This window comes from Staphylococcus microti, assembly GCF_000934465.1.
Lineage (GTDB): Bacteria > Bacillota > Bacilli > Staphylococcales > Staphylococcaceae > Staphylococcus > Staphylococcus microti.
In genome coordinates this window covers 57,672-104,036 of sequence record NZ_JXWY01000032.1, presented here as the reverse complement: position 1 = coordinate 104,036, position 46,365 = coordinate 57,672, and the positions used below count along the sequence as shown (strand labels likewise).

Below are 46,365 nucleotides of genomic sequence, written 5' to 3'. Positions count from 1 at the left end.
GCTTTATTTTTTTAAATAATATCTATAACGAAGGCCTGATTAAATGTCAAAAAACATTTAATCAGGCCTTCTTCGAAAAAAAGAGCCGGGAATTATGTCCCAGCCCCTTTTTTCGTGATGATATGATTGGGATGGTCGCTGTCTTGGTGTATCCAAGCGACTTTTACATTCATCACACATAAATGTTCGTATCGGATTATTTTTTAAACGCTTAGCGAGTAATGTGTTCTCGTCTAGTAGCACTTCCGTGTCACAAATAACACAAGTGACTTTTCGCATATGTTATAGCACCTCAATATGTGTAACATGTTGGAATTGATATTGATAGCCTTCGTCAGGCGTGTAAATAAAACTATCTACCCCGTTATCTTCATAAAGACGCTTACCATCTTTGGCAAATTGGAAGAACAAGTATGGCAGCATCGTAAAAGGGATATCGATATGATCTGAATCATTAGATAATCGAATTGTTGTCGCATTATCGTGCGGTTCCGCATTTTTGAAAAATGGTGTCATATTGATCGCAAATGACCCAGTTAAAACAGCACGCTTTTTGTATTCAATTTCAGAATTAAGTGTTGGTGGATTCGTTTGACCTTCTAAAATCGCACGGTTCCATTCACGATTGTCTTCAAACTTAATCGGTTTTTCACCTTCAAAAACCCCTTTTTCTAAATCTTCAATTGTTACTTTTCGATCGTCAAAAATCCAAGTTGTACTATCTAAAGTAATTGGAAATTTAACAGCACCTTTAATTTGAATCATAGTTTATGCACTCCCTTGTTATAGCTAGTTCTATTTTAGCATAGATGAACGTGTTGCCGTTCGGAATTTACTTGCTTTTTAACAATGGATAAGATAGAATTTTTACATGAAGATAAATTAATGGGGGGAGTCCGTCATGAGCAAGCAACATGATTATAGAACTGCTGCATATGACCAATTGAACCAAGATGCAGATCGCATTTTACAATTAATCAAAGTTCAAATAGATCATTTAACGTTACCGCAATGTCCTTTATACGAAGAGGTTTTGGATACACAGATGTATGGTTTACAAAAAGAAGTTAACTTTGCTGTTAATTTAGGCTTAGTTGATCAAGAAGATGGTAAGGCGTTAATGCAACGTCTTGAAAAAGAATTATCAAAATTACACGAAGCATTTTTACGCGTATAATAATGAATTTGGGACAACATAAACATTTCTAGGAATGAGGTTTAAGTTTGTCCCATTATCATTTTTTGTGTGTTTAAATGTAACGAATTGGATGACTTAAATATATGAACCGAATAAGAAACTTTTTTCGATATATTTTGAGATCTTCTAAATATATCGATTTTCCATTATTACTCACATATGTAGCACTTTGTCTCATCGGTCTAACAATGGTATATAGTGCCAGCATGGTTGCTGCAACACGCGGCACGCTGACAGGTGGAATTCCAGTGTCAGGCACGTACTTTTACATGCGTCAGCTCATTTATGTCATCGTCGGTTTTGCGATTGTATTTTTTATGGCGTATGTTATGGACGTGCGCATTATTAAAAACCGTAACGCACAATTAGGCATGATGGCCATTATCTTACTTTTACTTTTTGCGACTTTAGTATTTGGTAGTGAGATCAATGGTTCTAAAAGTTGGCTGAACTTAGGGTTTATGAACTTACAAGCCTCTGAGTTGCTTAAAATTGGTATTATTTTATATGTACCATACATTATCGACCGTAAAAAAATTCAAATACAACAAAATCCAATGGTAATTATCGGGCCGATTATTTTTGTCGGTTTCATTATTGCACTTGTATTACTGCAAAAAGACGTTGGACAAACATTGCTGATTGCCTCGATTTTCATCTGTATTATTGTTTATTCAGGTATCGGTATTAAAAACTTGCTGAAAATTATTACATACGCTGTCTTAGGTTTAGTGACAGTGTTAATCTTTATCATTATTTTCCGCATCAACGTATTGCCAGCATATTTAACGGCACGCTTTAGTGCATTGGAAAACCCGTTTAATTACGAATCGGGTATCGGTTATCACTTAGCAAACTCATTATTAGCGATTGGTAATGGCGGACTATTTGGTCGTGGTCTTGGCAATAGTGTGATGAAGTTAGGTTACTTGCCAGAACCACATACCGACTTTATTTTTGCGATTATTTGCGAAGAGTTAGGCTTTATCGGTGCATTGATTGTACTTTGCTTGATTTATTATATTGTTTATCGTGCATTGACTATCGCCTCTCGTACGGACTCTTATTTTTATAAGCTCGTCTGTGTCGGTATCGCAAGTTATATTGGTATTCAAGCATTCGTCAACTTAGGTGGTATTTCAGGCTTAATTCCATTGACAGGTGTGCCACTACCATTTATTAGTTTTGGTGGTTCTTCCATGATGAGTTTAAGTATTGCGATGGGATTATTGTTGCTCATTTCTAAACAAATTAAGTATGAAGAAGCGCGTGAACGTTATTATGCAAGACAACAGAACGTGCGACGTTAACACAACAGAATAAGGTAATTAACACGATGGCGTGACTGTATAGCGATACATTTGCAAAGTCGTGTTTTTTATTTATATATAAAATTTTGACAATTATACAAATGCGTTTTAAAATAAGATTGTTGATTATTAAACATTATTAACTAAGATAACTAAAACTTATCATAAGAATAATAATGCCTTATCAAGAAGTATGACCAACAAGTGAAGTACCGGTACATGTTATCATGTCTCACACTTCACAATCACTCATCAAATAGGGGGCTGATACAATGAAGCGTATCAACAAAATTTTAGTCGCTAACCGTGGAGAAATTGCAATTCGTATTTTTAGAGCAGCGACAGAGTTAGGGATTGACACAGTTGCTATTTATTCCAAAGAGGACATGCGTGCATTACATCGTTACAAAGCGGACGAGGCTTATCTACTCGGTGAAGATCTCGGTCCAGCAGAGTCATATTTGAATATCGAACGCATTATTCAAATTGCGAAAGAAGCGGGAGCAGATGCGATTCATCCAGGCTACGGCTTTTTAAGTGAAAATATGCAATTTGCAAAACGTTGTGCTGAAGAAGGGATCATCTTTGTTGGACCAGAGCTTGAACATTTGGACATGTTCGGCGACAAAGTAAAAGCACGTGCAACAGCGATTCGTGCGAACTTACCAGTCATTCCAGGTACAGACGGACCAGTTGCTAATTTAGCAGAAGCCGAAGCGTTTGCTGAAACGGCAGGCTATCCGCTGATGATTAAAGCAACAAGTGGCGGTGGCGGTAAAGGCATGCGTATCGTTCGAGAAGCGTCTGAATTAGCTGAAGCTTTTACACGTGCGAAGTCTGAAGCGGAAAAGTCTTTCGGTAGCAGTGAAGTCTACATAGAAAAGTTTATCGACGAGCCAAAGCATATTGAAGTGCAAGTGATTGGAGATACAGCGGGTAATATCATTCACCTTTATGAGCGTGATTGTTCGGTACAACGACGTCATCAAAAAGTAGTGGAAGTCGCACCATCTGTAAGTTTATCTAAAGCAATGCGTGAAGCTATTTGTCATGCAGCAGTAGACTTGATGCAACAAATTCAATATGTCAATGCCGGAACAGTAGAATTCCTCGTATCGGGCGATGAGTACTATTTCATTGAAGTGAACCCACGTATCCAAGTGGAACATACGATTACGGAAATGATTACAGGCGTTGATATTGTTAAAACACAATTATTAATTGCAGATGGCGAATCATTACATGGCGACTTAATTGCGCTGCCACAACAAGCAGATATTCAAACGATGGGATATGCGATCCAATGTCGTATTACAACAGAAGATCCGACACAGGACTTTATGCCAGATACGGGGCGAATTGTTGCTTACCGTTCAAGCGGTGGTTTTGGCGTGCGTCTTGATGCAGGCGATGCATTCCAAGGTGCCGAAATTTCTCCGTATTACGACTCATTACTCGTTAAAATTTCGACGCATGCAATTAACTATAAAGAAGCACGTGAAAAGATGGGACGCTCTCTTCAAGAAATGCGTATTCGTGGTGTCAAAACGAACATTCCATTTTTGTATAACGTGATTCAGCACCCACAATTTGCATCAGGGGATTATACGACGAAGTTTTTAGAACAAGCACCCGAGTTGTTTGTAATCCAACCTTCAAGAGACCGTGGTACGAAAACACTCGAGTATATCGGTAATGTCACAATCAACGGCTTCCCAAGTGTGGAAAAACGTCCAAAACCACACTTTGAACCGGCTGATGTTCCGACAATTAAACAAAGTGAAATCGCACAATTACGTGGTACGAAACAATTACTAGACGAACAAGGACCTGAAGCTGTGGCGAAATGGGTGAAAGCACAAGATGAAGTGTTGATTACAGATACGACATTCCGTGACGCACATCAATCCTTATTGGCGACACGTGTACGTACGCATGACTTATTACAAATCGCCCCTGAAACAGCACGTGTGATGCAAGACAACTTCTCGTTAGAGTTATGGGGTGGGGCAACGTTTGATGTTGCGTATAACTTCTTAAAAGAAAACCCTTGGGATCGCCTGAAATTATTAAGAAAAGCGATACCGAATGTGTTGTTCCAAATGTTATTACGTGCATCGAATGCAGTTGGTTATAAAAACTATCCTGATAATGTCATTCAGAAGTTTGTTAAAGAAAGTGCCGAAGCAGGCGTTGATGTCTTTAGAATATTTGACTCACTTAACTGGGTTGAACAAATGAAAGTGGCAAATGAAGCGGTACAACGTGCAGGCAAAATTTCAGAAGGTGCGATTTGTTACACTGGCGATATTTTAGATACGACACGCTCGAATGTATATACGTTAAAATATTATGTAGACTTAGCGAAAACACTAGAACGTGAAGGCTTCCATATGTTAGCGATTAAAGATATGGCAGGCTTATTGAAACCACGTGCAGCGCATGAATTAATTGGTGAGTTGAAAGCAGCAGTCAATCTACCAATTCATCTGCATACACATGATACGAGTGGTAACGGTATTTTAACGTACAACCAAGCGATTAATGCAGGTGTTGACGTTATTGATACAGCTGTCGCAGCCATGTCAGGTTTAACGAGTCAACCAAGTAGTAACTCGCTTTACTATGCGATGAGTGGTTTCTCACGTGATATTCGAATGGATATTGATGGGCATGAACGTTTGTCACATTATTGGGATGCAATTCGACCTTATTATCAAGATTTTGAAAGTGATATGAAGTCACCGCATACTGAAATTTATCAACATGAAATGCCGGGCGGTCAATATTCAAACTTACGTCAACAAGCGAAAAGCCTTGGTTTAGGCGAACGCTTTGGCGAAGTAAAAGATATGTATCGCCGTGTGAACTTATTATTCGGTGACATTGTAAAAGTAACGCCATCGTCTAAAGTTGTAGGCGATATGGCATTGTATATGGTGCAAAATGATTTAGACGAAACACAAGTTGTATCAGAAGGTCATAAACTCGACTTCCCAGACTCAGTCGTGTCATTCTTTAAAGGAGAAATCGGACAACCTGTTAATGGCTTCAACAAGCAATTACAAGATGTCATTTTAAAAGGGCAAACGGCATTGACAGAACGTCCGGGAGAATATTTAGAACCTGTCGACTTCGACGCATTAAAAGCAGAGTTACAAGAGAAACAACAGCGTGAAGTGACTGAACAAGATGTGATTAGTTATGCATTGTATCCAAAAGTATATGAACAATACATGCAAACATTTGAACGTTTTGGCGACGTGTCATTACTAGATACGCCAACATTCTTCTTCGGTATGCGTGATAATGAAACGATCAAAATCGAAATCGACAAAGGAAAAGTACTTGTCATTACATTACAAACAATTACGCAACCAGACGATAAAGGAATGCGTACCGTGTTCTTTGAAATGAACGGTCAAGCACGACGCATTCAAGTGAAAGATGAGAATATCCAATCTGTCCATCATGCGAAACCGAAAGCAGATAAAGGCAATCCAAGTCATATTGGGGCACAAATGCCGGGAACTGTGATTGATGTGAAAGTATCAGAAAATGATGTGGTAGAAGCAGGGCAGTCACTCATTATCACAGAAGCAATGAAGATGGAAACAACTGTTCAAGCACCATTCAATGGTACGGTGAAAGCAATCCACGTACAAAATAATGATGGTATTGAAACAGGAGACCTATTGATTGAGATAGAGAAAACAGATGCATAAAAAAAGCAAGTCACCATGCGCGGTGACTTGCTTTTTAACTATTGTTCGCCTCGATTTGTACGTATAATGAGTAAAATGAAATAACTGATCAAGCCAAATAGTAATGTAATAAATAATGCGTGTAATAAAGCGATAATCAGGTTTACTTCGGTAATAATAGATAAAGCACCTGTTGTCACTTGTAAAATAATTAAAATGAAGCTTGCTGTATAACCGTATTGAATTGTACGGATATTTGGATAATGTTTAACCGCATGCACGTACGTCAACAAAATAATAATGAATGCGAGCATCGCCATAATGCGGTGTGCCAGTTGTACCCAGTCATGAACACCGTGTGGTACGATATCCCCGAAAGGAAGTGGCCATGCACCATACGCTAAGCTTGATTCTGTATGTCTTACGAGTGCCCCAGTATAAATTGTCACATATACAATCCCCGTCATAATCCAAGTATAGACTTGTAACGGCTTTTTAATATGAACAATGTTGGCTTCATATTTCTGATCAAGGTCAAAAATAATGAGTGTTAAAACAAATACAGATGAAAAGCTGATTAATGAAATACCAAAGTGCAATGCTAAGACGTAATCATTTTGTTGCCACATAACTGCTGCAGCACCTACTAAAGCTTGGATTAATAAAAATCCAACACTAATTTTGCACAGTGGTTTTACTTCTCGAATATGCCCAATATTTTTCCACGCTGTTATAACAAGCCATGACACAATAATCAGTGATAAGCCAGATACAGCTCTATGACTTAATTCGATAATTGTTTCAATAGGAAGATTTTGAGGCAGTAATGCGCCATGACAGAGCGGCCAGTCAGAACCACAGCCATCTTCAGATCCTGTTTTCGTAACAAGCGCGCCACCGAGTTGCACCCATATCATCATGAGTGTCGCGAGTACTGATAACCATTTTAGGTTGCGCTTTTTAAACAATGCTAAACACCTCGATATGTTATTAAAATCTTACAGAGCGGAGATCAAGATTGCATTGCTGTTATCAAGATTTATGTTGCCGCCCAGTAGAGTTTTGTTCTTTTACATTATATCAAAAAGCATACTTATATTGTGCATCAAATCGCAACGTTTTTTGAATGTCGCTAAAGTGTCACAAAAATTTCAGAATAAAGCTAGTCAATTATATGACTTTCATATATCATTGATATATATGACAAAAAAGGGGGGTAAATCAATGTCGAAATCAGAGGTAGTTCCCGAAACTACTGGACGTATTTCATATAAAGAGCTCAAACAGGTCATTAAGTTAGGGCTTGTACAAGGGAACTTAATTCCTGCGTTTGCGGGTGCATGGCTTGCAATTGTGATGACACATCATGGCTTTTTAGCTTCTATGCCACAGCTCATCATTATGATGATTGGTTCAACACTCGTAATGGGTGGTTCATGTGCGATTAACAACTATTACGATCAAGACATCGATGCGTTAATGCCAAGTAAACAGAATCGACCTACAGTGAATGACCGTATTTCAGACCGTCAACTCGTAATACTCAGTCTTGGCATGATGGTTGTAGGTGAACTGCTCTTATTTATGATTAACGTCCCAGCTGGCGTCATTGGTTTAGCTGGTATTATTGGGTATGTATCATTTTACTCAATATGGTCTAAACGCCATACAACTTGGAACACAGTTATCGGTAGTTTTCCAGGCGCGGTGCCACCACTTATCGGTTGGGTTGCAATAGAAGGTCATTTAAGTGTCATGGCATTAGCACTATTTGCTGTTGTCTTTGCATGGCAGCCAATTCACTTTTATGCATTAGCAATTAAGCGCCGTGATGAGTATCGTCTTGCGAACGTACCGATGTTACCATCCGTAAAAAGTTTCAACAGAACACGAATCGGTATGTTTTTATGGTTGTTTGCACTCTTACCTTTACCATTCGTGATGCACGAGCTTGGTATTACATTCATCGTGTTAGCAACATTGCTTAACCTTGGCTGGATTGCACTTGGCTTAACAAGCTTCAAAGCATCAAGCAACGAAGAAAAATGGGCAACGAAAATGTTCATCTATTCTTTAAATTATCTAGTGGTATTTTTTGCACTAGTCGTTGTAATTTCATTAATTAATATGATTTAAATGATAAATGAGTGAGGATGAGAATATGAGCTTACCTATTTTACCTACTATTAGTACGACATGTATCGTCATCAGTGCGATTCTCGTAGCAATTGGTTGGCGTTTAATCTGGAAACGTCAATTTGAACAGCATAAAAAAGTAATGTTATGGGCAGCAGCTTTTGCTGTATTATTCTTTGCAATTTACGCAAGTCGTACGATTTTCATTGGTAATACCGCATTCGGTGGTCCAGATTCAGTACGACTTTACTACACAATTTTCTTGTTTTTCCATATTACACTCGCAACAATCGGTGCCGTTTTTGGTTTGATTCAAATTTTCACAGGAATCAAGGACAAATATGACGTACACCGTAAAACAGGCCCTATCGCATCGGTTATATGGTTCTTTACTGCGATTACAGGTGTCGCTGTATTTATTTTGTTGTATGTGTTATATCCTGGTGGCGAAACAACGTCATTAATTAAAGCAACATTTGGTTTTTAATTTCTAAGGTACTCATTTTCGTAAATGGGTGCCTTTTTTATTGGACACTTCAATCGTGATGAAACAATGATATTGAAGGTAGCATAATTATAAAGAATTTGATACGCTAAATTTAAAGATTTCGGATGCTATATGCGCAGAGAGAGGCGAGAAGATGTTAAAAACAGATCGATTCCAAGCAATCATGTCTTTATTAGAAAGAAGCGGTACAGTTAAAGTCAGCGACATTATGGAGAAGTTATCGGTATCTGATATGACCGTGCGTCGTGATTTGGATGAATTGGAAAAACAAGGGTTGTTGGAACGTGTGCATGGTGGTGCCAGACTAAAAGATTTATATCGCCAAGTGGAACTTTCCCATAATGAAAAACAGATTATGCATAAAGAAGAAAAACAAAGAATTGTTGAAAAAGCGAACGCGTTGATCAATGACGGCGATACGATTTTTTTAGGACCCGGGACGACGTTAGAACTTTTGGCGAAAGTAATTGACCACAAAGGGCTGCGTATTGTGACGAATTGCTTACCAATATTTCAAGAGTTGAATAAGCATAAAGAACACCATAAAGTGTATTTACTAGGTGGGGAATTGCGTGAGACAACGCAATGTTTCATTGGCGAAATTACGAACAAGTCACTTGAAGATATGAACTTTCATAAAGCCTTTTTAAGCTGTAATGCGCTAAGTGAACATAAAATTATGACGTCTACATTTGAAGAAGGACAGACGCAGAAAATTGCATTGGACAATTCAGTGGAACGCTATTTATTAATTGATCATTCTAAAGTAGGTAAGAAAGATTTTTCTGTATTTTACAGCTTACACGATATTACAGCAGTCATTACAAATGATGATGATCAAAAGCATTATGAAAAGATTGAAACAGAAGAAAAATATATCGTATAAAAAAACAAGACTCGGATATACTCTGAGCCTTGTTTTTTAAATTATTATTTTGTATTTGCATATTCAGTGTTACGCTTTTTCATTTGGCGTGCATACCAAACGAAAATAAGTAGGTATGCGACAAGTGCAAGGATAGTGTACAATACAAATGAAATTTGGCCTTGAGACATGTTACCTACGAGATAGCCTAGAAACTTTTCAATCGGACCTTCCATCGTTGTATGAGAAATCATGACGGACTCACTCAAACCGGAAGGGAAAGCGCCAACTGCTTTTGCCGTTTTCGTAACGAACGGTGCGATTAATGTACCTGACCATAAGAAGAGTGGTAACTCAACAGCACCGATAACAATCATGCGAATCAGTTTACCGCGAGTCACAACGAGTAATGCAGGTGTGACACCCATTGCAATAATACCACCGAGTGGTAAAAGTTTGTTGCCTGGTAAGAAAATAGCTTCTAGCAGCATGATTGGTGCTAAAACGTTAGCTGTCGCCCAAATTTCAGCACGACCTGCAATGAAAGGCCAGTCTAGTCCGATATTAATTTCGCGACCTTTTAGACGTTTGTTCGCAAAATCAGTAATACCTTGTGATAAAGGCTCAACAGCCGCAATAAACCAAGAGCCGATAAGAGAGAACAACTCTAAACAGACAGCAGCTGTAAAGGCGAGTGTGAAAATTTTAGTAGGTGATTGACCGGCAAGTAAACCTACAAACACCCCTAGATAAATACCAATCGCGAATTTTGATCCCCAGAAACCGATTTTACTGTTAAGTTTTGCAGCGTCAAAATCGTATTTATCTAACCAAGGGAAAATTTTATCAAAAATCTTGTCGAACACCATAATAACCGGATTCATCATATAGTTCATATGTGTTGTTGTCATCGGGTTATTGTCTGGTGCATTTAACAAATCATTGAATGTTGGTTTCATTAAATCGGAATTCCAAATTTTTAACACGCCGATAAAAAGTACGAGCAATGTGGCAGTGAATAAATTTGCACCACAGAAAATCGCGAATAAACCAACAATGGCTAAATGCCAAATATTAAAAATATCAACATCTAACGTATCTGTTTTCTTAAGGGCTAACATCACGATATTTAAAATAACCATGATTAATAAGAAGTAAAGTGTGTAAGGCGAACCCCAAGTAATCGTTGCTAAAGGTGCCCAACCAACATCTGTAATGTTTAATGAAATACCTGTTCTTTCAACAAAAGCAGTCATTGCTTCTGAAAAAGCAGTTGTTAAAATCCCGATAATTGCACCGATACCAGTCAATGCAATCCCTAGTTTAATACCGCCTTCTAAAGCACGTGCAGGCTTCACTTTGAAAAACAATGCGATAATCGTCAAAACAATGGTCATTAACGGTGCAGCACCTAAGTTAATAAGTGGGTTAAATATACTATTTGCGATATCAATAATTGTATTCATTTTGTCATCCCTTCTGAATCTGTTAAAAAGTCAACATATCTTGGTGTGTTATTTATTTAATGACTTAATAACGTCTTCCATTTTTTGATAAACCGGTTCGGCCATAGAAGGAATACGGTATAGAATTGCCCCAGCATCTACAACCGGAATATTAATATCGAATCCTAAGTCAGTACTAGCAATTTGTGCAAAAATGTCATAGCGTGATAACAATTCTTGATTGACGTCTTTAATCATCACAGCGTCACATGTCACGTCATAACCACGATTTTTCAATTCAGTTTCCAATGCACTTTTGATTTGGTGACTTGAGTTTACCCCAGCCCCACAAGCCGCTAAAATTTTAATCATAACAATCCCTCTCCTTAAAAAATAAATTTTATCTACAATTTATGCAGAATGTTCTGCATGAAAGTGTTCCTCTAAAAATTGATAAATGTCTGTTGGATTTTCCAGATTAAAGAAGTGAATTAAAGATTCGTTATCTACAGCATTAATAAAATCCATAATGTTCGCTAATAATCCCGCTTGTGCTTCGCCGTTTTCATTCAAAATCATAAACAGAAATGAAACATCAATCGTTGCATCCGGCGAAATCATATTGTGAAAGGTTAAAGTATGTTTTAAGTTAATTGGAATAATGCGTGATGCTTTCACAAAATCACTTTCAGTATGCGGAATCGCAATGTTTGGTAACGCACTAGAAACAGGCGATAAATCTAAACCTGTTGGGTATTTTTGTTCTCGTTCCAAAATGTTCTTCAAGAAATCTTCAGTGACTAACTGCTTTTTCAACAAATCTGTATAGATCTCTTCAAAAACTTCTGCTTGCGTCTGCTTGTCGGAAACATACACTGTATCCTCAAAAAATAAAGTATTCAAACAGAACAGCTCCTCCCTAAGTTTAAATATGTTTATTTATTAGATTACACTTTTAGAATAACCGTTTACAAAATGAGTGTCAACACAAAAACAAAACCAAACAAACATGATGTGTTGATAAATGTTTGATTATGATTTATTATGTGTGTGTAGCGAGGTTAAATGCTTCAAAAAGTGAAATTTCAACACCCTTTGATAGAAAAGTGAATGGGGTGCGTGTTTGAGAGTGAGACAGAAATCTCGCATGTAAAAATTTTTAGGAGGTAGTGATAATGCGCGTAGTAATTGGTTCGGATAGTGATGGTATGAAATTAAAGAATGTTATCAAGGAAGATTTAATGGCGCGTGGTTTTGAAGTTGTAGATAAAACGGAAACGGCGGCAGTTGATTTTGTTGAATCGACGTTAGCAGTTGTTAATGACTTGAAAGAACATGATGAGAGTATGGGCATTGTGTTTGATGCATATGGTGTCGGAAGTTTTATAACAGCGACCAAAGTGAAAGGCATGATTGCTGCAGAAGTATCGGATGAGCGTTCAGCATATATGACACGAGAGCATAACAATGCACGTTTGATTACGTTGGGTTCAGAAATTGTCGGCAATCAATTGGCACGTAACATTGTAAAAGAATTTTTAGCGGCAAATTATGACGGAGGTCGTCATCAAATTCGTGTCGATATGTTAAATAAAATGGCTTAAACAGGAGAGGATGAATGAAATGAAAATTGCAATTGGTTGTGACCATATTGTAACAGATACGAAAATGGCAGTTTCAGATTTCTTAAAAGCAAAAGGCTACGAAGTTTTAGATGTTGGAACATATGATTTCACACGCACACATTATCCAATATTCGGTAAAAAAGTCGGCGAGGCTGTGACAAATGGCGAAGCAGACTTAGGCGTTTGTATATGTGGTACGGGTGTTGGCATTAACAACGCTGTTAATAAAGTGCCGGGTGTACGTAGCGCACTCGTTCGTGATATGACGTCTGCTATCTATGCCAAAGAACAATTGAATGCGAATGTCATTGGATTTGGCGGACGTGTGACAGGCGAATTTTTAATTTGTGACATTATTGAAGCATTTATTAAAGCTGAATATAAAGAAACGGAAGAAAATAAAAAATTGATTGCCAAAATTGCACATGTTGAACAGGCGAGTGACAAACAGGCAGATCCACATTTTTTTGATGAATTTATTGAAAAATGGGATCGCGGAGAATATCACGACTAAGCGGGTGACAAGATGATTTTAACAATTACGATGAATCCTTCCATCGACATTGCGTATCCATTGACTCATTTTCAAATTGATGACGTGAATCGTGTCGCAGATGTTCGCAAAACAGCTGGTGGTAAAGGTTTGAACGTTACACGAATTTTAAATCAACTTGGGTCGAATGTTGTCGCCAGTGGTTTGCTCGGTGGTGTATTAGGTGAAGCGATTAAAAAAGACTTAACGTCAGATGGCATTCAACATGATTTTTTGCCGATTAGCGGTGAAACCCGAAATTGTATCGCTATTTTACATGATGGTGCACAAACTGAAATTTTAGAAAGTGGTCCCGTTATTTTAGAAAGTGAAGCATCAACTTTTTTAACGCATTTAAAAAAGTTAGCTGACAAAGCCGATGTTATCGCAATATCTGGCAGTTTACCCAAAGGATTACCAACAAATTTTTATTGTGACATGTTAGCAGTATGTCATGGTAAGCAAGTCGTTTTAGATTGTGCGGGACCAGCATTAGAGGCTGTGCTAAATGGCGATATAAAGCCAACAATGATTAAACCGAATATTACAGAACTTTCAGCGTTATTAGATCGAACGATTACAACACAACTGTCGGATTTGAAAGCTGCTTTAAATCATCCATTATTTGAAGGGATTGAATGGGTTGTTGTGTCACTTGGTGCAGATGGCGCATTAGCAAAACATGCCGACACTTTTTATCGTGTTACGATTCCAAAAATTACAGTAGTGAATGCGGTAGGTTCAGGCGATGCGACGGTAGCGGGTATGACTGCTGCATTAGAACAAGGTGCATCGGATGATGTGGTGTTAAGACAAGGCAATACGCTCGGTATGTTGAATGCACAAGAAGCAATGACAGGTTATGTAGAAATGGAAAATTATAAAGCGTTATATACGCAAATCAAAGTTGAAAACGTATAAAAGGAGTCGTGAAGCAATGAAAACACGTGAAGAAAAAAAACAGTTTCTAAAACGATTATGTAATGACCAAGGGATTATTGGCGCATTAGCGATTGATCAACGTGGTGCTTTAAAAAAGATGATTGCAAAAACAAAAGGGTCAGAAGCAGATGATAACGAGATTATTGAATTTAAACAAATCGTGTCATCAGAGTTAACAAAATATGCGTCATCTATTTTATTAGATCCTGAATATGGATTGCCGGCAGCCGATGATAGAGCTGACAATACGGGCTTATTGTTGGCATATGAAAAAACGGGGTATGATGCCTCTACACCGGGACGCTTACCGGACTTGTTATCCGTATGGTCTGTCAAACGTCTGAAAGAAGCGGGTGCAGATGCGTGCAAATTCTTGCTCTATTATGATGTTGATGAACCTGAAGCAATCAATCATCAAAAACAAGCATTTGTTGAACGTATTGGTTCAGAGTGTCGTGCTGAAAACCTACCATTTTTCCTTGAACTTGTGTCTTATGATGCAGATATTGCAGATGCAACTTCTAAAGCATATGCGTTAAAAAAACCACATAAAGTGAACACAATGATGAAAGAATTCTCAGATCCACGATATGGGGTAGATGTGCTTAAAGTAGAAGTGCCTGTGAATATGAACTTTGTTGAAGGTTATGCGACGGATGAAGTCGTATATACAAGAGCAGAAGCAGCAAAATATTTCCAAGAACAAGCTGAAGCAACCCATTTACCATTTATCTTTTTAAGTGCCGGTGTGAAGTCAGCATTATTCCAAGATACGTTACGTTTCGCAAAAGAGTCAGGATCAACATTTAACGGTGTGTTATGTGGTCGTGCAACATGGACAGATGGTGTCGCACGCTATGTGTCAGAAGGTAAAGAGGCAGCAATCACATGGATGAATGAAGAAGGGCGTCAAAACATTGAAGCACTCAACGAGGTGTTAGCAGAGACAGCAACGCCCGTGACATTTGAATAAATGATATTTTATCAGGTTGTTGACGTTTTAAACGTTGATAACCTGATTTTTTAGCGTATTTCGTAAATTTTAAGTCGGTAAGTTTATTTTTCTAAACAAAATACGATACAATAAGATATACTAGGATATTTATGGAAAAGGAGTGTGCTATGAAACGATTAATTATTAAAATATTGGGCGTGCTATTGCTAATCGGCTTTCTAGTATACTTGTTCTACTCGCCACGCCTTGAATTTGATGTTTTGGAAAATCCTAATAAGCAGACAGAACATCAATATGAAAAAGCACAACAACCGGCACAACCGTCAGATGTAGAAACGCCTAAGTTGAAAGAAGGATTCGGGATGTTAGTCGGTCAATCTATGGCAGAAGTCACGAAAAAGTATGGACAAGCAGACCGTGTGTATCACTATCTTGAAGATTATCGAACGTACGTATTTCATCGCCAATCAACGTATATGTTAATTACAGTTAAGGACAATGTTGTAAAATCAGCGTATATGACAGGACGTCCTGAACAAAAAGAAAGTGGCCCTATTGCGATTGGAGACGATGCAGCGAATTTATTCGATAAATATACATTGATTACCGAACCTGAATTTCAGCTTAATGGCAAGCACTATCATTATGAATTGTCGGATAAAGATGTGAAAACACAAGCATTAATTCAATTTGAAGGGCTTTTTGCGCAAGTATTTATTGATCAACAAAGTAATAAAATTACAGGGATACGTTACTTGGATAAAGAGGCGTTAGTTGCAATTAACGCATACGCTTCTAATGAAGAAAATGCTAAAGCGATACAAGAGAGTGCACAGGCTGACAAACAACAACCTGATCAAAATGCGAATCAATTGTTGACCTTATATGAATTGACGAATGAAATGCGACGATTGCATCATCGGGAGCCATTAGATATTAATTCTACGCTTGAAAATGTTGCGACTGTCAATTTGTTCCAATCTGTAGATGGTGCAAGTGCTGAGTTTACGGAAAATAACTTAACAGACTTAATCAATCAAACACCGTTAACGTATCAGTCTATTACACAAAACGTTGGTTATAATTTCACTGATATTCCAACACTTGTCCATAGTTGGATGAACTCAGATACGCACCGTTCACGTCTGCTAAGTGGAAAATATGATGAAATGGGCGGCAAAATAGACGAAAATTACTTTATACTCATCTTTTTAGAGCGAGGAGAGGATCAAGATGATGTTTGATGAAGCGTTTGTCAATGTATTAGATGAAACCGATGTTTTAGCGGCAATGATTCAGCAGTCGGACGTGTATCAAAATTATCTCACTGCTAAAAAGCGTCTTGATAATGATGAGGTTGCACAGCGCTATTATGACGTATTTATGAAGTCGAAAGAGAAGTATGAAGAAGTGATGCGCTTTGGCCGTTATCATCCTGATTATCAAACTGTTATGTTGGAAACACGTCGTCTAAAGCGCGCTTACGAAACGTACGAGACAGTTGTGACATTTAAACAATGCGAACATGAATTGCAATTGATGCTAGATGAAGTCGTCACAATTTTAGCATCAAGTGTTTCGGAACATGTGAAAGTCGATGCGGGGACGCCATTATTCAACCAAACCGGTTGTGGTTGCGGTTCGGGGAATGGTTGTCAGTGTCATGCTTAATTCAATAACAAACTATAAAAATGGCGTAGTCATGAAAGTTTTAGATGACTACGCCATTTTTTGAATTGATAAAGTTATTTTTGATAAAAACTTAAAAACTGTTTACCGATAGTTGGACGATCTGTTACGAGTGTATGCACGCCTAGATTTGCCAGGTCTACCATTTGATCAACATTATTGACGCCATAAAAACCGGGCGCAATGTTTTGAGCGTTCAGCCATGCAATAAGTTTACGTTGTGTCAACACAAGCCCTTTATGAACCGTTGGCATCTGGAATGTATCCGCTTTGCCTTGATACAAATGCCCAAGACCGCTGTAACATTTTAAAATGCCTTCTGTCACTTCTGCTTGACTTGCGCCAATTGCAATGTCGCCATGATTAAGTACATTGAAACGAGCAATTTGTTCTTTGTAGAAACTTGTCACAAGCACGCGAGATTCAGCGTTGTTTCGTTTAATCACTTCGTAAAGTCGTGCTGGGGCAATATGCCCTTCGTAACTATCTGGATGATCTTTAATATCAATATTCACAAGTTGATCAGGATAATTTTGTAATAATGCATCCATTGTCATAATTTTGGCTTTTGGATGATTTTGATAGGGTTTATGCCCATTAATATCGGTAAAGCGATAGCCAGCATCAAGTTGTTGTAGCTCAGCTAACGTATGGTTCGCAACATAACCAGAACCGTTCGTTGTACGATCTACTGTTGCATCGTGAAAGACAATCACTTGTTCATCTTTTGTCAGGCGAATGTCCGTTTCAAATCCAGTCAATCCCATTGCAGCTGAATGATCAAACGCAAGCGCTGTCGATTCTGGACGTTCTTGCATGCCGCCACGATGACTAAAGACGTATGGCGAGGTATGTTGGAAAAACGGTTTGATATCTCGTTTTTGAATAGTTTTGGTTTTGTTCGTTAAATAAAGTGCACCGCTCACTAAGCTTGCGATACCAATCATAGAACCCGTAAGAATTCGGCGTGTTTTCGTCATAAAATCCTCTCCCTAAAATGTAAAGTAACACGATATTATTGCTTTTCTCAATACTTCAACTCATGGTACGATATGAGGTAGAGTGCGAGGTGAAAAAGTTGGAAATCGTACAACGAGAAAAACTCATTATTTATTTAAAAAATATGAAGCACGAACGACATATTCGTAAATATGGCCACATTGTTTACAGTAACAAGCAACACAAATATGTATACATGTATGTCAATGCAGATCGTGTAGATGACATTGTAGACAAATTGAGCAAATTAAAATATGTTACGCAAATTAGTGGCTCACCTTATAAATATTTAAAAAAAGTTTATGATAAAGAAAAACATGAAACAACGTATTAATCATTCGAGCGGTGGTATCCAGCGTTGGAGTCTGAGTACGCTTTTTAAGTAATTAAAGTATAAGTCTCTTTCAGGGTAATCATCAGGTGCATGGACATCTATGCCTACCATTTCGATATGATAAGGTGCTGCAAAAGATTGAATCATTGTATATTTTTTGTTGCCATCAGGATAAGGATATTTCATGGCATCGAGCATCATATAAATCGCTTGAAACTTACGATTCGGTGTTGGTTTCATAATGATTGCAACCGATGAGCGTTGATGTTTTGATTTCGGTGTATGAAAAAATACAATGCGATCAATACGTTCGTGATTGTAGTCGATCAATGCTTGGAATTCATACAAGTCAGTTAAGCCATTGCCTAATACGATAAAAGATTGTTGCATGGTGTGACCTCCTTATCCTAAAGTATAGTAAAAATAAAATGAGATTGGAAGTGTCAGAGGATGCGTGTCATTGCAGGCAAGCATAAGAGTAAAGCTTTGGAAACATTAGAAGGGCGTAACACACGTCCGACGATGGACAAAGTAAAAGAAGGTATCTTTAACAGTTTACAACATATCGAGGGCGTAGGCTTAGATTTATTTGCCGGCAGTGGAAGCCTAGGTATCGAGGCGTTATCGAGAGGGATGGACAAAGTCATTTTTGTTGATCAAAATAGTCGCGCTGTTAAAGTTATTCATAACAATTTAAATCGTCTAGGCTTAGATGCACAATCTGAAGTTTATCGAAATAATGCAGACCGTGCCTTGAAAGCATTGAGTAAACGTGAGGTGCAGTTCGACGTTATTTTTCTAGATCCGCCGTACGACAAAGGGCTGATTGATAAAGCGCTCGAACAAATTCATGCCTTTGATTTATTAAAAAATAATGGTATCATCGTTTGTGAGTTTAGCCATCGTGAAGTCATTCAAACGGCACCTTTTGAAGAAGTGAAACGTTATCACTATGGCCTGACTGATACATGCATCTTACGAAAAGGGGAAAGTCATGGTTAATACAAAAGCGGTCATCCCTGGGAGTTTTGACCCCATCACAAATGGCCATATTGATATTATTGAAAGAAGTTCAGATCGATTTGACGAATTGCACGTCTGTGTTTTGCGTAATACGAAGAAAACCGGGACGTTTACAGTAAATGAACGCATTGAGATGATTAAAGCATCTGTGGCACACTTACCGAATGTGCACGTTCATTCTTTTAACGGATTACTCGTTGATTTTTGTGACAAAATTGGTGCAACGACAATCATACGTGGTTTGCGCGCGGTCAGTGACTTTGAATATGAGTTGAGACTGACATCTATGAACAAAAAATTGAACAGTCGTGTTGAGACACTTTATATGATGAGTTCACCAGAAAATTCATTTTTAAGTTCCAGCATCGTGAAAGAAGTGGCGCAATACGATGCGAATATTTCAGAATTTGTCCCAAAACATGTTGAGGCTGCATTGCTTGAAAAATTCAACACGTCAACGGATAAATAAAAATAGTGAGAAGTGATGGCATTGTGTATCACTTCTCACTATTTTTATCGTTTAATAACAGGCGTATTAAAGTCATTTTGTGTTTGCTTAGTTAATACATTATAAATACGTGTCGCTTTAATCTCGTTTTTAATAAGAGACGCATTTTTTTGATTGACGTTCGTAATAATTTGTTGATCTGGTGCAGTTTGTTTAAGCCATTTCAAATACGCTTGTCCTTGAGATGACATGGCAAGCACGCGTGCGGCTTGTATCGTGTCGCTGACATCACTGTGTGGTATATTAAGCAGAACGTTCATCAGCACTCGTTGAATATGTGTGTACGTATAGCGCTTCGTTTTTAATTGTTGCATTAAATCTGTATAGGATGTTGCTGTTTGCATACATTTCATCAAACGATACTCAAATCCTTCAGACATTGTGTAAATGTTGCGTAGTGAGTGCACATCATGTTGTGCGACTGTCAAACGTAAAAAATCAAACAGACGCTTTTCGTCATCAAAAGGATGGTTAAAAAGTGTGATGTTTTCTTTAGGCACCATACTCTGCCAACGTGTGTCATGGTTGTGCAAAGCTTGACGAATCGCAGAGCCACTCGCATATGATTCGTGGTTCAAGTCTTGTTGATGGTGCTCAGTATGTTGACGTTGAAGTGTATAAGGATGAATGTTGCTGTTCAATGCTTGTAACTGTTTGAGATACGCAATCCCTAAAATATTGTTAGGAGAACGCATTAATGTGTCATCTAAATACTCCGAGACGATACGTGCATAAGATTTGCCTTGTTTAATCGCTTGATGAAAGGCGGGCGTTGTTTCGTAACTTAGTAATTGTGTCGCTATATGTTGTAACGCTTTTATATCCCCAGATTCGCTACCAAAACATAAAGCGTCAGCAGCAAGATAGTCAGCCATGCGGACACCCATTTTTGCGAAATAGTCGCTTGAAGAAAGTGCACCAATGACTGGGAGTTCAACGACTAAATCGACGCCTGCAAGCGCCATTTGCGCACGTTGAAACTTATTGAACATCGCAGGCATACCACGCATTACAAAATTGCCACTCATGATCGCGATCGTTACATCGGCTTCTGTCATTTGTTGTGCCATTTGCGCATGGTAAAGATGCCCGTTATGAAAAGGATTATATTCGGTAATCAAGGCAACGCTTTTCATTTGCATTCTGTCCTTTCATATATCATTATGAGTATTGTACCAAAACTTAACATGTTAAGAAAAAATCTTGACAACTTGCCTAGCAAAAGTTAAAATAAATTTTGTGCTTGTTAGAGGTGAAGCCATATGAAATGGTCAATAACACAATTGAGAAAATACCAAGGACAACCTTTTAAATTTAATCAAACCGTTGAATTTAATGATTTGGCGCGTCAATTAGATATTATTAACTTGTCAGAAGTACAGGTTGATGGCGAATTGAACGTTAGATCGACAGAAGTTGTAGCAGATATGCGCTTGCGTGGGTCTTATACGATGCCATGTGCTCGGACGCTTGTCCCTGTTGAAGTGCCATTCGATACAACGACAACAGAAGTGTTTGATTTAGATGGTTTGTACGAAGATGAGGACGATGAACATTATCATCTTGTTACAGATGGCATGATTGATTTGCGCAGTATTGCCGAAGAGATTGTCATGCTTGAAAAACCAATGCGTGTCGTTGCTGAGGACAGTGATGAGATGCTGACTGGTGGCCGAGGTTGGGAAGTTATTGACGAAGATGATTTGGATAATGACCCATCTCAAGATGAATCAAAGGTGCAAGTCGATCCGAGGCTTCAAAAATTACAACAATTATACGATGAGAATGATAACGCACACTAAGCTTTAGTTGCAATGCGTCGTAAGGAATCGAATAAAAGGGAGGATTAATCATGGCAGTACCAAAAAGAAGAACTTCTAAAACAAGAAAAAACAAACGTCGTACACACTTTAAATTAGCAGTACCAGGTATGCAAGAATGCCCAAGCTGTGGTGAATTAAAATTAGCTCACCGCGTATGCCCAAGCTGCGGTTCTTACAAAGGCGAAGAAGTCGTTTCTAAATAATAGATAACACTTTTCGATATTTGAATAGCTGTTTTATATAAAAGGCTCAAAGGATACATGTTCGCATGTTGACTTTGGGTCTTTTGTTGTTTATCAAGGTGGTTACTACTGAACACGAATGGTTCATGTTACAATGAAAGCACGAAGAATAATTAAAAGAGGTTAGTTATGGAAGAAATTACATCAATTCAGAATGCAAAAGTTAAAAATTACAATAAGCTAAAAAAGAAAAAAGAACGTGATAAACAACAGCGTGCGATTATTGAAGGATTTCATTTAATTGAAGAAGCGGTTGAAAGTGGTGTGACGGTTGAGCAATTATTTATGATTGAACCGTCACGTGTACCTGAAAAGTTACAAAATGCCGCACAAGCATGTTATGTCATTAATCAAAAAGTGGCAGAAGCTTTATCAGGAACAGTCACACCACAAGGTATTTTTGCGGTTATCCAAAAAGATACTGTTTCTGTAGACAATGCACAACAAGTTTTAATTTTAGACCGTATCCAAGACCCGGGCAATCTAGGGACGTTATTGCGTACAGCTGATGCAGCAGGGCTTGATTTAGTCGTACTCGCAAAAGGGACGGCTGACGTTTATCAAGAAAAAGTGTTACGTGCGAGCCAAGGTAGTGTATTTCATATTCCAACGATTGAAGTTGAAGATATAGAAGCATACGTTAGAGATTTTGCAGGTCCTGTATATGGAACAGCATTAGAAAACGCAGTCTCATATCACGATATTCCATCAAAACAACAAAGCTTTGCACTTGTGTTAGGCAATGAAGGGCAAGGCATGTCAGACGCCTTACTTGCAGCGACAACACAAAATGTCACAATTCCTATTTATGGTCGTGCGGAAAGTTTAAATGTTGCGATTGCTGCTGGTATTTTGATGTTTCATTTAAAAGGTTGACCCGTATATTTGAGATGTATATAATAGATTTGTTAATAATTAAACATGTGCTTATAAAAAGGCGTAAACTATTATCGAAGTTCGTGCAGGGAAGGATGAACGTGACTGAGAGTCATCCTCGACTTACATAGTTTTGTTCACCTTTTTGGCTACTTAAAGAGATTTAAGTCGGGTGTTATGATCCGTTATCAACATATCTTCAGAGTGTATGCATGATTTTGTGCATAAAACTGGGTGGTACCACGGCAAGGCTTCGTCCCATATTTCAGGGGCGGAGTCTTTTTTCGTAGCAGTGACATGTAATGACGAGATATAAGGAGGCATTGTAATGGTGCAAACAGATGAGATGACAACAATTAAACAAGACGCATTAGACGCCATTGAACAGGCACAAGATGCACAAGCGTTACAAGCGGTTAAAGTGCAATATTTAGGTAAAAAAGGGCTTGTGACAGGCTTGATGAAACATATGAAAGACTTGCCAAAGGAAGAAAAGCCAGCGTACGGTCAACAAGTGAACGAAGTGCGACAAGCGATTGAGACGGCGATTGAAACACGTCAAGTGACATTAACTGAGGAAGCATTGAACGCACAATTGGCACAAGAATCTATTGATGTGACGTTACCAGGACGCAAAGTGGCGAATGGGGCAAAACATCCTTTAACAAGAACAATTGAAGAAATTGAAGATCTATTTTTAGGGCTTGGTTATGAAATCGTGACGGGGTACGAAGTCGAACAAGACTACTACAACTTTGAAGCATTAAATTTACCAAAATCACATCCTGCACGTGATATGCAAGATAGTTTCTATATTACAGAAGACATTTTAATGCGTACGCACACGTCACCTGTGCAAGCAAGAACAATGGAGAAACGCAATGGTAAAGGCCCTGTGAAAATTATTTGTCCGGGTAAAGTTTACCGTCGTGACTCTGACGATGCGACGCACAGTCATCAATTTACACAAATTGAAGGACTTGTCGTTGATGAGAATATTAAAATGAGTGACTTGAAAGGGACGCTTGAACTGTTAGCGAAATCACTTTTCGGTGCAGATCGTGAAATTCGTTTGCGCCCAAGTTATTTCCCATTTACAGAACCATCTGTTGAAGTCGACGTATCATGTTTCAAATGTAAAGGTAAAGGCTGTAACGTATGTAAGCAAACCGGTTGGATTGAAATTCTTGGTGCCGGCATGGTACATCCAAATGTGTTAGAAATGGCTGGTTTTGATTCTAAGAAATATTCAGGTTTTGCATTTGGTATGGGTCCTGACCGTATCGCTATGTTGAAATACGGTATTGAAGATATTCGTCATTTCTATACGAACGACGTGAGATTTTTAAATCAATTTAAAGGTGTAGAAGATCGAGGTGAAACAACATGTTAATTTCTAAAGAATGGTTACAAGATTATGTCGCAATTGATGCGCCAATCGACGCATTAGCAGAGAAAATTACACGCATAGGTATTGAAGTGGATGAAGTCATTGACTTAACAGAAGGGATTAAAAACCTCGTTGTTGGTTATGTCGAAAGCATTGAAAAACATCCAGATGCGGATAAATTAAACATTTGCCAAGTGAATATTGGCGAAGAAGCCCCTGTACAAATCGTCTGTGGTGCCCCTAATGTCGACGAAGGTCAAACAGTCATCGTTGCCAAAGTAGGCGGACGTTTGCCGGGTGGTATTAAAATTAAACGTGCTAAATTGCGTGGACAAGTATCAGAAGGTATGATTTGTTCATTACAAGAAATTGGTTTATCAAGTAATGTTGTTCCAAAAGCGTATGAAGCAGGTATTTATAATTTTGCATCAGCTGTTGAACCGGGTACGAACGCATTACAAGCATTGTACTTAGAAGATCAATTGATGTCATTCGATTTAACACCAAACCGTGCGGACGCATTAAGTATGATTGGTACTGCGTATGAAGTAGGCGCGTTATATAACTTACCAGTGCAACGTCCGACAGCAACACCAACAGAACAAGCAACACAAGCGAGTGACGTATTAAAAGTGGCGGTTGAAAATGAAGAAAAAGTCCCTTATTACAGTGCACGTGTTGTTAAAAATGTCAAAATTGGACCATCACCTGAATGGATGCAAGCGCGATTAATGAAAGCCGGCATGCGTCCAATTAACAATGTTGTTGATATTTCTAACTATATCTTATTAGAATACGGTCAACCATTGCATATGTTTGACCAAGATCAAATCGGCTCAAATGAAATTGTTGTACGCCAAGCAAACGCTAATGAAAAAATGACGACATTGGATGACCAAGAACGTGAATTACTGGACACAGACATCGTGATAACAAATGGACAAGCACCTATTGCTTTAGCAGGTGTTATGGGTGGCGACTTTTCAGAAGTCACAGATCGTACGCAAAACGTCATCATTGAAGGCGCGATATTCGATTCAGCATCCATTCGTCACACATCACGTCGTTTAAACTTGCGCAGTGAAGCATCAAGCCGTTTTGAAAAAGGCATTGCGACAGAATTTGTGGACGAAGCAGTAGACCGCGCATGTTACTTACTTGAAACACTCGCATCTGGTGAAACATTGGCAGGTCGTGTTGCAAGTGGTGATTTAGGTGAATTGGTTACTGAGATTGATATTACAGTAGACCGAATTAACCGTACAATCGGTTTTGATTTATCACAAGCAGATATCGTTGCTATTTTTGAACAATTAGGCTTTGAAACACGTGAGAATGGTACATCGTTAACAGTTCGTGTTCCGTCACGTCGTCGTGATATTACGATTGAAGCGGATTTAATTGAAGAAGTGGCACGCCTATACGGTTATGACAACATTCCATCATCGTTACCAGTGTTTGAAGAGGTAACAAGTGGTGCGCTAACAGACCGTCAAAGTAAAACACGTATCGTACGCCAAACGTTAGAAGGTGCTGGTTTATCACAAGCCATCACATATTCACTTGTTGATAAAGCACGCGCAACAGCATTTACAACAACACAACGTGACACGATTTCATTATTGATGCCAATGAGTGAAAGCTATGCAACGTTACGTCAAAGCTTAATTCCACATTTAATTGACGCGACACAATATAATGTGGCACGTAAAAATAACGATATTGCACTTTATGAAATTGGTAATGTTTTCTTCGGTAAAGCAGATAGTGCAATGCCAGACGAAGTTGAATACTTGAGCGGTATTATGACAGGCGAATACGTCGCAAACGCATGGCAAGGTAAGAAAGAAGACGTTGATTTCTATCTTGTAAAAGGTATTGTTGACCGTGTGGCAGACAAATTAGCGTTAACGTTCGATTATGAAGCGGGTAACGTTGATGGCTTACACCCTGGACGTACAGCATATGTTGTACTAAATGGCGAACGCATTGGTTTCATTGGTGAATTACATCCAAGCGTTGCGAAAGCATATGATTTAGGACGCACTTATGTCTTTGAATTGAACTATGATCAGTTAATGCAACAAGCAGTAGGTTACATCAACTATCAACCAATTCCACGTTTCCCAGGCGTGACACGTGATATTGCACTCGTTGTAGATACAGAAGTACAAGCAGCACAACTAGTCGCAACGATTCATGAACACGGTGGCAAGTTGTTACAAGACGCAACCGTATTTGATGTCTATGAAGGCGAACATATGGAACCAGGCAAAAAATCTGTTGCCATCCGTTTAGCATATCTTGATCCAGAACAAACATTAACAGAAGAACAGGTTACAGAAGTACACAACGCAATCTTATCAGCACTTGAAGCCCAAGGTGCGACACTTAGAGGATAAGATAACGTATGAAAATAACCCGTCTAACAGACACTTCAAAGGAGGTTTTAGTTAGACGGGCTTTTTGATATCGTTTGAATTTAGTTATTATGGTATATTAAATAAAAAGAGAAATATGTTGGAGCATGTTTCTCAGAGTCCGTTAAAAAGACGATGACTTTTTAGTAAATAATATCTATACAAATATAACCATCAGACTCGTCAAAGTTGAGATGGTTATTTTTTTCTGTCTATTTTATGCAAGGTGTACTACAGAGTTTGTTCGAAGGTAGCAAGTTCTGTAGTACGCTTTAGCATTTTAGAATATAGTTTATTTTGATGACATACTGTGTTTTTAAAATTGCGGCTTGTATATGATATAAAGAAGCAGCTTTGTGCAGTAGATATTGAATAGATTTAGTTATTATGTTATATTAAATAAAAAGAGAGACATGCTGGTACATGCCTCTCAGAGCCCGTTAAAAAGACGGTGACTTTTTAGTAAATAATAATAACCATTTCACCTACTGAGTCAAAAATTGGGAATGGTTATTTTTTTCTGTCTATTTTATGCAAGGCGTACTACAGAGTTTGTTCGAAGGTAGTAAGTTCTGTAGTACGCTTTAGCATTTTAGAATATAGTTTATTTTGATGACATACTGTGTTTTTAAAATTGCGGCTTGTATATGATATAAAGAAGCAGCTTTGTGCAGTAGATGTTGAATGGATTTAGTTATTATGTTATATTAAATAAAAAGAGAGACATGCTGGTACATGCCTCTCAGAGCCCGTTAAAAAGACGGTAGCCTTAAAGATTATTAAAATAACCTTACATCAGCTAAAGTTGGAAGGTTATTTTTTTCTGTCTATTTTAATCATTGAGATGACTAGACCGAGAAAAACAACGATAAAAGTACCGAAGTCTATCATCAACCTTAGCACATCTACAATAGATATCATAAAGGCGTCTCCTTTCTAAAGATTTCAGTCATGCCAATCATAGGCACCACCTCCTTATACTCAGATAGCCACCATCTATCCAACTCGCTCTGGTATTATATTACCATATTTACACTTTGGTTGTAATTATATTTATAAAGATATTTGAATTCAATTTTGATGAAGTATGCTATGCTGTTTAATAGCTCTGTTAATATAATGTAACGATTTTCAAACATAAAATTTCGTTGCTGTTTTTAAACTCTTTTATCAAATCATAGTATCTAAAGAATAATATATAGCTATCACTGGTGGGATATTTGATTGGAAGGGAGTCCTTTCCTAAGTCATAAGAGATAGTGACTTATAGGTCATATTAAATATATAGTATAATAAGTAAAGTCTGATTTAAGAGGTGTTGTTATGAACCTTGATGTCAATAAAGAAAAATTAACAATTTTAGGCGTGCCGTTTGATAGCTTTGCAGATTTTGATGCTGTTTGGTATGTGATTGGTTCGTCTATGATAGAAGGTTACGAACCAACAGTACAAGATGTTGTTAACTTGAAATCATATGTAGCCGAAAAGAGAAAGGAAATGAATCTCGTTTAAAAATGAATATAAAGGAGATTCTTACATTGATCGGATTATCAATAGACCTAATAGAAAATATAATAATTAAAACAACGCAACGAAAGTCAAACTAAAATTTCGCTGCGTCGTTATTTTATTGATACTTCTGTTTCAAAATCTTCAAAGCTTTATCTCGGTTTTTAAAGTCTTTTTTCGTAATGTTATCAACCGTTTCAATACCGTGTTTAGCGATGAGTTTGGCTGCTGCAACATCAACTTTAGGCCCAGCCCCTTTTAAGATGGTTGTCCCGTAACTTTTTGACAATGCATCCATATGTTTTACGAACGCATAGCGGGAGATAATACTGGCTGCAGCAATCGCTAATGATTTTGATTCGCCTTTCGTTTCATAACACGTTTTGTTTTTTAAAGGCACGTCGCCCAGCGCATAACGCTCATATGTAGGCCTCGGTGTAAATTGATCAATAACAATGTAATCAAGTGTTGCCGTATCAATTTTTTGTAGTACGTTTTTAATACATTCGTTATGTAGTACAGCTTTCATTTTCACTTGTGACCAGTTTAATGCTTTGCGTTCGTTGTATTTTGGGTTATCCAACACAAGTAATGAGTGGGGAAGGAACGTAACGAGTTGTTCCGCCAATTCAACAATTTTTGTATCTGTTAATTTTTTAGAGTCATCAACACCTAATGTTTTGAGAACCTCAATATTTTCTTTTGAGACATAGCATGCACAGACGGTTAACGGTCCAAAGTAGTCGCCACTGCCGGCTTCATCACTACCGATACAGTTATACGTATTATAGTTGATAGTTGAGGGTTGTGTTTTTGAACTCGATGTTTTTGATGCAGATGCCTTTCTGCCGACGATTTGTTCTGCGACTTCTTCGTTGTTGGCACCTTGAAACATGACTTTTCCTGACTTGTAAATACTGATTGTCACGCCTTGATGTTTGGTGCGAAATATCATGCCCGGTGGTAAACTTCGACGATCGGCTTTGAAATTTGCACGTATTTGAAGTATTTCTTCCTTTGATAACGTCATGACAAGATTTGACATTTATTTCACCGCTTTCTCATTATGTACTTTCAAATAGTATCATATTTTATCAAAATAAATGAACTGTTGCGTGAATCATACACAAAATATATGAAGTCGTGTATAATGTATCATGATATATAAATTTATTGACAATAGGCTAGGTGAATGTAGATGGGTGAGTTCAAAAACCGAATCAATGTTACGATAAATGATCAGCACTATACGATTGTTGGCGAAGATGATCCAGAACACATTCGCTATGTTGCAGATCTAGTAGATACGAAAATTCGAGAGCTTGGTAGCCGTAATGCAGGGCTGGACTCAGTGCGTAAATCTGTCTTGACAGCTGTGAATGTCATGCACGAATTGGTATTATTAGAAGAAGAAAATGCACGATTAAGAGAAGAAATACAACGCTTAAAACATCGAGGCAACTAGTATGTTTGTAGTATGCGCTAGCGTTGTCACACTCGTATTTATGTTGGTAGGTTTTCATCGCGGGTTACTTTCGAGTTTATTACATCTTGCTAGCACCATTTTAGGATTGTGGATGGCTAAGCAATATTATGAACCGTTCAGTGACTATTTACGATTGTTTTTACCGTTTCCAAAAACGCTAGCATATGATACGCATTATGTCTTGGTGCTAAATCAACCAGAATTGCGTTTTGATCGTTTGTGTGGCTTTATACTGATAGTACTCATAGTCAAAACGATGATGTATTTGGTGTTAGGTAGCTTTGCGCCATTTCTAATTTCAAGGCAACGTGGCGTTATGACGCGCATATTAGGTGCAGCTTTAAGTATTGTGTCTGCGATCGTTGTCATACATTTAGTAAGTCATGTAGCGGTTTTAATACCAGATCCACAACTGCAAACACATGTTGCGAAGTCGTCGGTGGGGCAATGGTTCGTATTAAAAGTACCGTTACTTTCTGAGATGACATTGAGCTTGTAGTAGGTGACAGCATACCGGATAATGTATGACTGTAATGAATAATGTAAAAATATGGAGAATGGCATGTACGGATTGAAGTGAGATTTGTACTTCAGTGAGTGCAGCCGATGTGGGACAACGAAATCTTTTCATTCATAAGGTTTCTGTCCCACTTTTTAATGAGGTGATGAGATGTTAACGAAAAAAGATATAATACGTTTACTAGAAGAAATTGCGACATATATGGAATTAAAAGGGGAAAATGCTTTTAAAGTGTCCGCGTATCGCAAAGCAGCGCAAAGTTTAGAAACGGATGATCGTACACTGGATGAAATTGACGATGTGACAACACTGAAAAACATCGGTAAAGGTGTAGGAGAAGTGATTAATACGTACATTGCTACACAAACGTCACCAGTGCTAGACTCATTAAAAGCGGAAGTACCAAGTGGCTTAATCCCGTTATTGAAAATTCCCGGATTAGGCAGTAAGTGTATCGCACGTTTATATAAAGAATTGAACATTACAGATAAAGCATCGTTCCAAGCGGCATGTGAAGCAGGGCAAGTATCGGCTCTTAGTGGTTTCGGTAAAAAGACGGAAGAGAAATATTTAACTGAAGTCAAAGCACTGGGTGCCAAAAAAGAGCGTTATCCAATTGATCAAATGATTGGTTTGAATCAGCTGATTGATGATTATTTAACGCAAATTCCTGAAATTCAACGTTTTGAAGTAGCGGGTAGTTTTCGTCGAATGAAAGAAATGAGTAAAGACTTAGACTACATTATTAGCACTGAAGCACCGTTGAAAGTACAAGCACAACTACTGGAAATCCCGCAATTAGTTGAAAAAGTGGCAGTCGGCGAGACAAAAGTATCACTCACATTGGCATATGATGATGAAACAATTGGCGTTGATTTTCGTATGATTGAACCGGCAGCTTTCTACCATACATTACAACACTTCACCGGTTCAAAAGACCACAATATTCGCATTCGTCAACTGGCGAAAGATAAAGGCGAAAAAGTGAGTGAATACGGTATTGAACAACCAGATGGCTCACTTTTACAGTTGGACAGTGAAGTGGCGATTTATGCGCATTTTAATACGCCATGGATTGCACCGAGTATGCGTGAAGACGGTTCCGAGTTTGATAAAGACTTGTCATCAATCGTCACTTTAGAAGATATGCGTGGAGACATTCATATGCATACAACAGCAAGTGATGGGGCGTTCAGCTTACGTGAAATGGTTGAAGCAAACATCGCCAAAGGGTATGACTATATGTGTATTACCGACCACTCGCAAAGCTTACGCGTCGCAAACGGCTTATCTGTCGAGCGTTTATTGAAACAACGTGACGAAATTCATGCGCTTAACGCAGAATATGATGAAATTGATATTTATTCAGGCATTGAAATGGATATTTTACCAGACGGTTCCTTAGACTATGATGATGACGTATTAGCGCAACTGGATTATGTGATTGCGGCGATTCATCAAAGCTTTAATCAAAGTGAAGCGGAAATCATGCACCGATTGGAACAAGCATGCCGCAATCCATATGTTCGACATATTGCGCACCCAACAGGTAGAATTATCGGTAAGCGTAAAGGGTATGAACCAAATATGGACCAATTAATCAAATTATGTCGTGAAACAGGCACGGTTTTAGAAATTAATGCCAATCCTAAACGACTGGATTTGAGTGCAGATGTATTGCGCCAAAATCCAGATTTAATGGTCACAATTAATACAGACGCCCATCATGTTGATCACCTCGACTTTATGAAATATGGTGTCGCAACAGCACAAAAAGGATGGGTGAAAAAGGAACACGTTTTAAATGCAATGTCACGAGAAGCGTTTAAAACATTTATTACACAACCAAAGCAACTTAAATAGAAATTGAGGGGTTTTTAATGAAAGCAAAAACTTTAGAGATATTAGAGTTCGATAAAGTTAAAGAGAGCCTTGCACAAGAAGTTGTCAGTGATTTGGGACGCACAAAGGTGCAACAACTTACACCGGCAACTGATTTTGAAACAGTGACTTGGCAAATGGATGAAATAGATGAAATTGCACAAATTTATAATCAGTATCGCATACCAAGTTTGAGTGGTTTATCAGCTGTTGCAACATATATCAAACGTGCACAAATCGGCGGCACATTAAATGTTCAAGAATTGAATGCGATTAAACGACTCATACAAGTGCAAAATCAATTTAAAACATTTTACAATCAACTTGTTGAAGATGAAGAAGGCGTACATTACGATATTTTGGATGCACAAATGCAAAGATTACCCGTGTTAACGCCATTGTATCAATCCATTCATCAAACATGTGATACACATGATTTATTTGATTCCGCAAGTACAGAATTACAAGCGATTCGTAGCCGTATTTCTAAGACGAATCAACGTGTGAAAGCGCAACTCGATCGTATTGTAAAGTCAACGGGTAATCAAAAGAAATTATCTGATACATTGGTTACAGTGCGTAATGAACGCCACGTTATTCCAGTTAAAGCAGAGTATCGCCAAGATTTTAACGGGATTGTGCACGATCAGTCTGCATCGGGTCAAACCTTGTATATTGAGCCGTCTTCAGTCGTCGAATTAAACAACCAAGTAAGTCGTTTAAGAAGTGAAGAAGCGACTGAAATGAATCGTATTTTAATGGCGTTAACTGCTGAAGTTGCAGAATATGGCGACGGGTGCTTAATTGCTGAAGAGATTATGGGACATTTAGACTTTTTAATCGCTAAAGCACGTTATGCAGCGAAAATTAAAGGGACAAAGCCGACATTTTCAGAAACACGCAAAGTGTATTTACCGAAAGCATTCCACCCGTTATTAGATCGAGAAACAGTTGTCGCAAATACGATTGAATTTGAAGAAAATATTCAAACAGTCATTATTACTGGGCCGAATACAGGTGGTAAAACAGTGACGTTAAAAACGCTTGGTTTGATTATTGTTATGGCACAGTCGGGCTTGCTTATTCCAACATTAGACGGTAGCCAATTAAGTGTATTTGACAATGTTTTCTGTGATATTGGTGACGAACAGTCAATTGAGCAATCGTTATCAACATTCTCCTCTCATATGAAGACAATTGTGAGCATTTTAGAAGAAGCGAATGCGAACAGCCTGATTTTATTTGATGAGTTAGGTGCTGGGACAGACCCAAGTGAAGGTGCAGCATTGGCAATGAGTATTTTGGACCATGTGCATTCACTCGGGGCATTAGTGATGGCAACGACACACTATCCAGAGCTAAAAGCGTATAGCTACAATCGTGAAGGTGTTATGAATGCGAGCGTTGAGTTTGATGTCGATACGTTAAGTCCAACATATAAATTATTAATGGGCGTACCGGGACGTTCAAATGCTTTTGATATTTCCAAGCGTTTAGGTCTTGGTTTGAAAATTATTAACCATGCGAAAACGATGATTGGTCAAGATGAACAAGAAATTAATGAGATGATTGCTTCATTAGAACATAATGCGAAACGTGTCGATGATCAGCGTATTGAATTAGAAAGACTCGTACGTGAAGCGGAAACGATTCATCGTGATTTAACACAACAATATGAGAAGTATCAAAACTTTGAAAGTCGTTTGATGGAAGAAGCGAAAGAAAAAGCGAACCAACATGTGATTGCTGCAACGCAAGAAGCAGATGATATTGTGAAGTCATTACGCCAAATGCGTGATCAAAAAGGTGCAGAAGTGAAAGAACATGAATTAATCGACAAAAAGAAACAACTTGAAAGTCAATATGAAGCGAAGTCGATTAAACAAGATGTGAAGAAACAACGTTGGGATGAAATTAAAGCAGGCGATGAAGTTAAAGTGCTGTCTTACGGTCAAAAAGGCGAAGTTTTAGAACTGCTTGATGACGATGAAGCCGTCGTACAAATGGGTATTATTAAAATGAAATTGCCATTGAAAGACTTAGAAAAGAAAGAAAAGACCAAACAACAGCCGAGCAAAATGGTCACACGTACAAACCGTTCAACAGTCAAAATGGAGTTAGACTTACGAGGTTACCGCTATGATGAAGCAATGGTAGCACTCGATCAATACTTGGATCAAGCGGTATTGAGTAACTATGAAGACGTCTATATTATTCATGGTAAAGGAACCGGTGCATTACAAAAAGGGGTGACACAACACCTCAAGCGTCATAAAAGTGTGGCGGACTTCCGCACGGGTATGCCAAGTGAAGGTGGCTTTGGCGTTACAGTCGCGACATTACGCTAATGAGCATTAAAAGTGAAAGGGATGAACCTATTTGTTATAATTTGTTCATCATTAATAACGAGGAGGCTATAACTTATGGCTATTATTGAAGCAACAGATGCAAACTTTGATCAACAAATCAATGAAGGTGTTAAATTAGTAGATTTCTGGGCAACTTGGTGTGGACCATGTAAAATGATTGCGCCAGTATTAGAAGACTTAGCAGCAGACTACGATGGTAAAGCAGACATCTTAAAATTAGATGTAGACCAAAACCAAGCAACAGCTGCAAAATTTGAAGTAATGAGTATTCCAACATTAATCGTATTCAAAGACGGTGAACCAGTAGACAAAGTTGTTGGATTCCAACCAAAAGAAAACTTAGCGCAAGTTTTAGATAAACATTTATAAGATGTCAGCATGAAGCGTGTTAATGCATAAAGTGAACACGTAAGTACACTCATGAAGCCTATTCGTATTTATTGCGGGTAGGCTTTTCATACGCATAATTTTAAAATCATACTTTAAATAGCACTATCTAATAATGAGATAAAAGCGTATGAACAGAATAGGTTTTTGTAAAGAAGGTGAGAACGATTGGAAGATGTGAAAGCGAATATTAAGAAGAAGTTAAGTGTATTGCCCACAGATCCCGGCTGTTACTTGATGAAAGATCGTCAAAATCAAGTCATTTACGTCGGAAAAGCAAAGCGACTGAGAAATCGTGTGCGTTCGTATTTTACGGGGACACACGATACGAAAACAACACGACTCGTCAAAGAAATTGTCGATTTTGAATATATTGTAACGTCGAGTGAAACAGAATCGTTATTGCTTGAATTGAATTTAATTAAAAAATACCAACCACGATATAATATTTTATTAAAAGACGGCAAAACGTATCCCTTTATTAAAATTACGAAAGAACGTCATCCGAAGTTGATTGTGACGCGTACGGTACGCAAAGGAAGCGGGAAGTATTTTGGTCCTTATCCGAATGCTTACTCGGCGGTTGAAACGAAAAAGTTATTGGACCGCATCTATCCTTTCCGCAAATGTGATCATATGCCGAATCGTTTATGTCTGTACTATCATATTGGGCAGTGTCTCGGTCCATGTGTGTATCCAGTTGCCAACGAAGAATATGAACGTATGTCACGTGAGATTTCCGACTTTTTAAATGGCGAAGACAAGACGATTTTGCATCATTTGGAAACGCGCATGCAAGAAGCGAGCGAACAGATGGCCTTTGAGCAAGCGAAAGAGTATCGTGATTTGATTCAACATATTAAAAACTTAACGAACAAACAAAAAGTCATTTCAACTGATCAAACGATACGCGATGTATTTGGCTACAGCGTCGATAAAGGTTGGATGTGTATTCAAGTGTTCTTTGTACGTCAAGGGAATCTCATTGAGCGTGAAGCGACAATGTTTCCGTTACAACAAACACCTGAAGAAGAGTTTTATACATTTATCGGGCAATTTTATCAAGTAAATCAGCATTTCTTACCAAAAGAAGTTCACGTTCCAAAAGGATTGGATACGGAGATGATTCACTCCGTCGTCGATACCACAATCTTAACACCGCAACGTGGACAGAAAAAACAACTCGTTGACTTAGCGAACAAAAATGCGCGTATTGCATTGGAAAATAAATTTGAATTAATCGCACGAGATGAGTCGCGAACGATTAATGCGATTGAAGAACTCGGTGAGGCGATGAATATTCAAACGCCAATTCGCATTGAAGCCTTTGACAACTCGAATATTCAAGGGGTAGACCCGGTTTCTGCCATGGTGACATTTGTCGACGGAAGACCGGATAAAAAAGGGTATCGCAAATTCAAAGTGAAAACAGTAGAAGGTCCCGATGACTATAAGACGATGCGAGAAGTCGTGCGTCGTCGTTATACACGTGTCTTAAATGAAGGCTTGCCATTGCCAGACTTGATTATTGTTGATGGTGGGAAAGGGCATATGAATGGTGTCATGGACGTTTTGGAAAACGAGTTAGGCTTAGATATTCCTGTTGCCGGCTTAGCGAAAAATGATAAGCACCAAACTGCAGAATTGTTGTACGGACAAGAAGCTGAAATCATTCCATTGAAAAAGAATAGTCAAGCATTCTATTTATTACAACGCATTCAAGATGAAGTGCATCGTTTTGCGATTACATTCCATCGTCAAACACGTCGCAAAACAGGTATGCAATCTGTTCTTGATAATATAGAAGGTGTTGGTCCAAAACGTAAAGCCAACTTGCTAAGAAAATTTGGATCTATTAAGAAAATGCGTGACGCAACTGTTGAAGAATTACAAGCGGCAGGCCTACCGAAACAGGCGGCTACGAATGTCTATAACGCCTTAAAATCGACATCATGATAAATTTGGTATGAGAATCATTCTCATACCCAAATTTGTCACATTTAGTGTTACAATAATAGTGAATTGATTTCTTTTTTTTATACGTTGATGCAAACGTTTTCTAAAGGCAAGGGCATTCGCCGGGAAAAGAAATCAAAAAAATTAATAGTATCGCAGGGGGGACTTCCTTTGACACAATCAAAGAACCAATTCTACCTTAGACGTCTACACTCGTTACTCGGTGTTGTGCCATTAGGTGCTTTCTTATTAGTACATTTAATGGTGAACCACCAAGCAACTCAGGGGGTAGAGGCATTTAACAAAGCGGCAGGCTTTATGGACTCGTTACCGTTTTTGTACGCCTTGGAGATCATTATGATTTACATTCCAATCTTGTATCACGCGGTGTACGGTGTGCATATCGCATTCACAGCGAGCCACAACATTGGCCATTATTCATATATGCGTAACTGGATGTTCTTATTCCAACGTTTATCTGGGTTATTAACGTTTATTTTCGTAATGGTGCACATGTGGCAAACACGTATTCAGAAGCTTATGGGGCATGAAGTGAACTTCGATATGATTCACGATATTGTGACAAACCCACTTTGGTTAGTTTTCTATATCGTATGTATCGTAGCAGTCGTATTTCACTTTGCGAATGGCTTATGGTCATTCTTAGTGACTTGGGGTATTTTACAATCAGCAAAGTCACAACGTATTTTTACATGGGTATCATTAGTGATTTTCTTAGTAGTATCATACATCGGTGTAAGTGCGATCTTAGCGTTCTTATAAGCGGTTTAATCATTTCAGGGGAGTGACTATTTTATGGCAGAGAATAAAATTATTGTTGTCGGTGGTGGACTAGCAGGTCTCATGTCAACAATTAAAGCAGCGGAACAAGGTGTACATGTTGACTTGTTCTCAATCGTTCCAGTTAAACGCTCTCACTCAGTTTGTGCGCAAGGCGGTATCAACGGAGCAGTCAACACAAAAGGTGAAGGCGACTCACCATGGATTCATTTCGATGACACAGTATATGGTGGCGACTTCTTGGCTGACCAACCACCTGTTCAAAAGATGACTGAAGCAGCACCTAAGATTATCCATTTACTTGATCGTATGGGTGTTATGTTTAATAGAACGAGTGAAGGTTTATTAGATTTCCGTCGTTTTGGCGGTACACTTCATCATAGAACAGCATTTGCTGGTGCAACAACTGGGCAACAATTGTTGTACGCATTAGATGAGCAAGTGCGTAGTTTTGAAGTGGACGGACTTGTGACAAAATATGAGGGCTGGGAATTCCTAGGTGTTGTTAAAGATGATGACAACGCAGCACGCGGTATCGTTGCTCAAAACATTACAACATCTGAAATCAAAGCATTTGGTTCAGATGCGGTAATCATGGCAACAGGTGGTCCTGGTATCATCTTCGGTAAAACAACGAACTCAATGATCAACACAGGTTCAGCAGCTTCTATCGTATACCAACAAGGTGTACAATATGCGAACGGTGAGTTTATCCAAATTCACCCAACAGCGATTCCTGGTGATGACAAGTTACGTTTAATGTCTGAATCAGCACGTGGTGAAGGTGGACGTATTTGGACATATAAAGACGGTAAACCGTGGTATTTCTTAGAGGAAAAATATCCGGATTACGGTAACTTAGTGCCACGTGACATCGCGACGCGTGAAATCTTTGACGTCTGTGTAAACCAAAAGTTAGGTATCAATGGTGAGAACATGGTATACCTTGACTTATCACATAAAGATCCACATGAGCTTGATGTTAAGCTTGGCGGTATTATCGAAATTTATGAGAAGTTTACGGGTGATGATCCACGTAAAGTACCAATGAAGATCTTCCCAGCCGTTCACTACTCAATGGGTGGTTTATATGTAGACTACGATCAAATGACAAATATCGACGGTCTATTCGCAGCTGGTGAGTGTGACTTCTCACAACACGGTGGTAACCGTCTTGGTGCGAACTCATTGTTATCAGCAATTTACGGTGGTACGGTAGCAGGACCGAACGCTGTAAAATACGTGAAGAACGTTGAAAAGTCTTATGTTGATATGGATGATAAGATGTATCAACAACGCGTAGATGAAGAACAAGCGCGTTTTGAAAAGCTTTTAAATATGAAAGGCTCAGAAAATGCGTACAAACTTCACCGTGAACTTGGTGAAATCATGACAGCCAACGTAACGGTTGTACGTGATAACAAGCGTTTATTAGAAACTGACAAGAAAATTGTCGAGTTGATGAAACGTTATGAAGATATTGACATGGAAGATACATCACAATGGAGTAACCAAGCGGTGTTCTTCACACGTCAATTATGGAACATGCTTGTGTTGGCACGTGTTATCACAATCGGTGCATATAACCGTAACGAATCTCGTGGTGCACACTACAAACCAGAATTCCCAGAGCGTAACGATGAAGAGTGGTTGAAGCATACATTGGCACAATACCAAGGTCCGCATGAAAAACCAGCCTTTACGTATAAGCCTGTTGATGTTAGCTTAATTCCACCTCGTAAACGTGACTACACAAGTAAGTCAAAAGGGGGTAAAAAATAATGACTAGCACAAAAGAGCAAGTGACAACACAACAACCCAACCAAAATTCAAATAGAACGGTAACGTTGATTATCAAACGTCAAAAAGATGAAAATTCACAACCGTACGAAGAAAAATTCGTCATTCCTTATCGTGATAACATGAACATTATCGCTTGTTTGATGGAAATTCAACGTAACCCGTATAATGATAAAGGGGAAAAAACAACACCAGTTACTTGGGATATGAACTGTTTGGAAGAAGTATGTGGTGCTTGTTCAATGGTTATCAATGGTCGTGCACGTCAATCATGTTCGGCAATCGTTGATCAACTGGAACAACCGATCCGACTTGAACCAATGAACACATTCCCAGTCATTCGTGACTTACAAGTTGACCGTACACGTATGTTCGACAACTTGAAACGTATGAAAGCATGGGTACCAATTGATGGTACGTATGACTTAGGACCTGGACCACGTATGCCAGAGAAAAAACGTCAAACAGCTTATGAATTATCTAAATGTATGACGTGTGGTGTATGTTTAGAAGTATGTCCAAACGTTACACGCAACAACAGCTTCGTTGGTGCGCAAGCTATTTCACAAGTACGTTTGTTCAACTTACACCCAACAGGTTCTATGACGAAAGATGAGCGTTTGAACGCATTAATGGATATGGGCGGTTTACAAGCATGTGGTAACTCACAAAACTGTGTACAAGCTTGTCCAAAAGGTATTCCATTGACAACATCAATCGCAGCATTAAATAGAGAAACATCATTCCACATGTTCAAATCATTCTTCGGTTCTGACCATTTAGTGGACTAATAAATATAACAGTAAGGCTGGAGCACATTGTTGTTCCGGTCTTATTTTTTTGGATTTACACAAGTAATTGGGACATATTGAAGCACATCATAAATCATATTCGATTGAGCTTTCTGTCCCGCTCGCAAAATAGCACTTTCTAGCGTAGGACAAACATCAATGTTAAAATGGTCTTTAAGAAATACAGAGAAGAGGTTGAAAGCCATGGAAAGACCAATTGGCGTCATGGATTCGGGCGTAGGTGGACTGACGGTCGCTAAAGAAATAATGCGGCAGCTTCCGAACGAAACCATTTATTATTTGGGAGATGTGGGACGGTGCCCATATGGCCCAAGAAGTGCAGATCAAGTCAGAGATTTCACGATTCAAATGGCTGAATATCTCTCACAATACAACATCAAAATGCTTGTCATTGCTTGTAACACCGCAACAGCAGTCGCATTGGAGCCACTGCAAAAACAATTGAAAATACCCGTTATCGGTGTTATAGAACCGGGAGCACGTACAGCAATCATGACGACAAACAACCAAAAAGTCCTCGTGCTTGGAACGGAAGGAACGATTAAGTCAGAAGCCTATCGTCATCAAATCAATCGTATCAATCCACATGTAGAAGTACGCGGTGTCGCATGTCCGGGCTTTGTGCCATTAGTGGAAGAAATGAAATATAAAGATCCAACGATTACAAATATCGTTATACATCAAACATTAAAAAGTTGGCGTCAATTTGAAGCGGATACGGTTATTTTAGGTTGCACGCATTATCCATTGTTGTATCAACCGATTTATGATTACTTTGGAAAGCGTAAAACAGTCATTTCTTCAGGGCTAGAAACCGCACGAGAAGTCAGCGCGTTGTTAACATTCAGTCACGAACATGCGCATTACAATCCAGCACCACAGCATCGTTTCTTTGCGAACGGCGACGTGACACATATGACATATATTATTAAAGAATGGTTGAAACTCGATGTAGATGTTCGACAAATTTCATTAACATAGGAGGGATGGACGATGGCAGAAATTGTAATCGCATCATCTAATAAAGGAAAAATAAATGATTTTAAAACAATTTTCGTGTATGATAAAGTTATCGGAATTAACGAATTGATTGCGGATTTTGATGTTGAAGAAACAGGGACAACATTTGAAGAAAATGCACGTCTAAAGTCAGAAGCAGCAGCCAAAGCGCTTGGCAAAACAGTGATTGCGGATGATAGTGGATTGGAAGTTGCAGCATTGAATGGCGAACCAGGTATTTACTCAGCGCGCTATGCCGGCGAAGCAAAGAGTGATGATGCCAATATCGATAAACTATTAGAGAAATTAGAAGGAATTCAAGCGCGCGATGCACGTTTTGTATGTGTTATTAGCATGACAACAGCTGAAGGCGAAACACATACGTTTAAAGGGACAGTTGATGGCGAAATTACCTTACAACGCAACGGTGAAAATGGCTTTGGCTATGATCCAGTTTTTTATGTACCTGATAAAAATAAAACAATGGCACAGTTGACAGCCGAAGAAAAAGCGAAAATCAGCCATCGACGTCGCGCAATCGATCAATTACAAGCATTTATTCAAGGTGATGAGTAAGCATGAAAAAATGGATAGCAGTGAGTGACAATCACTCAGAAACAGGTATTCTATATGATATTTATGAACAACATCAAGATGCAGACGGCTTTTTTCATCTCGGTGATTCAGAATTCAAATATGATGATACCGAGTTAAGCTTGTATCGTCGTGTCAAAGGCAACATGGACTTTTATCCGGAATTCCCAGAAACAGACCGTGTAACCTTTGATAACGTACGCTTATTTTTAACGCACGGTCATCTTTTCGGTGTGAATGGTTCAAGAGAAAGACTAGCAGATCAAGCACGACAACACCGTGCACAATTTGCATTATACGGGCATACACACGTTGCACGTTACGAGAACATAAACGGTGTACACGTCATCAACCCCGGCAGTATTTCACAATCTCGTAGCAATATTGAAGAAACGTATGCAGAAATTCAATATGATGGTAACAAAGGCATTATTAACTTTAGAAATCGTCATCATCAAACGATTGAAAGTATCGAAATAAAAGGATAAGGAGCATCTGAAACATGAGTATTGAGAAAAATAAAGAAACAGCTAAAAATTTTTATGAGACAGCATATTTAGGCAATCCACGCTTGGCCATTGAAAAATATGTTGGGGACAATTACTTTCAACATAATCCTGCTGTAGAAGATGGCAAACAAGGATTTATCGACTATTTTGAAGAAATGCACGCGTATTGTCCAGATAAGCAAATTGAATTTTTACGCATTGTTGGCGAAGAAGATTTAGTGTCACTCCATACGCATCAAACATGGGGAGCACCAGATAATAAAGAATACGTGACAATGGACTTCTTCCGTTTTGAAGCAGGCAAGATTGTGGAACATTGGGATGCAATTCAAGAAGTTGTACCAACAAAATCAGGTAGAAGTATGTATTAATCAAGAAAACGATCGTTATAAGGCAACGTAAGAACCAAAGATTAATTCTTATTTTAAGGTGAGCATCATGACAAATATGAGCAAAACTAAAATTAAAATCATGTCGAATTATGTATTAGGCTTATTCGCATTAACTATCGCAGCCTACTATGTGATTGATTCATTGATTGCTTTATTATCATCAAAAAAGTCATAAACAACTTGAAAACAGAATAGGAAGACATGAAAGAGTGAGCGAGCTGATCAGTTTCGCTTGCTCTTTCATTTTTTTGCCCTTAAAGCTAGCGCGTTCTAAGCGTATCAATACTTCTAATTTATTTACTTTAAGGCAAATTTATGATAACATTCATATGAATTAATTGTATAAATCACTAATTCATTTTGTTTATTTCTGGTGTGAAGGAGGGATAACGATGGATGATAAGAAAAATATTTTAGTTATCAAGTTATCGAAAGAACATGATGAAGCTGATAATGAATTCAAAGAGAGAGTAACAGGGAAATGGAAAATATCTCCAAAAAGATTGGATGATGTAGATTATGTTGTTGTATTAGTACTACAAGAAGTAGTTGCAACATATAGATTAGGTGATGAATTCAAATACAATCGTTCTACAGGTAGAGTGGAAAATTTAGAATTACTAGAAGATGATACGTATGCGAAATATATTGGACAGTTCGTGGATTATAAAACAAGTAATCCAGCAACACTGTCATCTGAAAGTAATTTATTTGGTGAAGCAGAAAAATAGTTTGATTGCGCAATCGCTGTTATTAAAAAACAGGGTTGCGTTTTTTACATTGTATAATTTCGAGCGTGCTGTATGCGTTTTGAAAGTGTTACTTACTTTCATTTCGTGTACAGCACGTTTTTTTATACAAGTACCGATAGAATTAGAAGGTAGCTTCCTAAAAAGTTCAAATTTAGACTGGCAAATTTGATGAATACTATATTCGTATTTTAACTTATATGTTAATATAAATATGTATTGCAATAATGAAAAAATGATGAAGTAATTTAAAAGATTACTAATGGGTGTGTAAGGAGAGGGTGTTATGAAGGACCTATTAATTTTAAAGTTAACTGGTCAAAAGCCTGATAATAAAGAAGAAATGTTAGAGAGAATTAAAGGGGGATGGAAAGTATCACCAAAACGTTTAGATGACGTGAAATATGTCGTGGTACTTTTTGAACAAAAAATTGTAGGGACATTCTTACTTGGAGAAGTCATCACTTACAACAAGAAGATTGGTAAAGTGACGCATTTAGATCTAATTGAAACCGATGACTTGGATATTATCGGTCAAAGAGTATCATATCGAACAAGTAATCCGGCGACTTTATCATCTTTTGAAAATCTATTTGAAAATAAATGACAGATTAATCAATCAGGGAGGAACAATTAATGAAAAAATTAATAGCATTATCATTATTGATGATGGTTTTACTTGCAGCATGTGGAAACAAATTAGATGGAACATATGAAGGTAAAAATGACAGAATGGATACACAGCTTAAACTAGATACTAAAAGTGACAAGGCAACACTTTCCATGACATTCAACGAGAGTGGTGTTAAAGCGAATGTATCATTTGATGGAACAATTGATCAAGAAAATGAGCACATTGTTTTTGACATAGATGGTGAGAAACACGAAACAAGTTACACAGTGAAAGGTGATAAATTGATTCTTGAAGCCCCAAAAGGTGAAGAGGGTGATTTAGAATTCACTAAAGTAGATTAATTAAATAAGTATTAAGAAGTGTTGTAACATTTTTTAGTTTAATAAATGAAATGTTACAACGCTTCTAAAGAACGATGACATTGTTGCTAGAAATTTAAATTATTTAAAATTAAAAATCGTAATATTTTGATTTTTTTGAGTTGCAATAAAATATTACACGTTTTATAAAAACAATCTGTTTGGAATGACAGGGCGATAATGTACAGTGATAAGTCAACATTAATGGCAATGAATCAAAGAAGTGTGAAGCATTTTTCCTTTCAATCTATTAACAGAACAACTGATAGGTTGAATGTAAAAATATATAAAATCATTCAATGACGAAAGGGGACATTTAGATGTCACAAAAATTATTTATACGAACACTTATTACAGGGGTAGCAGCATCTGCGTTATTAGCAGGAGGACAAGTCGCAAAAGCCGCAGAAGAAACATCAGCCGAAGATAACCAGCTTAACAACCAAGAAACATCTCAAAATCAGTCAAATCAAGTAGATGGCATGCAAGCAGACGAAGTGACAACTGATACAGTAGATAATCAAGATGAATCTGAAACATCAGAGCAACCATCCAACGAAAGTGTTACAATGGATCAACCACCTGTTACTACTGATGAAGCAGCTAATCCAGAACAACCTACAGAACAGCCAACAAATGCAGAACCTGCCCAACCTAAATTATCTCCAGAAGAATTAAAACAACAAGAAATTGAAAAAGCACAAACAAATTTAAACCAAGCGACAGCTGAAGTCAATGAAGCACAAGTGGTTCGTGATAAAGCATTCGCTGAGAAAACGAATGCTGACAAAGCACTTACTGATGCAAAAGCGATTGGAACAAAATCAACAAAACAAGTTGATAAGCAAATCGCGGATGAAACAAAAAAATTAAATAACACGAAATCTAAAGCTTCAACAGCTCAAATTCAACTGGACAAAAAACAAGCAGAAATTACACAAAAAGAACAACAACTTAAAAATTATAAACCTGAAGTAAAAGAAGCAGTTACTCATACTTCTGACGTACCAACTGATCATGAAAAAATTCATACTCATAAATGGGCAGAAGATGTGAAGTACTCGGGTACTCCTCAGATTGTTAAATTGCCTGCAAATAAAGACCAGTATGTTCCTAATTCAGAACGAGTAGGTCAAATTTTCGTTGATTATTTAAATGAGTTAAAACGTATTAATGGTTTACCGGGTCGCGTAACATTATCAAAGGACCCCGCTGTACAAGCATTTTCAAAAGCGAGAGCAGATGAATCTGCAGCCAACTATAGAGCTCATTATACTGAGTTACCTGGTAAAGATCAGTATCAAGGAGCAGAAAACTTAGCTCGATCTTTTACTTTCACTGAAAATCCTTATTCAGATGAAGAGTTAGCTTATTATATGTTATTATCATGGTTCTCAGATTATAATAACGCTGAATATGGTTATGGCCATCGATCAAATTTACTTGGAATTGATGGGGACATTGGTTTTGCGACTGTAGAATATGGTGATGGTGAATATCTTTATCAGTTCCTCGCAGTAATGAACGTTCAAACTTGGGATAAAGAAATTTACAATAAGATCACGGAAACTAAAGTCGGAGATACATTGGAGTATCGTATTGATGGTAAAGAAATTTATTTCGTACCTAAGAAAACTTTCAAATATGTTACAACAGAAACAATTGACAAATCAGGTGCAATTAAAAATGAATTAGCTAAATTAAATAAAGAAAAAGCTAATTTGGAGTCTCAAATTAAATCTTATAATGATGAGATTGCAAAAACAGAAAACTTAATTACTAATTTAAAAGAACAACGTGCGTTAATTAATGCAGATCAAGCTAAGAAACAAAAAGCAATTGCAGACGCAAAAGTACTTGTTGAGAAAAACAATAAAGCATTAGCTCAAGCTGAAAAAGATCTTGCTGAAGCAATGAAGAATAAAACTGATGCACAAAAAGCATTAGATAAATTGCTAGGTAAAGAAGAAACAAAACCAACTAATACAAATAAGCCAACTAATAATAAACCTGTTGATACAACAAAACCAACAGTGAAACCGGTCAATGAAAAACCAGTTGTAACGGGTACAAGTAATCATAAG

Annotated in this window: 50 protein-coding genes (1 of these 50 cut by a window edge); 39 read left to right on the top strand and 11 right to left on the bottom strand. The window is 38.0% G+C overall.

Translation table 11 applies throughout. The features are described 5' to 3' along the window. Positions 1-57 precede the first annotated feature (57 nt). Positions 58-279, bottom strand: coding sequence for a DUF2197 domain-containing protein (locus TP70_RS11950; protein ID WP_084207647.1), 222 nt, complete (start codon positions 277-279; stop codon positions 58-60). Positions 280-282: 3 nt separating this feature from the next. After that, positions 283-765, bottom strand: a complete 483-nt coding sequence (locus TP70_RS04875; protein ID WP_044359850.1) for a hypothetical protein — start codon at positions 763-765, stop codon at positions 283-285. A 136-nt stretch (positions 766-901) separates the two neighbouring features. On the opposite strand from TP70_RS04875, the gene TP70_RS04870 reads away from it, so the two are divergent. From TP70_RS04870 to TP70_RS04860, 3 genes are all read left to right on the top strand, one after another. After that, a complete protein-coding gene (locus tag TP70_RS04870) occupies positions 902-1,177 on the top strand; it encodes a YlaN family protein (protein WP_044359848.1) in 276 nt (91 codons plus the stop codon). Between the two features lie 104 nt (positions 1,178-1,281). After that, positions 1,282-2,508: a cell division peptidoglycan polymerase FtsW gene (gene ftsW, locus TP70_RS04865; protein ID WP_044359847.1), complete on the top strand. Its 1,227-nt coding sequence runs from the start codon at positions 1,282-1,284 to the stop codon at positions 2,506-2,508. 272 nt (positions 2,509-2,780) lie between these two features. Further along, positions 2,781-6,233, top strand: coding sequence for a pyruvate carboxylase (locus TP70_RS04860; RefSeq protein ID WP_044359846.1), 3,453 nt, complete (start codon positions 2,781-2,783; stop codon positions 6,231-6,233). Between the two features lie 38 nt (positions 6,234-6,271). On the opposite strand, the gene TP70_RS04855 is transcribed toward TP70_RS04860, so the two are convergent. Then, positions 6,272-7,180: a COX15/CtaA family protein gene (locus TP70_RS04855; RefSeq protein WP_044359845.1), complete on the bottom strand. Its 909-nt coding sequence runs from the start codon at positions 7,178-7,180 to the stop codon at positions 6,272-6,274. 256 nt (positions 7,181-7,436) lie between these two features. On the opposite strand from TP70_RS04855, the gene cyoE reads away from it, so the two are divergent. The 3 genes from cyoE to TP70_RS04840 all read left to right on the top strand — a co-directional run bounded on the left by cyoE (position 7,437) and on the right by TP70_RS04840 (position 9,742). Then, entirely contained in the window at positions 7,437-8,348 is a 912-nt protein-coding gene (gene cyoE, locus TP70_RS04850) for a heme o synthase (RefSeq protein ID WP_044359844.1), read from the top strand. A 25-nt stretch (positions 8,349-8,373) separates the two neighbouring features. After that, the gene (locus TP70_RS04845) at positions 8,374-8,835 is read left to right on the top strand and encodes a DUF420 domain-containing protein (RefSeq protein WP_044359843.1); all 462 of its coding nucleotides are present in this window, start codon (positions 8,374-8,376) and stop codon (positions 8,833-8,835) included. Between the two features lie 154 nt (positions 8,836-8,989). Beyond that, positions 8,990-9,742 carry a DeoR/GlpR family DNA-binding transcription regulator gene (locus tag TP70_RS04840; RefSeq protein WP_044359842.1) on the top strand — a complete coding sequence of 251 codons (753 nt, stop codon included), beginning with the start codon at positions 8,990-8,992 and terminating at the stop codon, positions 9,740-9,742. A 44-nt stretch (positions 9,743-9,786) separates the two neighbouring features. On the opposite strand, the gene TP70_RS04835 is transcribed toward TP70_RS04840, so the two are convergent. The 3 genes from TP70_RS04835 to TP70_RS04825 are packed head-to-tail and all read right to left on the bottom strand — an operon-like array spanning position 9,787 to position 12,069. Then, positions 9,787-11,187 carry a PTS galactitol transporter subunit IIC gene (locus TP70_RS04835; RefSeq protein WP_044359841.1) on the bottom strand — a complete coding sequence of 467 codons (1,401 nt, stop codon included), beginning with the start codon at positions 11,185-11,187 and terminating at the stop codon, positions 9,787-9,789. Between the two features lie 48 nt (positions 11,188-11,235). Continuing rightward, a complete protein-coding gene (locus TP70_RS04830; RefSeq protein WP_044359840.1) occupies positions 11,236-11,538 on the bottom strand; it encodes a PTS sugar transporter subunit IIB in 303 nt (100 codons plus the stop codon). Between the two features lie 39 nt (positions 11,539-11,577). Next, a complete protein-coding gene (locus TP70_RS04825) occupies positions 11,578-12,069 on the bottom strand; it encodes a PTS sugar transporter subunit IIA (RefSeq protein ID WP_044359839.1) in 492 nt (163 codons plus the stop codon). A gap of 272 nt (positions 12,070-12,341) precedes the next feature. Here TP70_RS04825 and lacA point away from each other — a divergent pair, with 272 nt between their 5' ends. The 6 genes from lacA to TP70_RS04795 all read left to right on the top strand — a co-directional run bounded on the left by lacA (position 12,342) and on the right by TP70_RS04795 (position 16,891). Next, positions 12,342-12,770 (top strand): galactose-6-phosphate isomerase subunit LacA, encoded by a 429-nt coding sequence (gene lacA, locus TP70_RS04820; RefSeq protein WP_044359838.1) that lies wholly within the window; start codon positions 12,342-12,344, stop codon positions 12,768-12,770. A gap of 19 nt (positions 12,771-12,789) precedes the next feature. After that, a complete protein-coding gene (lacB, locus tag TP70_RS04815; protein ID WP_044359836.1) occupies positions 12,790-13,305 on the top strand; it encodes a galactose-6-phosphate isomerase subunit LacB in 516 nt (171 codons plus the stop codon). 12 nt (positions 13,306-13,317) lie between these two features. Further along, positions 13,318-14,244, top strand: a complete 927-nt coding sequence (gene lacC, locus TP70_RS04810) for a tagatose-6-phosphate kinase (RefSeq protein ID WP_044359835.1) — start codon at positions 13,318-13,320, stop codon at positions 14,242-14,244. A 16-nt stretch (positions 14,245-14,260) separates the two neighbouring features. Next, entirely contained in the window at positions 14,261-15,238 is a 978-nt protein-coding gene (gene lacD, locus TP70_RS04805; protein WP_044359834.1) for a tagatose-bisphosphate aldolase, read from the top strand. Positions 15,239-15,387: 149 nt separating this feature from the next. Next, positions 15,388-16,464 carry a CAP domain-containing protein gene (locus TP70_RS04800; protein WP_044359833.1) on the top strand — a complete coding sequence of 359 codons (1,077 nt, stop codon included), beginning with the start codon at positions 15,388-15,390 and terminating at the stop codon, positions 16,462-16,464. Continuing rightward, entirely contained in the window at positions 16,457-16,891 is a 435-nt protein-coding gene (locus tag TP70_RS04795; protein ID WP_044359857.1) for a YlbF/YmcA family competence regulator, read from the top strand. The genes TP70_RS04800 and TP70_RS04795 overlap by 8 nt, the downstream gene beginning before the upstream one ends. 74 nt (positions 16,892-16,965) lie before the next feature. Here the strand turns inward: TP70_RS04795 and TP70_RS04790 are convergent, their stop codons facing one another. Beyond that, positions 16,966-17,889: a glycerophosphodiester phosphodiesterase gene (locus TP70_RS04790; RefSeq protein ID WP_044359832.1), complete on the bottom strand. Its 924-nt coding sequence runs from the start codon at positions 17,887-17,889 to the stop codon at positions 16,966-16,968. Between the two features lie 98 nt (positions 17,890-17,987). Here TP70_RS04790 and TP70_RS04785 point away from each other — a divergent pair, with 98 nt between their 5' ends. Beyond that, positions 17,988-18,242 carry a DUF2129 domain-containing protein gene (locus TP70_RS04785; protein ID WP_044359854.1) on the top strand — a complete coding sequence of 85 codons (255 nt, stop codon included), beginning with the start codon at positions 17,988-17,990 and terminating at the stop codon, positions 18,240-18,242. On the opposite strand, the gene TP70_RS04780 is transcribed toward TP70_RS04785, so the two are convergent. Next, positions 18,243-18,632: a DUF7147 family protein gene (locus TP70_RS04780; protein ID WP_044359831.1), complete on the bottom strand. Its 390-nt coding sequence runs from the start codon at positions 18,630-18,632 to the stop codon at positions 18,243-18,245. Between the two features lie 60 nt (positions 18,633-18,692). Between TP70_RS04780 and rsmD the strand changes: the two genes are divergently transcribed. After that, positions 18,693-19,244, top strand: a complete 552-nt coding sequence (rsmD, locus tag TP70_RS04775) for a 16S rRNA (guanine(966)-N(2))-methyltransferase RsmD (RefSeq protein ID WP_044359830.1) — start codon at positions 18,693-18,695, stop codon at positions 19,242-19,244. Then, entirely contained in the window at positions 19,237-19,734 is a 498-nt protein-coding gene (gene coaD, locus TP70_RS04770) for a pantetheine-phosphate adenylyltransferase (RefSeq protein ID WP_044359829.1), read from the top strand. Before rsmD ends, coaD begins: the two co-directional genes overlap by 8 nt. Positions 19,735-19,778: 44 nt before the next feature. On the opposite strand, the gene TP70_RS04765 is transcribed toward coaD, so the two are convergent. Next, the gene (locus TP70_RS04765) at positions 19,779-20,909 is read right to left on the bottom strand and encodes a nucleotidyltransferase (protein WP_044359828.1); all 1,131 of its coding nucleotides are present in this window, start codon (positions 20,907-20,909) and stop codon (positions 19,779-19,781) included. A 126-nt stretch (positions 20,910-21,035) separates the two neighbouring features. Here TP70_RS04765 and TP70_RS04760 point away from each other — a divergent pair, with 126 nt between their 5' ends. The 5 genes from TP70_RS04760 (at position 21,036) to pheT (ending at position 26,506) form a co-directional block, all read left to right on the top strand. After that, the gene (locus TP70_RS04760) at positions 21,036-21,575 is read left to right on the top strand and encodes a YceD family protein (protein ID WP_044359827.1); all 540 of its coding nucleotides are present in this window, start codon (positions 21,036-21,038) and stop codon (positions 21,573-21,575) included. Positions 21,576-21,625: 50 nt separating this feature from the next. Further along, on the top strand, positions 21,626-21,799 hold the full coding sequence (rpmF, locus tag TP70_RS04755; protein ID WP_044359826.1) for a 50S ribosomal protein L32: 174 nt from the start codon (positions 21,626-21,628) through the stop codon (positions 21,797-21,799). A gap of 168 nt (positions 21,800-21,967) precedes the next feature. Beyond that, positions 21,968-22,714: a TrmH family RNA methyltransferase gene (locus TP70_RS04750; RefSeq protein WP_044359825.1), complete on the top strand. Its 747-nt coding sequence runs from the start codon at positions 21,968-21,970 to the stop codon at positions 22,712-22,714. Positions 22,715-23,042: 328 nt separating this feature from the next. Further along, a complete protein-coding gene (gene pheS, locus TP70_RS04745; RefSeq protein ID WP_044359824.1) occupies positions 23,043-24,107 on the top strand; it encodes a phenylalanine--tRNA ligase subunit alpha in 1,065 nt (354 codons plus the stop codon). Beyond that, complete coding sequence (gene pheT, locus TP70_RS04740) at positions 24,101-26,506, top strand: phenylalanine--tRNA ligase subunit beta (RefSeq protein WP_044359823.1); 2,406 nt, start codon at positions 24,101-24,103, stop codon at positions 26,504-26,506. Before pheS ends, pheT begins: the two co-directional genes overlap by 7 nt. Before the next feature lie 831 nt (positions 26,507-27,337). Here pheT and TP70_RS12700 read toward each other — a convergent pair. After that, positions 27,338-27,445: a putative holin-like toxin gene (locus TP70_RS12700; RefSeq protein ID WP_240626976.1), complete on the bottom strand. Its 108-nt coding sequence runs from the start codon at positions 27,443-27,445 to the stop codon at positions 27,338-27,340. 402 nt (positions 27,446-27,847) lie between these two features. On the opposite strand from TP70_RS12700, the gene TP70_RS04735 reads away from it, so the two are divergent. Further along, complete coding sequence (locus TP70_RS04735) at positions 27,848-28,036, top strand: hypothetical protein (protein ID WP_044359822.1); 189 nt, start codon at positions 27,848-27,850, stop codon at positions 28,034-28,036. A 115-nt stretch (positions 28,037-28,151) separates the two neighbouring features. Here TP70_RS04735 and rnhC read toward each other — a convergent pair whose 3' ends face one another. Next, positions 28,152-29,078 (bottom strand): ribonuclease HIII, encoded by a 927-nt coding sequence (gene rnhC, locus TP70_RS04730; protein ID WP_044359821.1) that lies wholly within the window; start codon positions 29,076-29,078, stop codon positions 28,152-28,154. Positions 29,079-29,231: 153 nt separating this feature from the next. Between rnhC and zapA the strand changes: the two genes are divergently transcribed. From zapA to TP70_RS04645, 18 genes are all read left to right on the top strand, one after another. Further along, positions 29,232-29,498 carry a cell division protein ZapA gene (zapA, locus tag TP70_RS04725; RefSeq protein WP_044359820.1) on the top strand — a complete coding sequence of 89 codons (267 nt, stop codon included), beginning with the start codon at positions 29,232-29,234 and terminating at the stop codon, positions 29,496-29,498. 1 nt (position 29,499) lies between these two features. Next, a complete protein-coding gene (locus TP70_RS04720; RefSeq protein ID WP_044359819.1) occupies positions 29,500-30,018 on the top strand; it encodes a CvpA family protein in 519 nt (172 codons plus the stop codon). A 171-nt stretch (positions 30,019-30,189) separates the two neighbouring features. Continuing rightward, positions 30,190-31,902 carry a DNA polymerase/3'-5' exonuclease PolX gene (gene polX, locus TP70_RS04715; protein ID WP_044359818.1) on the top strand — a complete coding sequence of 571 codons (1,713 nt, stop codon included), beginning with the start codon at positions 30,190-30,192 and terminating at the stop codon, positions 31,900-31,902. A 17-nt stretch (positions 31,903-31,919) separates the two neighbouring features. Next, a complete protein-coding gene (locus TP70_RS04710) occupies positions 31,920-34,268 on the top strand; it encodes an endonuclease MutS2 (protein ID WP_044359817.1) in 2,349 nt (782 codons plus the stop codon). Between the two features lie 75 nt (positions 34,269-34,343). Then, positions 34,344-34,658, top strand: coding sequence for a thioredoxin (trxA, locus tag TP70_RS04705; protein ID WP_044359816.1), 315 nt, complete (start codon positions 34,344-34,346; stop codon positions 34,656-34,658). 186 nt (positions 34,659-34,844) lie between these two features. Further along, the gene (uvrC, locus tag TP70_RS04700) at positions 34,845-36,632 is read left to right on the top strand and encodes an excinuclease ABC subunit UvrC (RefSeq protein WP_044359815.1); all 1,788 of its coding nucleotides are present in this window, start codon (positions 34,845-34,847) and stop codon (positions 36,630-36,632) included. A gap of 171 nt (positions 36,633-36,803) precedes the next feature. Next, a complete protein-coding gene (locus TP70_RS04695) occupies positions 36,804-37,415 on the top strand; it encodes a succinate dehydrogenase cytochrome b558 subunit (protein ID WP_044359814.1) in 612 nt (203 codons plus the stop codon). Positions 37,416-37,448: 33 nt separating this feature from the next. Next, positions 37,449-39,215 (top strand): succinate dehydrogenase flavoprotein subunit, encoded by a 1,767-nt coding sequence (gene sdhA, locus TP70_RS04690; RefSeq protein ID WP_044359813.1) that lies wholly within the window; start codon positions 37,449-37,451, stop codon positions 39,213-39,215. Continuing rightward, positions 39,215-40,024, top strand: coding sequence for a succinate dehydrogenase iron-sulfur subunit (gene sdhB, locus TP70_RS04685; RefSeq protein WP_044359812.1), 810 nt, complete (start codon positions 39,215-39,217; stop codon positions 40,022-40,024). Before sdhA ends, sdhB begins: the two co-directional genes overlap by 1 nt. Positions 40,025-40,228: 204 nt before the next feature. Beyond that, complete coding sequence (gene racE, locus TP70_RS04680; protein ID WP_044359811.1) at positions 40,229-41,026, top strand: glutamate racemase; 798 nt, start codon at positions 40,229-40,231, stop codon at positions 41,024-41,026. Positions 41,027-41,038: 12 nt separating this feature from the next. Next, entirely contained in the window at positions 41,039-41,620 is a 582-nt protein-coding gene (locus tag TP70_RS04675; protein ID WP_044359810.1) for an XTP/dITP diphosphatase, read from the top strand. 2 nt (positions 41,621-41,622) lie between these two features. Then, positions 41,623-42,126 carry a YfcE family phosphodiesterase gene (locus tag TP70_RS04670; RefSeq protein ID WP_044359808.1) on the top strand — a complete coding sequence of 168 codons (504 nt, stop codon included), beginning with the start codon at positions 41,623-41,625 and terminating at the stop codon, positions 42,124-42,126. Positions 42,127-42,140: 14 nt separating this feature from the next. Continuing rightward, positions 42,141-42,518, top strand: a complete 378-nt coding sequence (locus TP70_RS04665) for a nuclear transport factor 2 family protein (protein ID WP_044359806.1) — start codon at positions 42,141-42,143, stop codon at positions 42,516-42,518. A gap of 67 nt (positions 42,519-42,585) precedes the next feature. Beyond that, on the top strand, positions 42,586-42,714 hold the full coding sequence (locus tag TP70_RS12860) for a hypothetical protein (protein ID WP_276307499.1): 129 nt from the start codon (positions 42,586-42,588) through the stop codon (positions 42,712-42,714). Positions 42,715-42,931: 217 nt separating this feature from the next. Further along, a complete protein-coding gene (locus TP70_RS04660) occupies positions 42,932-43,270 on the top strand; it encodes a hypothetical protein (protein ID WP_044359804.1) in 339 nt (112 codons plus the stop codon). Positions 43,271-43,574: 304 nt separating this feature from the next. Further along, positions 43,575-43,895, top strand: a complete 321-nt coding sequence (locus TP70_RS04655; RefSeq protein ID WP_044359802.1) for a hypothetical protein — start codon at positions 43,575-43,577, stop codon at positions 43,893-43,895. 29 nt (positions 43,896-43,924) lie between these two features. Beyond that, entirely contained in the window at positions 43,925-44,263 is a 339-nt protein-coding gene (locus TP70_RS04650) for a hypothetical protein (protein ID WP_044359800.1), read from the top strand. Positions 44,264-44,601: 338 nt separating this feature from the next. Then, positions 44,602-46,365: the 5' portion of an LPXTG cell wall anchor domain-containing protein gene (locus tag TP70_RS04645; protein WP_044359799.1), read on the top strand. It continues 312 nt past the right edge of the window; 1,764 of the gene's 2,076 nt are visible here — the first part of the coding sequence; its start codon is at positions 44,602-44,604; its stop codon lies off the right edge, out of view.

Coding starts and splice junctions, on each gene's coding strand:
- TP70_RS04655 (WP_044359802.1), top strand. CDS start 43,575: ATGAAGGACCTATTAATTTTAAAGTTAACTGGTCAAAAGCCTGATAAT.
- TP70_RS12700 (WP_240626976.1), bottom strand. CDS start 27,445: ATGATATCTATTGTAGATGTGCTAAGGTTGATGATAGACTTCGGTACT.
- TP70_RS12860 (WP_276307499.1), top strand. CDS start 42,586: ATGACAAATATGAGCAAAACTAAAATTAAAATCATGTCGAATTATGTA.
- TP70_RS04870 (WP_044359848.1), top strand. CDS start 902: ATGAGCAAGCAACATGATTATAGAACTGCTGCATATGACCAATTGAAC.
- rsmD (WP_044359830.1), top strand. CDS start 18,693: ATGCGTGTCATTGCAGGCAAGCATAAGAGTAAAGCTTTGGAAACATTA.
- TP70_RS04650 (WP_044359800.1), top strand. CDS start 43,925: ATGAAAAAATTAATAGCATTATCATTATTGATGATGGTTTTACTTGCA.
- pheS (WP_044359824.1), top strand. CDS start 23,043: ATGGTGCAAACAGATGAGATGACAACAATTAAACAAGACGCATTAGAC.
- TP70_RS04840 (WP_044359842.1), top strand. CDS start 8,990: ATGTTAAAAACAGATCGATTCCAAGCAATCATGTCTTTATTAGAAAGA.
- TP70_RS04875 (WP_044359850.1), bottom strand. CDS start 765: ATGATTCAAATTAAAGGTGCTGTTAAATTTCCAATTACTTTAGATAGT.
- TP70_RS04675 (WP_044359810.1), top strand. CDS start 41,039: ATGGCAGAAATTGTAATCGCATCATCTAATAAAGGAAAAATAAATGAT.
- TP70_RS04835 (WP_044359841.1), bottom strand. CDS start 11,187: ATGAATACAATTATTGATATCGCAAATAGTATATTTAACCCACTTATT.
- TP70_RS04710 (WP_044359817.1), top strand. CDS start 31,920: ATGAAAGCAAAAACTTTAGAGATATTAGAGTTCGATAAAGTTAAAGAG.
- TP70_RS04760 (WP_044359827.1), top strand. CDS start 21,036: ATGAAATGGTCAATAACACAATTGAGAAAATACCAAGGACAACCTTTT.
- polX (WP_044359818.1), top strand. CDS start 30,190: ATGTTAACGAAAAAAGATATAATACGTTTACTAGAAGAAATTGCGACA.
- TP70_RS04670 (WP_044359808.1), top strand. CDS start 41,623: ATGAAAAAATGGATAGCAGTGAGTGACAATCACTCAGAAACAGGTATT.
- lacC (WP_044359835.1), top strand. CDS start 13,318: ATGATTTTAACAATTACGATGAATCCTTCCATCGACATTGCGTATCCA.
- TP70_RS04750 (WP_044359825.1), top strand. CDS start 21,968: ATGGAAGAAATTACATCAATTCAGAATGCAAAAGTTAAAAATTACAAT.
- TP70_RS04665 (WP_044359806.1), top strand. CDS start 42,141: ATGAGTATTGAGAAAAATAAAGAAACAGCTAAAAATTTTTATGAGACA.
- TP70_RS04860 (WP_044359846.1), top strand. CDS start 2,781: ATGAAGCGTATCAACAAAATTTTAGTCGCTAACCGTGGAGAAATTGCA.
- sdhA (WP_044359813.1), top strand. CDS start 37,449: ATGGCAGAGAATAAAATTATTGTTGTCGGTGGTGGACTAGCAGGTCTC.
- lacB (WP_044359836.1), top strand. CDS start 12,790: ATGAAAATTGCAATTGGTTGTGACCATATTGTAACAGATACGAAAATG.
- TP70_RS11950 (WP_084207647.1), bottom strand. CDS start 279: ATGCGAAAAGTCACTTGTGTTATTTGTGACACGGAAGTGCTACTAGAC.
- pheT (WP_044359823.1), top strand. CDS start 24,101: ATGTTAATTTCTAAAGAATGGTTACAAGATTATGTCGCAATTGATGCG.
- coaD (WP_044359829.1), top strand. CDS start 19,237: ATGGTTAATACAAAAGCGGTCATCCCTGGGAGTTTTGACCCCATCACA.
- TP70_RS04830 (WP_044359840.1), bottom strand. CDS start 11,538: ATGATTAAAATTTTAGCGGCTTGTGGGGCTGGGGTAAACTCAAGTCAC.
- TP70_RS04795 (WP_044359857.1), top strand. CDS start 16,457: ATGTTTGATGAAGCGTTTGTCAATGTATTAGATGAAACCGATGTTTTA.
- TP70_RS04720 (WP_044359819.1), top strand. CDS start 29,500: ATGTTTGTAGTATGCGCTAGCGTTGTCACACTCGTATTTATGTTGGTA.
- ftsW (WP_044359847.1), top strand. CDS start 1,282: ATGAACCGAATAAGAAACTTTTTTCGATATATTTTGAGATCTTCTAAA.
- cyoE (WP_044359844.1), top strand. CDS start 7,437: ATGTCGAAATCAGAGGTAGTTCCCGAAACTACTGGACGTATTTCATAT.
- rpmF (WP_044359826.1), top strand. CDS start 21,626: ATGGCAGTACCAAAAAGAAGAACTTCTAAAACAAGAAAAAACAAACGT.
- sdhB (WP_044359812.1), top strand. CDS start 39,215: ATGACTAGCACAAAAGAGCAAGTGACAACACAACAACCCAACCAAAAT.
- lacA (WP_044359838.1), top strand. CDS start 12,342: ATGCGCGTAGTAATTGGTTCGGATAGTGATGGTATGAAATTAAAGAAT.
- TP70_RS04780 (WP_044359831.1), bottom strand. CDS start 18,632: ATGCAACAATCTTTTATCGTATTAGGCAATGGCTTAACTGACTTGTAT.
- zapA (WP_044359820.1), top strand. CDS start 29,232: ATGGGTGAGTTCAAAAACCGAATCAATGTTACGATAAATGATCAGCAC.
- TP70_RS04790 (WP_044359832.1), bottom strand. CDS start 17,889: ATGACGAAAACACGCCGAATTCTTACGGGTTCTATGATTGGTATCGCA.
- lacD (WP_044359834.1), top strand. CDS start 14,261: ATGAAAACACGTGAAGAAAAAAAACAGTTTCTAAAACGATTATGTAAT.
- racE (WP_044359811.1), top strand. CDS start 40,229: ATGGAAAGACCAATTGGCGTCATGGATTCGGGCGTAGGTGGACTGACG.
- TP70_RS04800 (WP_044359833.1), top strand. CDS start 15,388: ATGAAACGATTAATTATTAAAATATTGGGCGTGCTATTGCTAATCGGC.
- trxA (WP_044359816.1), top strand. CDS start 34,344: ATGGCTATTATTGAAGCAACAGATGCAAACTTTGATCAACAAATCAAT.
- TP70_RS04735 (WP_044359822.1), top strand. CDS start 27,848: ATGAACCTTGATGTCAATAAAGAAAAATTAACAATTTTAGGCGTGCCG.
- TP70_RS04765 (WP_044359828.1), bottom strand. CDS start 20,909: ATGAAAAGCGTTGCCTTGATTACCGAATATAATCCTTTTCATAACGGG.
- TP70_RS04660 (WP_044359804.1), top strand. CDS start 42,932: ATGGATGATAAGAAAAATATTTTAGTTATCAAGTTATCGAAAGAACAT.
- rnhC (WP_044359821.1), bottom strand. CDS start 29,078: ATGTCAAATCTTGTCATGACGTTATCAAAGGAAGAAATACTTCAAATA.
- TP70_RS04845 (WP_044359843.1), top strand. CDS start 8,374: ATGAGCTTACCTATTTTACCTACTATTAGTACGACATGTATCGTCATC.